Below are 56805 nucleotides of genomic sequence, written 5' to 3'. Positions count from 1 at the left end.
ACGGGCCGTCACCGCCCATCCACGAGAAGGAGGAGTGCAGCAATGTCTGCTATATCCAAGCCGCGATTGATGTTCGCGGCCATCGCTGTTGCCACTGCGCAGATGTGTTCCGCGGCAGGTGTGAGCACCATAGAAAACGCGGCACCGGGTGACTGGCCGAGCTATCACCGCACCTACGACGCACACCGTTACAGCCCGCTCACGCAGATCAACCGCGGCAACGTCAGGAACCTCAACGTCGCCTGGGTGCACCAGGCAGGCGAAATCGCTGCCGGCCTTCAGGGCACGCCCCTGGCCGTGGATGGCGTGATCTACTACACGGCGTCCTACAACAGGATCTACGCCGTGGACGGTCGGACCGGTGAGGAGCTTTGGCACTACTTTCCGAAGATTCTCGACGGCGTGGACAGACTCCCCGTCGGTCCGTACTCGCGCGGCGTCACCGTGGCCAACGGCAAGCTCTTCCTGGGGACCATCGACGGACGAGCCATTGCTCTCGACATCAAGACCGGAAAGCCGGTCTGGGAAGCGCAGCTTCTGGACACGCTGAAGTGCGGGTGCATGTTCACTTCTGCCGCCGCTCGCGGTGAAGGACAAGCTCATCTTCGGCTCCACCGGCGGCGGTATCCCGACGCGCGGGGGCGGCATCTTCGGTTGAAGCAGGACTCCGGCGAGAAGCTCTGGTATTTCGATCCCGTCCTGGAGGGAGAGGAGCACTGGGGGACGAACTCCTACGGTGAGTCCAGCGCGAAGTACGCCGGGGTCGGCGCGTGGCACGTGGGAAGCTACGACCCGGATCTCGATCTCGTCTACTGGGGTACCTCCAACCCTTCACCGTGGTTCGACTGGGCGCCCCCGGGTGAGGGACCCAAGGGCTATCTGCGCGAGAACGGCGTGGTGCGCGGCCCGGCGACAATCTCTACAGCAGTTCGGTGCTGGCGATGCGGCCGGATACAGGCGAACTCGTCTGGTACCACCAGGAGAATCCTCACGACGACTGGGACCTGGATGCGACACTCGGCGAATTCGTCCTGATCAACAAGGGCGGCAAGAAGCTGATGCTGCATCAGGGCAAGGGCGGCTACGTCTACGTCTACGACCGGACTGACGGCAAGATTCAGAACGTCTGGAAGATCAACAAGCACTCGACCTACGTCCAGTCCATAGATCCGAAGACAGGTGAACTGGATCGGCCGGACCCATCCTTCCACGCTCAAGGACAACCTTTACTGCCCGTCGATCATCGGTGGCCGCAGCTGGAATCCCGGTTCGTACAATCCCGACAGCGGCGTCTGGTTCAATTCGCGTCAGGAGATCTGCCAGGTCGCGAAGGTTCGTCCGGAACGTCCGCCCCTGGATCCGCTGGGCTGGTATGCCGGCGCCGAGCTTACCTGGGTTCATCCGCCGGGCGACAAGGCGCACGGCGCACTGGACGCGTGGGATCCGCTCACCGGCAAGAGGCTGTGGACGGTGCCCGACAAGTACCCTCGCATCTCGGGAGTTCTGTCGACCAAGGGGGACCTTGTGTTCAGTGTCGACATCAAGGGGATCGTCTCGGCTTACGACGCGAGCAGCGGCACCGAGCTGTGGCGCTTCAACACTGGTTCCGGCACGCGTGGCGGCATCATCAGCTACATGGCGGGCGGTGAGCAGTACGTACTGGTGCCCAGCGGCATCGGATCGGCCGTGGCAGCCATCACGGCGGGCATCTATCCGGAAGTCGGTCAGATTCCCGCGGCGGCAACCATGTTCGCCTTCAAGGTCAGCCGATAAGCGAGGTCATTGACGAACCCGGAAGGGCGCAACCCCTTCCGGACGTCACACGCCATCATGAAGATCTCTCCTATCCGTCAACGTAGTCAGCTGGTCACCTTGTTCGTCGCCAGCGTCGTCCTTGCAGCATCCGCACACGGAGCCGACGAACTCCCGCCTCCCGACAAGACGGGCGGCGTCGATCTGAGCAGTCCCGCAGTGATCGAGCGTGGAATGAACCTTCTCAACACCGCCTGTGGCGGGTATTGCCATGGGACCGAAGGGCGGGGATTGAAGGCGCCACCACTGCGCAACCGGACCGATCTGAGCTGGAGTGCAATTCACGCGACCGTCACCTACGGCCGCAAGCGGGCGGGCAAGATGATGCCCTCGTGGAAGGGAGTATTGCCGGACGAAGACATCTGGTCTGCCGTCGCCGCAGTCATCTCCCTGCGGCAGGCCGACGGAGACTCTCCACCGCAGACACAGCCGTCTGCGCACTGAGCGAACCGGCGCTCCCCGATGCGGAGGGCATCGCGAAGTGGCTCGTCCGGACGGCAGGTCTGCCGGCGCGGAGCCGGCCGGGGCGTGCGATGCCTCTCCTATCGTCGGGATTCGATGTGTTCGCTTGCGCAGGATGCCGTTGCGTCGGCTGTTCTCGCGCTGCGGGAGGCCGGCCGAGGCGGCGACCTCCCGGTTCTCTGGCCATGAGGCTCCCGACGCTGCCCGTGCCCGCCGCAGACGTCCGGATCACCTGCTGGCAGGATTCTGTCTCCATACGATCGGCCGCCTGTCCGATTCGACAGAGACCAGTTCTTCCACGTAGAGCGAAGGTGCCATGTCGTAGGCGTACTCGGTCAGCGTTGTCATCATCTCCCTTGCGCGGTCGGGATACTTCGCCGCGACATTCTCCGCTTCCTCAGGATCCCTGCCGATATTGAAGAGTTCGACCTTGGGCGGCAGCGCCGCATGGAGAATCAGCTTCCAGTCGCCCACACGTACGGCGCCGCGAAAGTCTTCCACGTTGATCAGCATCTGCTTGCGCGGAGAAGCTTGGCCGCCGGCGATGAGAGGCAGTATGTCGCTGCCGTCGAGTGGCTTCTGCGACGAGGTCTTCGCCTCCGCCGCCTGCAGAACCGTGGCGGTGAGGTCAGTGACGTGAAGGAACTGCGGGACGATCGTCTCGGGCCTGATACGGCCCGGCCAGCGCATCACCGAGGCGACACGTACTCCGCCCTCGTACAGGCTGCCCTTTCCTCCGCGAAAATCGCCGTTGTCCGCTGCGACGTCCGCGGTGTCGCCATCGCCTGTCGGGAGACGCGTCGGCACGCTGCCACCGTTGTCGCTGTGGAACACGATCAGGGTCTGATCGGCCATCGCCGCACGCTCGAGACTCGCGACGACCTCACCCACCGCCCGGTCCATCGCAGCCACCGCCGCGGCGTATCCGCGTCTCGCGGGGTCGGACACGTCGCGGAACTGCGCTGACAGTTGTGCAGGTGCTTCGCCCGACGCGGGGACCGGCAGAGACAGCATCATGAACAGAGGGCGGCGCTTGTCGTGGCGTTCGACGACACGCACCGCTTCTTTCGCAAGCAGGTCGGTGGCGTCGTTGCCCCGCTTGAACGGGAAAGTCGATTCGTCGCGTCTCCACTGAGGCGCGCCCGCTCGCGCGGACGCGGCCTGGCCCTGCGGGGACAGGCTGCCGAAGAAGTGATCGAATCCCCGCCGGGTAGGCCAGAATTCCTGGCGCGCATGCCCGAGCCGCCAATGGCCGATGTACGCGGTCGCGTACCCAGCCTCCTTCAGTGCTTCGGCAAGCGTGCGCTCGTCCTTCGGCAGGCCGAACGTGTTCGCAGGCACGATCGACATCGTCTGGAATCCATACCGCATCGGATAGCGGCCGGTCATCACCGCCGCGTGCGTCTGCGACGAATGGGGTTGCGCATAGAGCGCATTGAGAACGGCTCCTTCCCGGGCGAGGCGATCGAGGTGAGGCGTCGGGATCGTGCCCCGATGGAATCCGACGTCCTTCCAGCCGAGGTCGTCGGCCAGGATGTAGACGATGCTGGGCGCGGCCTCGCCATGGGGAGCAGCGAAACAGCATGCCGCTGCTGCAACGAATGATCCTGCGATTGTTCGTGCGAATGTTCTCGCGAGGGCGATCAGTTTCGACATCCGTGGTGCTCCCGTGTCCGGCATTTCGGCATTCAATCTGTGCGATGTGGGTCGAGTGCGGTGGCCGACCAGCACGTGCCGGACGCGAATCTGCGTTGTGCCAAATCGACCGTGATAGCATCGTTCGCATCGTTGTCGTCTCGCATTGAAGTTCACCCGAAATCGTCGAGAAAATTTCCTGTCGTGACGATTCGCACGAACCCTCCGGCTGCCTTGGCTTTCGATATCACTGATCGGTCACTGCTCGCGGCGCTTCAGCCTGCCGGCCATCGCGTGAGAACGCGCGAGGTCCTTCGCGCGTTCGCGTGGATGACGAGTTCTCTATGCGTGCTGGGCGGCCTGTATCTTGTGCTGATCGCGATGCACCCTTCACAGGGCGTGGCGCTCGCACTGCGTCCGGTGTTCCTGGCAATGGCGTGCGTCGCGCTGATCCGATGCATCTGGATTCTGTCGCGGCGCCCGTCTGCGCATTCCGTGGCAGCCGAATTGGACGAAAGGGCGGATCTCAAGGATGAACTGAAGAGCGCGTGCTGGTTCGCGTCCCGCGTGTCGGTGACCGAATGGGAATCGGCGCTCCTCGCTCGCGCCATACGCACACTGCAGGGTATCGATGCCGTCTCGATGATTTCCTTGCGGCCGACCGGCGGGCCGGTCCGGGCCGTGGGCATCGGATTGCTGGTGCTGGCGGTCGGACTGCTTGCGTTCCGGTCGGGTGGCGGTCACCCGACGAGCGCAGATGCGAACGCGGAATGGGGGGACGGCAGCCGGACCGCACTCTCGAATTCCGCGCCGGAATGGGCGCAGAGCGAAGAACAGGGAAGGGCGGATCCGCATGCCGAAGGAACGCGAACGCTTCGCGCACTGCCCGCGGACGCGGGTGCGGTGGTGGAACGCCCTGCTCGCGACGTGCGAAGCGGGCCCGATCCGGCAGACGACACGACGCCGGGTGGCCCTCGTCGCGAGAACGGGCCGCGCGGAGGACACGCGGGCGTTCAAGAGGCGTCCGATGCGGGCGAGGCCGCAGATTCAGGGCCGGGAGGGGCACTGGAGCGCGCGCTCGAGCTGTCTGCCGAACTGGCGCGTGGTGCGGTCGAACGAGTGCAGTCATTTCTGGGAAAGGGCAGTGCGCAGACGCCACGCGCCGAACTCGGAGCCGATCTTGCGGAAGCGCGTTCCGGCGCAGGTCAAGGCGTGGAGCGGCAGGATGCGCTGCAGGAACACACGACGATGAGCGAGATGAGCCAGGCGATGCAGCAGCTCGCGCCATCGCTCGACGGTGACAGACCCGCGCCCAGCAGAAGCGCGTCGGAGCCGCCTTCGCCAGGAGGGGGCGGCAAGGCCAACATCAGCGGCGGCACCGATGGCATGAGAGTCAATATCAACCAGACCGGGGACGATGGCGACGACGCGCCGCCCGATGCGCCGCTCTCGGAGCCGGAGACGCTGCACGGCAGAAAGACGGAGCGTCTCGCCGTCAAGCTCGATCGTCTCGTGGCCGGTTCGGGTGGCGGACAGGCGGCATCCGAGGAAAGCGAAGGCTTCTATGAGGCCAGCCGCGCGCAGGCCGCCCGGATCGAGTTGAGTGCCACCGCGGCCGTGGCAAGAGGCAGGAGTGACGCCGCGGTGTCGAACGAGAAGGTTCCGGTTGCCTACCGGGGCACGGTCAAGCGTTACTTCGTGCTCGAGCACGGGCGGGAAAAGTGATCGACGCAGCGACGTTCGCGCACTCCGGCAGCAACGAAGGGCGAGCGAAGGCCGAAGGGTCGGGCCCGGCTTTCGCATCCAGGCGCCCCCGCAGGATCCCATGCTGAGTTTCTTCTCGCTTCCATCGCCGCTGGCGTACGGCTTGCTGGCGGGCGTCGCGGCCGTCATCGGCTTGCTGTTTCTCGTGAAGCCGGTGCGCGTACGGATGCTGGTGGCGTCCACCCTCCTGTGGCAGCGCGCCGCCGGAAGCCGGCGCCCGCATCACCGGCGCCGGCGGTGGATCGTCTCGCTCGTTCTCGCCTTGCTGACGGGATTGAGTCTCGCGCTCGCGGCGGCACGGCCCCACGCAGGGGGCGCGAGGCAGCGAATCGCGGTGGTCCTCGACAACACCGTCTCCATGGCGGCACGCACGTCGGACGGAAGCACCCGCTGGAACCGCGCTCTGGAATCTGCGCGGACGCTCATCTCGCAGCTTCCCGCCACCGGAGAGGTGCTTCTGCTCGACACCACGGGCAGCGGGACGGTGCCCGCGGGTCTTGTTTCGCGCGACCGGGCCCTCGCGCATCTGACCGACGTGCGGCTTTCGACCCTCGTGACGGGGCGTGTCCCGCCGCTGCCGCTCGCCGACGAGACGGGCGGTGCGCATCTGTTCACCGATGGCGTGGGACTCGATGGCGTCCCGCCGGGAATCGCGGTGCGGTCGGTCTTCGAGGCGGCCGACAACGTGGCCATCACCGGGTTCGAGGCGCGTCCGGTGCCCGGGGCACCGACACGTTACGAAGCGTTCCTGCAGATCGCCAACACCGGTACCGGGGCGAAGTCTGTCGCACTCGAAGTGCGTGGCACCGAAGGCTTTCGCGTGACGCGGCAGTTGACGGTGGCGGGCGAGACCGCGACCAACCTGAGCCTGGACGTGACGAGCGTTGCGAAGGGACCCCTGCGTGCGCACATCTCGGCGCCGGGCGATGCCTTCGAACTCGACGACTCGGCGTACTGCCTCGTTCTGCCGCACCGGGAGAAGCGGGTCCTGCTCGTCACGGCGGGCAATGCGCAGCTGGAAGACTCGCTGCGTGTGCTGCCCGGCGTCGCGCTGGCCGTGCAGAGTCCCGCGAGACAGCTCCCGTCGTCCTCCTTCGATACGTTTGTCTTCGATCGATTTGCGCCCCCCGATCCTCCCGTGGCCGGCGCGTTGCTGTTCCGGCCTCCGCCTTCACGTTGGCTCGATGCAAGGTGGCGAACCGCGGGCAAGCTGTCGAGGCTTGCCTGGGACGACGTACATCCGCTTGCCTCGGGGGTCGCGTGGCGCTCGGTGAGGGTGGACGCGGCGCGTGTCACCCCCGCACCCGAAGGACGCTCGGTAGTGACGGCGGATGATCGCGGAGGAACGCGTGGAGCCGTCATTCTGGCGGGCCAGGCCAGCGCCCGATGGGCGGCTGTCGGCTTTGCACTGGAAGACTCGAATCTGCCTTTGCAGGCGGGCTTTCCGGTGTTCCTGGGCAACGCCGTGAACTGGCTCGCGCCGGGCCCGTCAGTGACGAGCGCCAGCGTGGGCTGGGTTGACCTCCCGGTCAGGGACGCGCAGGTCTTCGAGTTGGCGGGCAGCCGGGTGGCTACGACATGGACCCCGGACCGCACCTTGTTCGAGGCACCCCGACCGGGGGTGTACTGGGCGCGGAGCGGACAGGATGAACGGATGGTCGTGGTGAACGCCAACGACCTGCGCATGGCGCAGATCAACCATCGGAGGCTCCCTGGGGGCGCGCTTCGCGAGGGTGAAGGGGCGGCCGCCGCCGCTTCGTGGCCGGAGCCGGGCGTCCTGCTGCTCGGATTCGCCCTGATTCTGCTGACCGCCGAATGGGTGAGCTTCAGCCGGGGGGCGACCGAATAACCATGCAACTCGGCCTTTCGTCCTGGTGGCCGTTGTGCCTGCTTCTGCTCGTGCCGCTGGGCGGATGGGTGGCGTTCCGGTCGCGGCGCGGCATGGAACGCTGGAGATCGCGCACCGTTCACATCCTGCGCGCGTCATCCATCATGTGCGTGATTGCCGCGCTCTGTGGTCCCACCGTGCAGACGCCGAGCGACGACGTTTCGGTGGTCTATGCGCTGGACGTGTCCCACAGCGTATCCCCGCAGTCGGTGCGTTCCGCGATGGCCTGGATAAGGGACACCAACGAGCGCTTCCGTCCTGCACAGTCGCGCTTCGTCCTCTTCGCGGACCGGGCCCGGTTGCTGACCCGCATCGATGACATCGACCGGGTGCCGGTGAGCGACTCGCAGGACCGGTCCTCCATGGCCATCGACCAGAGCGCGACGGATCTCGAGGCAGGTGTGGCGGCTGCCCTGGCGGGATTCCGTCCCGAACATGCCAAGCGTCTGGTGCTCATCACGGACGGCAAGCAGACACGGGGCGATGTGTGGCGCCAATTGTCGCGGCTGCGCAACGAGCGGGTGCGCGTCCATACGATGCCGGCACCCACCGGCTATTCTGCGGAGGCCTGGCTCGACGGACTCGACGTTCCCGAGAACGTTCGCCGTGACGAGCCTGTGGTCGCCCGCATCCGGCTCATGGCGACCGCTTCGATGCGGGGGCGGCTCGAGCTGCGAGTGAAGGACGAAGTTCGCCTGGAACGCAGCGTTTCCCTCGCAGTGGGCCGGAACGATGTCGAAGTCGATCTCCGGTTCCTGCGCGAGGGCGAGAATCCGGTCAAGGTTTCGTTCACGGCGCCCGGGGGCCGCACGGACTCGTCGGTATCCAGTGTCTGGGTCGGGCCCCGCCTGAGGCTCCTCCACGTCGAAGGTGGGAGCACGGGCTCGCACTACCTCGCGGAGGCACTCGAGGCGAACGGCATCGACGTGACGGCGATCGGTTCGGCACGGTTCACGGAGGATGCGGCGACGGCACTGAACGAAATGGACGCCGTGCTGCTCAGCGACGTCAACGCCGAGACGTTGAGCGAGCAGGCCACTGACCTGCTCCAGCAGTTCGTTCGCGATCAGGGGGGCGGACTGATCTTCGTGGCCGGAGAGAACACTTACGGCAAGAGCGGCTTCTCCGGCGGCATGGTCGAACGGATGCTGCCCGTGAGGTTCGAGGCGCGGCGCAAACGCAACGAACTGGATCTGGTGCTGCTGCTCGACCGTTCGCACAGCATGCGGGGAGACAGGATCGAGCTGGCGAAGACCGCCGCACTCGCGACGCTCGACATGATGGAACCCCAGCACCGGCTGGCCGTGGTGGCCTTCGACTCGAGGCCGCACGACGTGGTGGCCCTGGCGAAGGTCGGCACCCGGCGGCGGGCCGAGGATGCGATCGGCACCATCACCACCGGTGGCCGGACAGACGTCTACAACGCGCTGTGGCGAGCGCACGAGCTCCTGGCGGGCTCGGAGAGCAAGACCAAGCACGTGATCCTGCTCACCGACGGCCAGAGCGCACCGCCTCCGAACGTGGGGGTCGCCGCAAAGCCCGACTCGGCGATCATGCGCACGCTCGAGAGCCTGCTCCAGGGCCAGGGACAGAGCGCGGAGCGCACGCGGAAACTGCTCAATGCCGACGCACCGGATCGGCCGGCGGCCGCGGAGGGCGGCTACGAGGATCTCGTGGCGAAGATGGTCGTCTCGGGCATCACTCTGTCCACGGTCGCCATCGGCGACGAGCCGAATCTCGCGCTGCTGGCTTCTCTCGCGGCGCAGGGAAACGGCAGGAACTACGTCGCCCGCCGGGACAGCGAGATCCCCGGATTGTTCGTGACCGAAGCCAGGCGCCTGCTCGGAGAAGCGCTGGTGGAGGAACCGTTCCGGCCTCGGGTCGTGGGGTCCAGCGAGGTGCTGACCGGTGTGGACTTCGGCAGCGGCCCGGAACTCAAGGGCTTCGTCACGACGAAGCCCGGGCGCTTCGCGGACGTGCTGCTGGAGGCGCGGGACGAGGCTCCGCTTCTCGTGGAGACGCGATACGGACTGGGCAAGACCGTGGCCTTCCTGTCGGATGCGAAGAACCGGTGGGCGAAGGACTGGCTCGTGGCAGGGCTACGGGCGGCTCTGGGGTCAGGTGGTGCGTGCCGCCGCACGGGAGCCCGGAGACCCCACCCTGACGTTGGAGGTCACGCGCAAGGAAGGCGACGCGCTGATCAAGCTGACCGCCTTCGACGACGACGGCTCGTATCGGAACGAGCTGTGGCCGAAGGTGAGCGTGCGGCATCCGGACGGCGGGTCGTCGGTAGCCGTTCTGCGTCAGTCCTCGCTCGGGACCTACACGGCCAGCCTGCCTCTTCACCCAAGCTCAGGGGCTCCGTACCGCTTCGAACTGCTGGCGGGTCCGGGCATATCGTCCCGGGAAGCAGCACGCCTTCGGCCGCGCACGCTGTACTACCCGAACGTCGACGAGTTCCGGCCCCGTTCCCCCGACATCGCCCTGCTCAGGGCCCTCAGCGAACGCACGGGTGGCACGTTCGCGCCTGCGCCCGGCGAGATCGGGCGCATCTTTTCTCCGGCATCGGATGGCGGCACATCGACCACGGATCTCTGGCCCATGCTGGCGGCCATGGCCTTGCTGATGCTGTTGCTCGAGATCGCTGCGCGGCGCGTGTCCTTCCCGAGCGGCTTGCGCGGTGGCGTGCGTCAGTCGTCGCGCGCGGAATAGCGGGCGGCCGTGTCGTCGAAGATGCCCTGCTGTTGCAGGTAGTGGGACTGTAGCGCGTAGGCTTCCGCCTCGCGCGAGTGCCACTCAGACGTGCCGTACGGCACGGGACCCCGGACCGCCTGGGCGGCGTGGACGAGTTCGTGCAGCAGGATGCTCCGTCCGCGTTCGGAGGCGAGATCCACATCCGCCCGGATCAGGATCCGGCCGGGCCGTCGGATCGACACGCCGTAGCCCTGCACCGACTGCGGATACTGGTAGAACGCGGCGCACCGGCAAGGCATCTCCCGCCCAGGCAATTGCCGAAGTTCCGGAAGCTCCGCCGGCAGCGGATGACCGGACACGGCGACCAGCCAGTGCAGAAGGGAGAGGACCAACCGTTCCATGAACGGCTTTCTATCACCGCGTCCCGGGGCCTCGCGCGGGATCAACTTGCAACTGCGCCCAGGACGACTTCCCTTGTCGTCCCGAATCGCGCGTAGCCGTCGAAACCGTTCCGGTCGGCGAGATGGCGGCATGCAAGGTCTTCCATCCACTCTCGTCCAGCGTCCCCCGGCCGTGTGAGCAGCGGTTATCTCCGGGGTTCGCGGGCATCCATTCCTGCACGCAGTTCAGTGCATCGATGGGAAAACATCCGCACCGTGCAGGAGAGTGAGAAGGAGCGCAGACGCGCATGCGCTTCCCATTCTTCTCAGGCAGGCCAGGGGGGTTTGTCCTGAAAACCGTCTGACGAATGGCGAACCGGATGTCATGGCGGCCGTCGCAGTACCGGTCACGTCTGCCGTCGGCTGCGGCACGCGCCCGGCGTACCGGCGGAATTTCTCGGTGAGATCCGGAACTGATCCTTGCGCAAGAGAGGAAATGGACGCGCTCGCTCCGGATTGCGCACGTTCAGACTCCTGCTCCGATGTTCAGCCGTGGTCGAGTGCCCGGCCGTGGAGCAAGGGGCGCAAGCCCGCGTTCGCGCAGCCTGTCCCCGCTGAACCGCCATTCCCGTCTTCCGAGCAGCAAGGATCCAGTTCATGGCTTCACCCGATCGCGACGAACGCGTCGATCCCCAGGACACCGTAACACCGCATGAAGTGGAACGCAGATGCGTTCTGACCGGGGCGCTGGCCCTCATGCTTGCGCCCCTCGGCTCCACTGCCGCCGTGGAACCGCGTAACGCCCGTCCGCAGCCCGGTGACACCCTTGTCTACTCCGAAGGCGCGCGCAAGGGTGAAACCTTGGCGGCCAGCGAGATACAGCAGGGAGCCGCCCCTGTGTTCGCGTACCCGAAGGATCCCTCCACCGGCACGGTGCGCGATGGCGTGCGGATCAACCTCGTGCTCGTCGTGCGACCGGATCCCAAGAGCATCTCCGAGAAGATGGCGCCACTGTCCACCGACGGTGTCGTTGCGTACTCGGCCGTCTGCACCCACTACGGTTGCCAGGTGACGCTCATGCATCCGAACCAGCGCGCGGTGGTGTGCAACTGCCACGGCTCGACGTTCGACGTGGGCAACAGTGGAGATATCATCGGCGGACCGGCGACGCGCCGTCTTGCCGTCCTGCCCATCAAGTCGGCAGAAGGCGTTCTGACCGTGGCGGCCGGTTTCATCGGTCGATTGGGGCCGCCGCAGCAGTGACCGGGGCTCGCCCCGCAAGCAGTGCCACAACCTTAGAAAACCCAGGAGGTTAGCGATGAAGACGTGGACCTACGCCGCGCTTGTCGGGGCAGCAATCGTCCCCGCGGTGTGCGCAGCCGCACCGTTGGCGAGCTACAAGGCCGTCACGCAGGAACGGCTGGAGAATCCCGAGCCGGAAAACTGGCTCATGCACAAGGGCAACTACCAGGGCTGGAGCTACAGCCCCCTCGAGCAGATCACGACGAAGAACGTGAAGCGGCTCGTGCCCGTCTGGAGCTACGCCACCGGCGTGGGTTCCGGTCACGAGGCCTCCGCGCTCATCAACAACGGCGTGATGTTCGTGATGACGCCGTTCAACCAGCTTCTGGCCCTCAATGCGAAGACGGGCGAACTGATCTGGCGCTACAAGCGCGAGTTTCCGGAAGGCTTCAGCGCGCTGCACTACACGAACCGCGGTCCTGCGCTCTACGGCGACAAGGTATTCGTGGCCAACCTGGATTGCGTGCTGTCCGCTCTCGATGCGAAGACGGGCAAGATCGTCTGGGAAGCCGAGGTCTGCGACACGAAGGAAGGCGCCTACATCACGTCGTCTCCGCACGCGGTCAACGGCAAGGTGTTCGTGGGTCCGTCCGGCGGCGAGTTCGGCATTCGCGGCTACCTGAAGGCCTTCGACACCGAGACGGGCAAGGAGGTCTGGCACACGTGGGCCGTGCCCGGTCCCGGGGAGAAGGGGCATGAGACCTGGCCGCAGGACGGCCGCTGGAAGGACGCCTACAAGATCGGCGGCGGAACGATGTGGATGCCCGGCAACTACGATCCGAAGAGCAACACGCTCTACTGGGGCGTGGGCAACGGCTCTCCGTGGTTCGGCGACCAGCGCCCCGGGGACAACCTCTACGTCGCATCGGTGCTCGCGATGAACCCGGACACCGGCGCGATCAAGAGCCATTTCCAGTACCACTGGAACGACTCGTGGGACTGGGCCGGCATGAACGCCCCGACGCTGATCGAACTGGATCGCAACGGCAAGAAGGTGCCCGCGCTGATCAGCGCCCAGCGCAACGGCTATCTGTACTGGCTGAACCGTGACGGCGACAACGGCAACATCTCCTTCAACAAGGCGGTGCCGTTCGTCAAGCAGAACGCGTTCAAGAGCATCGATCCGAAGACGGGACGTCCCTCGTACGTGGACGAAGCCGTTCCCAAGACCGGCAAGGAAGGTGTGTACTGCCCGAGCCTGTGGGGCGGCAAGGATTGGCCGTACGAGGCGTACAACCCGAAGACGGGCATGCTCTACATCCCCTTCAACGACAACCACTGCATGAGCCTCACCGGCAAGATCGAGGAACGTGTTCCCGGCAAGTGGTCCGCGGGCGTGGACATCCCGGACATCAAGCTGCTGGTGGACAAGGATCCTCCCTACATCGGTGGCATCCAGGCTTGGGACGTCAATTCCGGCAAGCAGATCTGGCGTGAGCAGTACAAGAAGTCCTGGAACTGGGGTTCGGTCATGACCACTGCGGGCGGTGTGCTGTTCGCGGGCGGCACGAGCGACCGGATGTTCCGGGCGTACGACGCCAAGAACGGCAAGCTGCTGTGGGAACACAAGGTCAACTCCGGCATCATCTCGCCGCCTTCCAGCTTCTCGATCGACGGCGTGCAGTACATCGCCGTGGTGGCAGGGTGGGGCGTGGACGCCGCGTTCGTCCAGGGTCTGATGCACGACCTCTCCGGCTGGGAGCCGAAGGAAGTACCTCCGGGCGGAACGATCTGGGTGTTCGCGTTGCGTGACTGATCGCGTGTAGGAACAACGCATCGGTCGCAGTCACCGAAAGGCCGGCGTCGGTTACGACGCCGGCCTTTTCCTTTTCAGCCGTTGTAGTCCAGCCGCATCCGACCATCACTGTGGACGCAGCCCGGCGCGTTGGCGGACCGCCGCGCCGTGTCGAATGCAGCGCCACCACATGAACGTCAGCGCGTGGATGGAATACTCGTCCCGAATTGCGTTTCCCTTCCGGTTGCGTTCTCGACAACGGTCGCGGAGGAAGGGCGCGCAGGTGGTACGGCGTCACGCCGCACCGGGACACACCAGGCAATCCGGACATGTCCCCATCCCCGTTTCCTGCCACTTCGTCCGGGGATACCTCGGCAACGGTCCTCCCGGGGCAGGGACCGAGGCCGATGGCTGCCGGGACTACCTCTCCCGATGTCCAGGAGAAAGTGCCCGATGGATGCGGTCGATCCGGGAAAGAAGCAGACGCTGCGCGAGATCGAGTTCCCGGCCGCCTCCGGAGATGTTCGCCCCCTTGTGCAAGCATGCCGGGAGTACTTCCGCGACGGGGCTGGATTGTTCAACCGCAACCAGGGAACAAGTCTTCGCCGCCGCGCGTGGGTTGTTCCGTTCGTTCTGCCCCCTGTGGACGAATACCTTCGCAATCGCCGCCGCACCAGGCCGTTCCAGTCCGTCGGATCGGTGCTGGCGGCAGCGATCACTCGAAAGATACCAGGAGGATGAATGAACACTCGACGAGTCCTGAGGCGCGTCACGGCTGCGTCCGCATTGGCTCTTCTCTGCACCCAGCCAGCCTGGGCGCAGAACTTCGCCAACGTCAACTTCGACCGCTTGATGAAGGCGGAGAAGGAGCCCGGCAACTGGATGACGCATGGCGGCACCTATCGCGAGGCGCATTACAGCCCGCTCGACCAGATCAACGTCTCCAACGTCGGCAAGCTGCAGCTCGCCTGGTATGGCGACTTCGACACCAATCGCGGGCAGCAGGCCACGCCGCTGGTGATCGACGGCGTGATGTACACGAGTTCGTCGTGGTCCAAGGTGTATGCGTACGATGCCGCGACGGGCAAGGAACTCTGGCGCTTCGACCCCAAGGTTCCCGGCACCATCGCGAAGAGTGTCTGTTGCGACGTGGTCAATCGTGGTGTCGCAGCCTGGAACGGCAAGATCTACGTCGGGACCCTTGACGGCCGGCTCATCGCCGTCGATGCCAAGACGGGCAAACCGGTGTGGTCGACCGTCACGGTGGACCAGTCGAAGCCCTACACGATCACCGGCGCGCCGCGCGTGTTCAAGGGCAAGGTCGTCATCGGCAACAGCGGCGCGGAATACGGCGTCCGTGGCTATGTCACCGCCTACGATGCCGAGACGGGCAAGCAGGCCTGGCGGTTCTACATCACGCCCAATCCGAACAACGAGCCCGATGGCGCGGCGTCCGACCGGATCCACCGCGAGAAGGGTTATGCGACCTGGGGTGACGGCGCGTGGAAGCAGACGGGGGGCGGCGGCACGGCCTGGGACGCACTCGTCTACGACCCGGACTACAACCAGCTCATCATCGGCACCGGCAACGCCAATCCGTGGAGCTGGAAGTCCCGCTCGTCCAATGAGGGCGACAACCTGTTCGTCGGTTCGATGCTGGCCATCGATGCCGACACCGGCGACTACCGTTGGCACTACCAGGAAACGCCCGGAGATGACTGGGACTACACGTCCGTGCAACCGATCGTTCTCACGGAACTCAGCATCAACGGCAGCAAACGCAAGGTCGCGCTGCATGCGCCCAAGAACGGGTTCTTCTACGTCGTGGATCGGAGCAACGGCAAGCTGATCTCGGCAGAGAAGTTCGCCACCGTGAACTGGGCGGCCGGCGTGGACATGGAGACTGGCCGGCCCGTGGTCTACGAACAGGCCCGCTACGGTATCAGCGGCGGCGATTTCCTGGCGATTCCGGGTCCGTTCGGTGCGCACAACTGGCACCCGATGGCGTTCAGTCCCAAGACCAATCTCGTGTACATCCCCGTCCAGAACATCCCGTTCGGCTACGCGGACGACGGCAGCTTCAAGTACACACCCGGTCACGGGGCCTGGAACCTGGGCATCACGTCCAAGCAGAACGCCGGCCCGCAGGACGAACCCGAGCGCAAGATCATGGCGATGCGCACGGAAGGTCACCTGCTTGCCTGGGATCCGGTGCGTCAGACCGAAGCGTGGCGCATCAACCACGGCGGCGTCGCCTCGTCGGGCGTGCTGGCGACCGGCGGCAACCTGGTCTTCCAGGGCACGCCGGACGGCAAGCTCGTCGCCTATCGATCCGACAACGGTCAGAAGGTCTGGAGCTGGCAGGGCTACGACGGCATCATCGCGGGGGCCATGAGTTACCTGGTCAACGGCGAGCAGTACATCGCCGTGCTGTCCGGATTCGGCGGTTCCAACGCCCTGCACGTGCCGTACTTCATGAACGCGAAGGTGGGCACGAACGGGCGGGTACTGGTCTTCAAGCTGAACGGCAAGGCGACCCTGCCGGACAACATGAAGCCCGTACTCGACGCGCAGGTGCCGAGCGACACCTTCACCGAGGAACAGGTGGCGAAGGGCGCCGCGCTGTTCGGCAACTGCGTGCTGTGCCACGGCTTCGGGATGAACACGAACAACATGGTCCCCGACCTTCGCCGTTCGCCGATCCCGTCCAACCGCAAGGCGTTCGAGGACATCGTCCTGCGAGGTGCACGCGAAGACAAGGGCATGCCGAACTGGGGCGCGACGCTCTCGCAGGAAGACTCCGAAGCGCTGCGCGCGTATATCGCCAGCCGGGCCAAGGTGCTCCAGCGCGACCTTGCGGCCGAGAAGACCGTGTCGAAGCGTTGATCCAGTCCGATCCCGCGCGTGTGGCGTTGTCCCCGCGCGGGACCGGTTCGCGAATCCTACGCCCGGCCTTTGCCGGGCGCTTCATTTCCCATGGCTGAATCGAGCCATTCAGAACGAGCGCTCTTCGTCGTGTCGTGCGCAGGAGCGGCCAGGCGAATACGGCGCACTCGCCTGATCGACTCCGGCATGCGGGCGCTGCGGGTCGCCGCAGTCGCCACAGTGACCGTGGGGCTGGGCTACTGGTGGGGCGCCGTACGTCTCGTGCCGCCTCCCGCAGTGCTCTTCCTGACGACGGTCCTCGTGGTCTTGCTCCTGCGCGCCCTGTGGCCGGGGCTCAAGCGGGTCGGCATCCGTGATGCGGCACTCACACTCGATGCCCGTGCCGGACTGAAGGACGAACTGCTGTCCGCGGTCGAATTCGTGTCGGCGCCGTGCGGGACACCGATGGAAGCGCTGCAGATCCGACGTGCGCGGCGCACTCTGGAATCCTTGCCTGCCGGCGTCATCGCACCTGGAGTGTCCCGGCAATCGCTGGTGGTCACGGCGGCGATGACCGGGACGGCCGTCACGCTCGCGGCCCTCATCGCCACCCACCTCATCGGGCCCGGTGTAATCACGGGCGTCGAACGGCCCGGCCGTCCGTCACCCGTGCACGCCACGGGTGGAACCGAAAACGCGGTCGGCGACCGGAGGCCGGACCGCGCCGGGCCAGATTCGACGGAAGCGGCCATCCCCAGGGCGCCTTCCCCGGGCGACCCGGCCACCGACTCCTCGGGTACGCGCCCGGCACGCTCGCCGGACTCGGACGCCACGGAGGGTGTGAACCCCTCCGCGCCCGCCGCGCGACACCTGAACGACGTAGCAGGCCTTCCTCTCAAAAGGCAGGAACGGGGCGCCGATTCCGCAGGCGAGGCCCTTGTGGCAGGACAAGCAGCAGACCGGAGCCTTCTGGAACGCATTCAGGATCTGTTCGGGGCATCGCGTTCGGACTCGCGCCCCATCGCGGGAGGCAACGGGCCGGAGAGGACGTCGCCGCCGGCTGCGGCCGTTCATCCGCACGAGTCCGTGGAGAGCGCTACGCTGCGGATGGCGGTGGATGACGTGGGCAAGTCCGATGGCGCGACCGCTGCGATTCGCCGAGGGGAAGCGACCCCGTCGCTCGTGCCGGAAGGCGCCATGGGCGAAGCGCGAGCCATACCCGACGGCAATGAGGGCTCCCGCCGTACGATCACGGAAGCAGCCAAGGGCACTGGGGCCGCCGGCGCCGGGCTCTCGGGCAACCGCTCCGCCGGCCTGCAGGAGGCACCCGACGTGCTCGGCGCGAAGACGGCTCGCCTGCCGGTGCGCATGGCTCGGGTACGGATCGATCCGGACGATCGCGACGATCCGGCAGATGGCACCGGTCCCTACGTGGCGACGCGACGCCAGTCATCCGACCTGGAGGCGACGTCCGCCGGGTGGACGAGCCCTCGCGTTCCGGAAACTCCGAATGGCCACCACCCCCCGGGCTACGCCCAGAGGGAGGCGGTACGGCGCTACTTCCTGGATCTCAACCGGCGAGATTCGCCATGAGCGCGGCCCGCGGATGGGACATGCCTGCGCTCCTGCTCGCCGCTGCAGTTGCGATTCTGGTGATCGCGGCATACGCGTACCGTCCCCCAGCCCCCCGGCGCACCGTCTCGTCGCTGCTCCTTTGGCAGCGCGTCGTGTCCGCAGGGCGCGTCCGGCCGGGACGGGCGCGCTGGTGGTTCTCCTGGTGCTCGCTCTGCTGGCCTCGGCCTGTATCGCGTTCGCCCTGGGCCGCTCGGGCCTGTTGCCGGGCGGTCGCGAGCGGCCGGTTCTGGCCCTGGTACTGGACGCTTCCTCGTCCATGCGGACGCGCCTGCCGGTCGGGCATTCCCGTTGGGTCCAGGCGAAGGCGCTGGCACGGGACCTCGTTGCGGCGGAACATCCGGACACCCGGTTCGTTGTCGCAGACACGTCCGAGGGGGGGACCGTCCGAGGCCCCTTTGGTGCCGGCGATGCCCTCGCGGCACTCGACGTCCTTCCGCCTCCGACGGGCGGGCGCACCGGCATGCCGATGCTGCCCGCCGCAAGAGGGGATCCCCGCCGGATCGAGTTCATTTCCGATGGCGTGAGCGGAATCGAACCGGGGGAGGGCGCGGGAAAACAGACCGTATTCCAGCGTGCGGACAACGCCGGTGTGATGTCGTTTCGCGTGGAAATCACGCCGAACGACGTTCGCCGGTCCATCGCAACCGCCGTGATCCGCAATGCTTCGCCCCGCACGAGGAACGTCGACCTGGAGTTGCGCGGCTCCGCCGGGTCGATACACCGTTCGTTGACACTGGAATCCGGGCAGACAGTCGCCGAGACCGCCGACGTTTCGCGGCTGGGTGCGGGCACGTTGCGGGCAGTCGTGCATCTGGCGGGCGACGCCTACGATGAAGACAACGAGAAGGTGGCTGCGGCGCCCGATCCGGGAGTGCGTCGAATTCTCCTCGTCTCGCGCTCGTCCGGAGTCCTCGAGTCGGCGCTGCGCGCCCTCCCCGGCGTATCACTCAGATTCGTCAGGCCCCAGGCGTTCTCAGGCGTTTCGGGTGTCGACGCCTGCGTGTTCGACGATTTCCAGCCGGCGGATCCGCCCGGCGTTCCCAGTCTCTGGTTTCAGCGCTCGGCGTCTGCCGGCGCCGTGGTCGCCGCATCGCCCAAGGTGACGCGGATTGCCGGTGCACATCCACTCGGGAGCGTGGTTCCCTGGCGTGATCTGCGCTTCAGACGGGCTGTGCTGGCCGATCCGGCCGACGGGGAGGCGCACGACACACCCGTCGTTCTCGCAGCGATGGGCACGTCGGATCGGGAGGGTGCGCTGGTCCGCACGTCCATCCTGCCTCACCGGCGCATCGTCGCCGGTTTCGGGATGAACGACTCGGATATCGCGTCGAAGCCGGACCTCATCGTGTTCCTGGCCGCCGCGCTCGACTGGATGACCGCGGGAAGCTCAACGCTGATGGTTTCCCCGGCGAGCAGAACTGGCGCGCAGGCCGCCCTCGAAACGGATACGGACGGCAACGGGACCCGCCGGAGGCCGGACGCCCTTTACCGCGCTGCTGCCGGAGATCGGAGCCGAGCCGAACAGGCGGAAGCGGTCGACATCAACGCCAGCGCGTGGCCCGAGGCAGCGCACACCCGCGCCGGTCCCGGCGGAAGGCAGGCTCCGCGATTCGATCCGGCGGTCGCGGCGTTGTGGGTCGCCGTTGTGCTTCTTGCGTTCGAGTGGGTCGCATTCGTTCGCGGGCGCACGGTCTGAGCTCGTGAGCGAACGAAGATGCTGACGTTCACGAATCACTGGGCGGCCATTGCGTTGTTTCTGCTGCCGCTGGTCATGTGGGCGGGACGGCACCGCATGCATGGGAACGTCCCTGTATTCGGGCCATCCCAGCGGATCCTCCGCGTGCTCGCGCTGACAGCTCTCGTGGCCGCGATCATGCAGCCGCAGTGGTGGCGCTCCGTGTCCCGCTCCACGACGGCCGTGGTGGTGGATGTTTCCCGCAGCATGGCCGGCCGCGGGGTCGCCGCGGCCGAACACTGGATGAAATCGTCGGACGTCCGCGCGGGTGCAGGCGGCGCGCGCATCGTCGTGTTCGCCAGCGGCCCGACCGTGCTCGGTGAGGACGAATCGCCGATCGCCTTCGGAGCGGCGGGTCGAGACATCGTTGCCGACCCCGGCACGACCGACATCGAACGTGCGCTCGACGCATCGCGAACGATCCTGCCTGCGGACAGCTGCCGCAACGTGGTTCTGTTCTCGGACGGCAACGAGACAGTCGGGCAAGCGTGGCGTGCGGCGGACCGGCTCCGGCGCGAAGGTGTCGTGCTCCATACGCAGGCCGTGGAACCGGGTGCCGCGAGACCGTTGCGGATCCTCGGTGTGTCGTTGCCACCCGGGCCGAGAAAGAACGAATCCATGCCGATGGTGGTCCGCGTGCATTCTGCAACGGCCGGTTCTGCAGTCCTGGAATTGTCCTTGAATGGCGGTCCGGCCAGCGGTCTGCCGGCAACGCTGCAACCTGGTCTCAACGAGTGGACTGTCCCGGTCACGATCGCCCGACAGGGTGCAAACGAACTGAGCATAGGCGTCGTTTCGTCACGGGGCACGGACGGCGGAAGCGATCGCTGGGTCGAGGCCTTCACAGCCGGGCCTGGGGTGAGAGTCCTGCTGGAAGGACGGGATCCCCGCGAGATGATGTCGATCGCGGTGGCGCTGAGGCAGCATGGCATCCAGGTCCGTACGCGGTCGCCCGCGGACGATGCGCTTCCTGACCGGCTTGGAGAAGTGGCCGACGTCGTGGTACTGGTCGATTCGGGCGATCCGGTTGTCCCGCCTGCGATGTTCGGCCGGCTGGAAACCTTCGTGCGTGACGGAGGAGGGTTGGTCTTCGTCGCGGGCGAAAACAGCAACGGCGAAGCGGCGAAGTCGGCGGTATCCCTGGAACGCATCCTCCCCGTCCGCTTCGAGGCAAGACGCCGCAAGCGCGACATGGATCTCGTGATGCTGGTCGACCGTTCGTTCAGCATGCGCGGCATGCCTCTCGAGCAGGCAAAGTCGGCCATTCTGTCTGTGGTGGACATGCTGGAGCCGCATCACCGGTTCGGCGTGACGGCCTTCGATGCGCGGCCGCACGAGATCGTCCCGTTGCGGCCGGCGGGCGCGCGTGCGGATGCCGACGACCGCGTGTCGAGAATCGTCGCAGGGGGCAGACCAACATCCACAACGCCCTGTGGCAGGTGCTGCGGCAGTTGCGCGATTCCAGGGCCCGCACCCGGCACGTGATTCTCCTGTCGGACGGGAACACCGCGCCTGTCGGGGTGCGGCCCGCGGATCCTCGGGTCGCCTCGGTGGCGGCATTGCAGGAATCGGGCGATGCCGATGCCGGACCGCCTGCGAGCTTCGAGGACATGGCATCGCTGCTGCGCCAGGCGCGCATCAGCGTTTCGACGGTGGCGATCGGTGGCGACGCCGATCTCGAACTGCTGGGCAATCTCGCCCGCTGGACTGGCGGTCAAGCATATGTCTCGCGCAGGGACGACGAAGTGCCCGAACTCTTCGTGCGGGACGTCACGCGGCTGACCGGTGGCTCGCTCCTCGAACGGCCGTTCAGACCGGTCGTCCGGGAAGCGGACGCAGCCACCGCCGGTCTGGACTTCTCCCGTGCGCCGCCGCTCCTGGGCTATGCACTCGCGCGCGCGAAGCGGCATGCGCGGGTGCTTCTGGACGCGCGGCCCGGCCATCCTCTTCTCGTGACCCATCGCTACGGGCTGGGAACGGCCACGGCATTCCTGTCGGACGCGCATGCACGCTGGTCGGCCGAGTGGCTGGATTGGCCGGGCTACGGAAGGTTCTGGGCGCAGGTCATGCGGGCGGCCGCTCCCTCCTGGGAAGACGGACGCCGGCGCTTGAGCGTATGGCGCGAGGGACGCGACGCGGTCGTCCGGCTGGACAGTCTCGACGCAAGGGGCGCCTTCAGCAACGCCGAGCACCCGTCGGTTTCGATGAGCGGCGGGGGTCGGGAGCCGCGGCAGGTGGCTCTTGTCCAGAACGGTCCCGGCCGATACGAGGCGCGCGTTGCGCTCGAACCCTCCGCGATCCCCTATCGCTTTGCGCTGTCCGGCACAGGCGAGGGCATCGCGAAGCACGACGCGGTCCGAAGCGTGTTCTACCCCCGCGCGGACGAGGATGAAGGACTCGCCGCCGACCGGCCGATGCTCGAGGGTATCGCGCGGCATGCGGGAGGCGCGCCCAGCGCGCCTTCGGCCGAGGTCCTTGCAAGTTGCCGGTCGGATCGCCGCACCGCTGTGGAGCTTTGGCCCGCGTGTTCGGCACTTGCTCTGGGGCTGTATTTGCTGGAGATCGGCTTGCGGCGGTTCGGCGGTGCTGAACGTGCGAGTCGTCGAGGGGGCGGCAGACATGGGTGACGGTCCGGTCGCGGGCCGGGAATCACGCCTCGACTCGCCCTTTCCGCACGGCGGAAGCCCCGGATGGGACACGCGACGAACCCCGGACCGTGGCGCTGCATCGAGCCACGCCCCGGGGATGGGCACTTGCCGGGAAAGAGACGGGGCCTCATAGGGAAATTCACCTCTGCCACGCTGGAAAAGACCCGCCTCAATCCCGGTCCCAGGATGTGCGACAACGAGAAATGCATCTACAGCCCGAATCGGCGCCGGCGCCTAATCTTCGTCCTGCAAGTTCGTTGGGCGTCCGCGGCACCGGACGCCGGACGGGGTTCGAGAGATCGCGAGATCTGCAGGCCCGCCTTGCGAGATTTTCAGTACTTCCCGATTCATACGCCTCCTTCGCGGAGGCGTTTTTTTTTTGGCGCTGCCGGATCCGGGTGCCGGTACTTGTCCCGGTTGCGTGCCTCGGCGACACGGCGGGCTCTCAGAGCCGGCAAACAACGCGGCGGGAACATCGCCTAACGGAGGGCGGGCATCCGTCCCGTGTCTGCTGCGGCGCGATGAAGTACTGTCCACGTCGCCTCTCGTGCCGGTGTCGACACCGCCCGTTCGCCGCCGTCAGCCTTGTCCTGCCACCTGCGATCCACTCCGTTCGGTCGAGCCTTAGGAGCTTTTCCCCATGAGACATTTCCTCTGTCTGTCGATGACGTTCGCCGCATTGATCTTGCCACGTGCACATGCACAGAATCTGGCGCTGGAACTGGTGGCGGAGGGTTTGACCGCACCAGTCCACGTCGAAGACGCGACCGACGGCAGCGGACGGCTGTTCGTGGTGCAGCAGGACGGTGTGGTCCGCACGATCGGGCGCGCTGGACGACTGGAGGCCGAACCGTTCCTGGACCTTCGTTCGCGGCTGCGGCCGCTCGAGCAAGGATTCGAGGAGCGCGGCCTGCTCGGATTCGTGCTCCATCCGGATTTCCGCCACAACGGCCGGGTCTACGCGACGTACTCGGCCCCGCTGCGTGCTGGCGCTCCGGCGCACTGGAACTACACGCGCCGCGTGTCCGAATTCACGGCCGCGCCGGGCGACCTGTCGCGCATCGATGCCGGAACGGAAAGGGTGCTTCTCGAACTGGACTGGCCCAGCAGGAAGCACAACGGCGGGGGGCTCGCCTTCGGCCCGGATGGGCATCTCTACGTGGGGATGGGCGACGGCGGTGTGTCCCACGGCGTGGGCAAGAAAGTCATCTGGGAAGCGTTCGAGGTGCCCGCCCCGGCGCTCGCCTGGGACGGGCTGGCCCAGGATCGTCAATCCCTGTTCGGCAAGATCCTGCGCATCGACGTGAACCACGGATTTCCCGGCTATGCCATTCCCGAGACCAATCCCCTGGGCGGCCGGACAGGTCGCGCCGAGATCTGGGCCTGGGGATTCCGCAATCCGTACCGTATCGCGTTCGATCGCTCCGGCGATGGATCCTTCTTCGTGACGGCCATTGCGGAGACATTGTGGGAGGCGGCCTATCAGGTGCGGGAACCGGGCAACTACGGCTGGCCGCTCATGGAAGCGACGCACTGCGTGGACCGGTTGCAGCCGCGGCGGCCTCCGGAGCAATGTCCCGACCATGATGCCAACGGCGCTCCACTGCGCATGCCGGTAGTCGAGTACCCCAACATGCAGGCGTCGCACCCGGACACGAAGCTGGGCATCAAGGGAGGCGGCACCGCGATCACGGGCGTGCGGATGTACCGCGGCGATGCCATTCCCGCCCTCAAGGGCCGCCTGGTCTTCACCGACTGGAGTGCGTCGTTCAAGGAACCGTCCGGGCAGGTCTTCGTGGCCGATCCCCCGGCCGCGGGGGCGCTGTGGAAGTACGAGAAGGTGCTGGCGGTGAACAGCCGGATCGTGGGAGTGGCCGAGGACGGAGCCGGGGAACTGTTCGTCCTCACAAATGAGACCTTCGGGCCCTACGGCACGACGGGAAAAGTGTTCCGGCTGGTGTCCAGACCCTGAGCGGTGACGCACCGTGCCTTCAGTATCGTGCCGGTCCGGCGAGCGAAACAGGCCGATCCGACAAACAGGTTCACTTGCGCAGGCTGCGGAAACATCCGCGGCTCAGGGCGCGCAGCGGTGGGGCAGACCCGGAGAAATCTGACAGCGGGAAGGGGCGGGACAGTGGGTATCCTGCGTACACACGCACCGATTGTCGGTGCATCGCCCCGTGTTGCAGTCCTTGTCCCGTTCACAGGCTCCGCCGAGGGTCTGCTTGGCGACGCCCTTCATCGCGAGAAACATCTTCAGATCGTCGCCTGACGCCGCTGCCACGGCCTCCAAGGGGAGGTCGGGGTTCTCCGCGGCGCACGCCGGCATCGCCAAACTGGTGCCGGCGATCGTCCAAATCAGCAGCATGGCGTACTGCAACGCGCGCAGGGCCCCTGGCATGGCGGTCTCCTGAAGCAGGATTGGGGACAGGCTCGAGGGAGGGATGTTGCACCGGGCGACCGGTGAATCCAATGGCCCGAATTCCCGAGATCACGCGGCGTCGCAGAGTTCGCCCGGCCGCCGTCGCGTTTTCTCCGCGCAGTCGCGCGGTCCCTGTCCGGGAGAAGATGCCCCCGCCGTTGCCGTACGCGCGGAGCGGCTACCAGTAGTACCAGTATGGCCAGCGCCCCACCATCGGCCGGTGGGGAAAGGCGCCGGGCGGCCCCCATCCCCAGCCCCAGTACATGTTCTGGTACCGCATGCGGGCGTCGAACTCGACGGCGTCGAGATAGCGCTTCTGCAGGTGATCCAGCACCTCGTCGGGAACGCCTTCCTGCTTCAGTCTCGCGTACTGCGATCCCGACAGCGGCAGCACGGTGCGGCTGTCGTTCAGTTCCTTGATGATCTCCGCGGCAGGCCGGTTTTCCCTGGACATCTCGACCACCTGTTCCATCGTGAGCGGCGGCCGGCGTGGCGTGGTGGCGCAGCCACTCACGAGGACGGCCGCCAGGAGGATGGCTCCTGCGCTGGTCAGGAAGGAGGGCCAGGCGTGACGGTGTCGATCTTCAGCTTGGAACACGTTGAGTTCTCCGTCGAATCAGAAGAGCCGCTGCGACTGCATAGGCCGTCATCAGCACGTGCAGCAGCCAGGGCGACCTCAGCGCATCCAGGCCCGCGGCTGCCCTGGCCAGCGCGGTGCCTGTCTCGACCAGGACCAGAATGCCCAGGACGGTCCAGCCCGGCCGCAGACCGGCGCCTTCCTCCATCCGGGCGAGCCTCATGCCCAGGGGCGCCGCGCACAGGGGCACGACGAGAGCCAGCAGGGCGAAAGGAGCAAAGATGGCTCCCGCCACGGGCGCGGCCGCATCGACACCCCCGGTCCATTGCGCGGAAAGGAAAGACAGCGCATTGACGGCAAGCTGGCTGCCGGCGGCGATGACAAACGAAGCGGCGAGGAACAAGACGAGGGCGGACCGTGTTGACATGACCAACTTTAGAGTGCTCAACTGGCAGCAGGTTTCAGGCGGTGTGCCGCCAGAGCGCAAGGTCGCCCCAGGAGGCTCCGGCCCGGCATCGCAAGACGCCCGGACCTCTTGCCCCGGGCGATTCCGCTCGTTCAGGAGATGATTCGAACATGCAAATGCGTTTTGAGGGAATGCTGATCGCGGGAGCAGCGGCCGTCCTGTCGATGATGCCATTCGCCGCCGGTGCCGGCGATCTCGAACGGGGCGCCGCCCTGCACGACACGTTCTGCATCATGTGCCATTCGCCCGAGCTGTATGGTCGCGACGACCGCGTGGCCAACAACTACATGGAGATCCGGCAGCAGGTGGAGCGCTGGCAGGGCAACGCCAAGCTGCGCTGGTCGGCCCACGACATCGAGAGCGTGGCCGACTACCTGGCAGAGAAGTACTACAAGGTCGCCCGCTGATCCGCGGACCGAGCGGGCGGGCCGGAAAGCCGCCCGTGCGGACCCCTCAGGCCGGCGTGTCGGGGTCGAGCTGCCGCTCCAGCCACGACATCTGGTCCTTGAGCAGCAGCTTGCGGCGCTTCAGCCGCTTCAACTGCAGTTCGTCGTGCAACGGGGTTTCCCCCAGACGCGCGATGGCCTGATCCAGATCGCGGTGTTCCATGCGCAGCGCCTCCAGGCGGTGCAGGATCGCTTCGAAGGCTTCCGGTTCGCCATCCATCAAGGTTTTCCGTTGGCGGGGGTGATCCCCAGGACGATGTCGAATCGGCCCAGGAGGGCGCTGCCGGGATTCGGAGACGGCTCCAGCCGGACGACGAGCAACTGCCTCGCCCGCCGGTCCTCGATGCCGTTCAGCAGGAAGTCCGTCGCGTTCTCCGGAGCGCCGCGCAGATACATCTGGGTATAGAACGTCTGTTGCCCCGGAACCTTTACCGCGAAATGAACGTGGGGAGCACGCCCGGGGTACGGCAGAGGCCGGACGGTGCGGAAGCGATAAGCGCCGCCAGCGTCCGAAACCGTGCTGCCGAATCCCTGGAAATTCGGGTCCACAGGCAGATCCGAATCGTCGTCGGGATGGTGATACCGGCCGTGGCCGTTGACCTGCCAGATTTCCAGCCGCACCCCGTCGATGGGCTTTCCGGCGGCATCCACGACGTGTCCGGCAATATCCAGAATGGTTCCGTGCGCGACACCCGGGCGCCCTGCCATGGTCACGAGATCATTGTCGCGGTCCAGCGGCAGGGTCGCCGGGTAGAAGGGGCCGCGCATCTGCGAGGGAGTAAGGGGGAGCGCCGCCAGAGCCGGCGCGCAAGCCAGGACGGCTGCGATGCCGCAGCCCGTTGCCACCCATCGCCGCCTCTGCGGGTCCCGAATGCCCGCGCCCTCGTTCACCCTGTCGACTGCTTCCACGCCGCCCCCGATTCGCCTCCCCTGGAGTTTATCCCGGGCGGTGGGCGGGAGCCACGCATCGGCGGACAGGATCCCTGCCGGCCGGCTCCCCCTACGATCCAGCGATGTCTCGCCTGGTCGCGGGCTCCCTGCGCGGGACTTCGTTTGAGCGAAATCAAAAGTGCGACGGACCTGCGAACAATTCCCTTGATGACACGGGAGTAACTCCCGAGAAGCGGGCAGGGGAATCTGGCAACGTCTCTGCCATGAGGATGAACTCGCCGGCCTTCTGGACACGGGCCTACTGGCTGGGTGCCGCGACGCTCGTGGCATCGGGGGCCGTCGCGTTCAAGCACGTGGTCGACTCGCCCGGGGCCGCCTGGCATCGGGACGCGATGCGGATCACCTTGCTCGCACCTCCCGCGCCTGCGCCGGCGATTCCCCCCGTGCCGGTGCCGGAGACCCATGTGGAAGTCCCGCCGCGTCCTGTTCCTCAGGAGGATTTCGCCGTTCCGGAGATTGCCGCTGTGCCTCCCGCCGCCCACCTCGGGTCGCCGGATGCCGGCTCTGCTGCAGAAGGCCTGGGAATGGAGGGCGACACGAGCCCGGGCCAGGACTCGTTCGGCCTCGTCGGCCGGCAGCCTGGTGTCACCGATCCCAATGCGCGCGGTTCTTCGACAGGCGTTCGCGGGCTCGGGGGCGGTGCAGGGACGGCGACGATCGTCGATCCGCAGGCGCTGGAGCGCTACGTGATCGCCCTGTCGAAGCGGTTGAGCCGGGACCAGGTCTATCCCCGGCGCGCGCAGCAGGACGGGCGCGAAGGAACGGCGCTCGTCGAAGTACTCGTGTCCGCGGACGCGAAGATCGTGCAGGTGGCATTGGCGCGGTCCAGCGGCGTCTCCGCGCTCGATGACGAAGCCCTCGCGAAGCTGCGCCGGCTGCGTTCGTTGCCGGAGCCGCCCGAGGAAGTGATCGGGCGCAATTTCACCGTGATCGTACCCATCGAGTTCAAACTACAGTGACTGGCAATCTCCCGGCAGCGGCCTCGCGTTCGCGCCCGAATCTCGGAGCGTTTCTCACGCTGCTTGCAACGCTCCTGGCACTGCTCGGCGCCGCGGAGCCGGCATGGGGCTGGTGGAACGGCGAGTGGGCCTATCGCAAGAAGATCGTGGTCGATGCCTCTGCCGCTGGAGTGGCGCTGCCGGGTTCTCCGGTCGCCCTCGTTGCGATACCCCTCAGGCTCACGCTTGCGAATTTCAGTTTTGCCGATGCGCGTCCGGACGGAGCCGACGTTCGATTCGTGGCGGGCGACGATGCCACGCCTCTGAAGTTCCATATCGAGAAGTTCAGCGGTCCGGAGGAAATGGCCGTCGTCTGGGTGCTGCTTCCCGCCCTCGGATCCAGGCCGGAATCGATCTGGATGTATCACGGCAATCCCAAGGCCTCGCCCGGATCCGATGCGGGCGGCACCTACGATCCGGCCACTGCGGGCGTGTTCCACTTTTCCGTGGACGAGACCCTGCCCCGGGACTCGAGCGCCTATGGCAACCACGCTTCCGCGAGCACGGCACGCTCCGGCGAGCCCGGTGTCATCGGGAGCGCCGTTTCGTTCGATTCCAAGTCCGCCGTCGTGATTCCCGCAGCCCCGTCCACTGCCTGGGCGCAGGAGCACGGATTCACCGCGAGCCTGTGGCTGCGCAGCGTCTCGGATCAGCAGGGTGCCGTGTTCACCCAGGGACCTTTCGAGATCGCGCTCGAAGGAAAGAGCATCGTCGCGCGGTGGAAGCGCCCGGACGGAACGGTCGTCGCCCTGCCCGGGAAGGCAACCGTCGAAACGGGCACCTGGCACCACGTTGCCGTCGTCGTCACCACGCAACGGACGGCAATCTATCGCGATGGAAAGCTGGAGGCCGAACTCCCCGAAGGACTTCCGGGAGTGCAGGGCGACATCGTGCTCGGCGCCCATGGCGACCGGCCGGGGTTCGCGGGAGCGCTCGACGAGTTGCGCGTAGACGGTCTGGCGCGCCCCGCCGAGTGGATTGCGCTCGCCGCGCAGCAGTTCGCCGACAGCCGCCTCGCCACCGTGATCGCGGAAGAAGCAGGGACGGCCGGCTCGTACGTGGAGGTTCTCCGGGTGCTGATCCGGTCGGTGAGCCTGGACGGATGGGTGATCATCGGCTGCATCGTCGTTCTCGGCACCGTCGCGGGAGGCGCCACCGTCTCCAAGCAAGTCGAGCTCGCGCGCGCGGCCGCGGCGGACCGTGCATTCCTCGAACGGTTCCGGTCCGCCGCGAGCCTGCGCGACCTGGCCGGCGTCCAGGGCGAGGAACCGGACGCGGGCGCCTTCGACGGTTCCCTCGTCTACGCGATGTACTCGAACGGCGTGGCAGCGCTGGACCGCCTCGAGCAGCGGTCCGGCCCCGACCATGGGCGTCTGCTCAAGCCGCACGAGCTGCAGATGCTGAAATCCGCCGTGGATCAGTCGCTGGTGGAAGCCGTCAACGGGATGAATCGCGGCATGGTCCGGCTCACGCTGGCCATCAGCGGAGCGCCGTTCCTCGGGCTCCTTGGCACGGTCGTCGGCATCATGATCACCTTCGGCACCATCGCACTCGTGGGCGACGTCAACGTGAACACCATCGCGCCCGGCGTGGCCGCCGCGCTCACGACCACCGTGGCGGGTCTCGTGGTGGCGATCCCGGTCATGTTCGCCTACAACCACCTGGGCACGAAGATCCGCGAGATGACGCTGGCCTTGCAGGTCTTCGCAGAGGGTCTGGTGGCCCGGCTTGCCGCCGACTTCGAGGACTGATCATGCTCTTCTCGACGCCTACCAAGCTGTACGACGAGCTCAACGTCACGCCCCTTATGGATCTCGCGTGGAACCTGCTCATCGTCTTCATCATCATGGCCACGGCGACGGTACAGGGCATCGCGGTCAGCCTGCCCAAGGCCAGCAGTTCCCCGAGCCTCGCCAAACCGAAGACGAAGGCCGTGACGGTCGATGCCGACGGCCGTGTGTATCTGGGCACGGAAGTCGTCACGCTGGCGCAGCTCGAGTCGAAGCTCATGCAGTACCGTGCGGCGGATCCCAAGTTGCCGGTGGTGGTGAAGGGCGATTCCCGCATCCAGTACCAGCGCATGATCGAGGTGCTGGACGTGCTCAAGCGCGCGAAGATCACCGAACTGGGGCTCGTCACGCAGAACCTGGTCCGGTAGCGCCCATGCAGGGGACTGGCTGGTATCACACGGGAATCGAGGCGCTGATCGGCGACGTCGCCGTGGTGCGGGCCCGGGGCCCTTTCCTGGGGGAGATGGCCGCCGTCGGCGGCGACGGGAGCGCGGCGCGCCTCGCGCGTGTCGTTGCGCTGGATGGCGACCGGGTGTCTCTGCAGGTGTTCGCGGGCACGCGCGGTCTGTCCACGCGGGACCGCACCCGCTTCCTCGGACGTCCCATGGAAGTGACCTTCTCCGGCAACATCCTGGGCCGGGTCTTTCATGGTGATGGCCGCCCCGCCGACGGCGGCCCGGCGCTCGCAGCCGAGCCCCGGATCGTGGCAGGGGGGCCTTCGGTCAATCCGGTGGAGCGCACCCTCGCAAGAAGAATGATCCGCACCGGCATTCCCATGGTGGATGTCTTCAACTGCTTGGTCGAAAGCCAGAAGCTCCCGATCTTCGCCGCACCGGGGGAGCCGGCGCACGAACTCCTGGCGACGATCGGTTTGCAGGCGGATGCGGACGTCGTCGTGTTCGGCGGGCTCGGGCTCACGTTCGACGATGCGCAGTATTTCCTGCGTTCGTTCGACGATGCGGGCGTGCGAAACCGCACCGTCTCGTTCGTCAATCTCGGCGGCGACCCGGTCCTGGAACGGCTGCTGGTGCCGGACCTTGCCTTGACCGTCGCGGAGCGTTTCGCGGTGGATGCGGGCAAGCGTGTGCTGGTCCTGCTGACCGACATGACCGCCTATGCGGATGCACTGCGCGAGGTGGGGCTTGCCTTGGAGCGGATCCCTGCGGGACGCGGATACACCGGCGACCTCTATTCCCAGCTCGCGCGCCGCTACGAGCGTGCCTGCGACTTTCGCGATCACGGTTCCGTGACGATTCTCGCGGTCACCACCGTGCCCGGAGGCGATCTCACCCACCCCATCCCCGACAACACCGGCTACATCACCGAAGGCCAGCTCTATCTGCGCAACGGAATGATCGATCCGTTCGGTTCGCTGTCCCGTCTCAAGCAGCACGTGATCGGACACGCGACGCGGGAGGATCACGGACCGCTCGCGACCGCGCTGGTGCAGCTGTACGCCGATGCCGCCGATGCCGAGCGGAAGCGGTCCATGGCGTTCGACCTCACGGGACGGGACCGGCGGCTGCTCCGGTTCGCCGAGCGCTTCCGCGCCGTGTTCATGCACCGGTCGATCCGCCGGACGCTGGAACAGTCGCTCGACGATGGATGGCGGCTGCTGGCGGAGTGCTTCAGCCCGGAGGAATTGCCGGTGCGCGAGGCACTCCTGCGCAAGTACTTGCCGGTTTCGGCGCCCCTCTGACGCAATGGACGGTGGCAGGCTCGATCGGGCAGCGCTGGCACGGCTGCGGCAGGGACTGGCCCGGTACGAGACGGTGCTGCCGTCGCTCGAAATGAAGCGGCGCCAGATCTCGGAAGAGGTGAGCGTGGCCCGCCGGCGGCTGGTCACCATCGAACGCGAACGTGAGCGGGCGCTGGACGACGCTGCCCGGAGTGTGCCCATGGTGGCACGGTCGCCCGCACTGCCTGCGCTCGACGTGACGGCCGTGAATCTGACGCACGAATTCCGTTACGGAATCAGGCTTCCCTGCATCAGCGGCGTCACCGTGTCCGGGTTGGCGGAACGGGGGTTCCTCTCGTCACCCGTCTGGACCGACGAACTGGTCGAGTACGCACGCGCATTGACGGTCCTCGGTGTGCGGGAACGTGTCGAACGCATCCGGATTGCCCGCCTCGAACAAGCCCTGACGGAGACCGTACGCCGCGTGAACCTGTTCGAGCGCGTGCTGATTCCCGAGGTCCGAGCGAGCATCCGGCGCATTGTCGTCGCCATATCCGATGCCGGACGCGATGCGCTCGTCCGTGCCAGGCAAGCGAAGCGGCACGGCACATGGCGGGGGGGACGCGTGAGCATTGCCGCCCTGAGTCGTGCGACCGTCTGCTGTGGCGAACGCGACCGCTGGGCGGTGCTGGACGCACTGCAGACTTTCGGTCGCATGCATCTGGATCCGCCGCCCGCCCGTGACACCGGGAGCGACTCCGCGAGTCGCCGTGGCCTCATTGCATTTCTTCGAGCCGCCCCCACCCGCTCGCCCGCGGTGACCGACGATGCCGGCGAACCGGAGACGTCGGTCCTGGAGGACCGCGTCGGGGCGGTGAAGGACGAACTGCGCCGGCTCGCAGAAGAACGCGACTCCATTTCGGTGCGTCTGCGAGAGCTTGCCGTGTGGGGCGATTTCGATGGCGATGCGATGTCGTCGAGCGGATTGAATCTCTGGTTCTATCGTATGCCGCGGGATGCCTTGTCCCGGATTCCTCCGGACGTGGCGTGGCAGCAGGCCGGCGTAGACAAGGACATCGCGTGCGTCGTCGTGGCGGGCCGCGAAGAACCCGCCGGCATGCCCGGAAGATCCGTGTCCGTCGACGGGCCGGGGCCGTCCGCCCTCCGGGCGCGGCGCGACACGGTGGAAGAAAGGATGATTGCGCTGCAGGAGGAGCGTGCCGCGCTGGCGGCCTGGAGCGGCCGGCTCGAACGGGATCTGGCGAGATTCGAGGACGAATCGGAGCGCCGGGCGGTTGCAGCGGGTCCCCACCGGTTCGACGGGATCTTCGTCGTCGAAGGCTGGATTGCCCGTGCGGATCGGGACGCATTGCTGCGGGCCGTGGGTGACCGTGGCGGCGCGGCCGTCTTCCGCGAGCCGGTGGATGGCGACAATCCGCCGACGCTGCTGCAGGGAACAGAATGGAGTTCCGGCGGCCGCGCGCTGGTGCGCTTCTATCTCACGCCCGCCTACTCGGTCTGGGATCCGTCGGGCGTCGTGGCGCTGAGCTTCGTCGTGTTCTTCGGCATGATGCTCGCCGATGCGGGCTACGCACTGGTCGTGCTCGCGGGGCTGACTGCGCTCGCGCTGTCTTCCCGTCACTCCGGACGGCCACCTCTCCGCCGCGGTCTTGCCGGCGTCGCGTGGGGCGCAGGGGGATTCGCCTTCGTCTGGGGAGCGCTCTGTGGAAGCTGGTTCGGCGTGATGCCGGCGGCCGACGGCGTCGCGGGGCGCCTGCACGTGCTGCCCCTGCAGGACGCTTCGGTCGCGATGCGGGTGGCCGTGCTGACCGGCGTGGCCCACCTCATCCTTGCCAACCTGTTCACGGCCTGGCACAGGCGCGCCAGCGCAGAGGCAATCCTGGCGGTGGGCTGGATGCTCACCCTGGCTGGCGGCGCCACGCTCTGGCTGGGCGAGGGACCGTTGCGTGACAGCGCGCGTCTCGAAGCGGCCGGATGGGTGCTGCTGGTTCTCGGTGCGACTGCCCTGCTGGGTACCGCGCTGAGCCGAGGTTCGATACTGGAAAAAGCGAGTGCGGTGCTGGCACTCGGATTCCGGGCCCTGACGGCCGTCGGCGACACGCTTTCGTACCTGCGGTTGTTTGCCCTCGCCCTGGCCGGTGCGCAGCTCGGCGATGCGTTCAACGATCTGGCGCAGTCAGTCGAAGAGCACGTGCCGGCATTCGGGGCTGTGCTGGCCGGCGGAATTCTGATCGCCGGGCACGCCTTCAATCTCGGCCTGGCGACTGCGGGCGCAGTTGTCCACGGACTGAGGCTCAACTATGTCGAATTCTTCAATTGGGCGGTCTGGAGCGAGGGCACTCCTTTCCGTCCGTTTGCGAAGAGGGAGCATTCATGTCGGATCTGACGACGCAGGCGCTGGGCTGGACCGGCATCTATGGAGCGCTGGCGCTTGCTGCACTGGGGAGCATCGTGGGCTGCGCACGGGCCGGGCAGGTCGCGTGCGGTGCGTTGCTGGACGTGGATGGCGGGTACGGCAGGTACATCGGGCTGGCCGCGATGCCTGCTTCGCAGACGGTCTACGGTGTCGTCATCATGCTTGCCTTGAACCGTCCCGTGTCGGGAGAGAACGCCGGCGCGCTCTTCGCGGTCGGCATCCTTGCCGGCATCGTTCAGATGATGAGTGCGATCTACCAGGGCGAGTGCTGCGCATCCGCGATCCAGGTGGCGAAATCGAAGCACGAGATCTTCGGGTTGTCGGCTGCGCCGGCGGCGTTGGTCGAGGGCTTCGCCGTGTTCGCGCTGGCTTTTGCACTCGTGCTCGTGCAAAGGATTCCGGCAGGATGAACGCGCGCGAAACGAGATCGGGCGGAGTCGACGGGCTCATCCAACGGCTGCAGGCCGAAGGCATCGAAGCGGGCCGGAAGGAGGCGGAGCGCATCGTCGCGACCGCCCGCGCGGAAGCCGATCTGACGCGGGCGGAGGCCCGTTCCGAGGCGGACGCCCTGCTCGGAAGCGCGAGGGCAGAGACCGAGCGCGAGGCGGCTGCCGCACGCGGCGCGCTCGATCTCGCGCTGCGCGATGCCGTACTGCTCATGCGCGAGTCCATCGAAGCGCACCTTCGAACATTCCTTTTGCGGCGCGCGCGCGTGGCTCGACAACGAGGAATGGCTCCGGTCGCTTGCGTTCGAAGCTGCGGTGGCCGCAGCTGCGGGCCGGGCTGCGGAAGTGGAATTGCCCGAATCGCCGAAGCTCGATGCAACACTGCGTGACCTGCTTGCCGACGCGCTCCGCGAACAGGGCCTCGAGTTGTCCGGCCGTCCCGGTGGAAAGGGAATCCGCCTGCGGCTCGACGCGGACGGCGTTGCATTCGATCTGGACGATGATGCCATCGCGGACCTGCTGCTCGAGCGGTTGTCGCCGGCGCTCCGGCGAGTGTTCGAGCAGGCCGGTGTCGCCGTCCTGACGGGCATGGACTGACCGGTGCGGCACTCCGTTCCCTACCTGCTGATCGGCAGCCTGCCGATCATGCCGGATCTTGACCGTGCCACCGTTCTGCCCTTGTCGGAGGACAGTTTCGGGCGGCGCCTGTCCTGGCTTCACGGATCGGACGCCGCGCTGCTCCTTGCGACCGAGGACATTCTTCGCACGGATGAACGCGCCACTGCCGGAATCGACGCGCTCGCGGTGGACCGGTTCGAACGCTATCGCGAGGAAGTGCAGCCCGGTCCCATGACGGCCGTGGTGTCGCGTGAATGGGAGCGCCGCAGTGTCCTTGCCGCCCTGCGCACGCGCGGTGCAGGGCTCGCGCCTCCGGAGGGCCGGTGGTGCCCGGGTCCCTGGGCCGGGCAGTTGCGCCGCAATTGGAGCGCCCCCTCGTTCGGATCCGGCGGGCGTCTTCCGTGGCTTGCCGATGTGCGCGCACGACTCGAAGCGGGTCACGCGGGGGCGGTCCACCGTTCGATGATGCGCTTGCTGTGGGACGATCTCGCTGCGCTGCGACTGCGCGCGGGGTTCACTCTCGACAGCGTCATCGCTTACCGGCTGCAGTGGCGGATCCTCGCGCAGCGGCTCGGGGAAGACGCGGCGGCGACCCGAATCACGCTGGACACCTGGACGCGCCGTCTTGCCGACTCGGCGGATCTTTCCCATGCGTGAAGACACCGTCACTGCGACTGGCGCCGTGCTCCGCGCTACGGAGAGCCTCGTCACCGCCCGGCTCGAAAGCGGTGTCGTGCGCAAGAACGAAGAAGCGGCCGTCCGGATAGGTGACCTGCGGTTGCGTGCAGAGGTGCTGCGGGTGCGGGCGGATACGATCACGCTGCAGGTTTTCGAGGATACGTCGGGTGTCCAGGTGGGCTCGCCCGTCGAGTTCACAGGCCGGCTGCTGTCCGCCACGCTGGGACCGGGACTGCTGGGACGCATCTATGACGGCCTCCAGAACCCGCTCCGCGACATCGCCCGTATCCACGGCCATGCCCTGCCGCGCGGCTCGGAGCTGCCCGCGCTGGACGAGGCGCGGTCCTGGCTGTTCCGTGCCGAGGTGTCGGAAGGCCAGAGCGTTCAATCCGGCGCCCGGCTCGGAACGGTCCTCGAGGGCCATGTATCGCATTGTGTCCTGGCGCCTGCCGCCGTGGGGCGGGAAGCCATGGTGCGCAGGATCGTGTCGGGTCCTGTCCGCCTCTGGGATGAAGTCGCGTTGCTGGAGACACCTGCACGTGCGCAGATCTCCGTGCCGTTGGGCCGGCGTTGGCCCATGCGTGACCCCTATGGCAACGCATTCTTCGAGAGCGGTCCGGCGAGCCGATTGCTTCCTCATGAGCCGCTCGACACGGGCATGCGCGTGATCGACACCTTCTTCCCGATCGCGCGTGGCGGCACAGCCTGCATCCCGGGACCGTTCGGCGCGGGCAAGACCGTGCTGCAGTCGCTCATCGCTCGGCACAGCGTCGTGGACGTGGTGGTGATCGTGGCGTGTGGCGAACGCGCAGGGGAGGTCGTGGAAACGCTCGCGGCCTTCGAATCCCTGCCCGACCCGCGAACCGGAGGGCGGCTGATGGACCGCACGGTGATCGTGTGCAACACCTCGTCCATGCCGGTGGCTGCGCGAGAGACGTCCATGCACCTGGGACTGACCATCGGCGAGTACTACCGTCAGATGGGCCTGCAAGTGCTGATGCTTGCCGACTCGACTTCGCGCTGGGCGCAGGCGCTCAGGGAAATCTCCGGCCTGATGGAGGAGATCCCGGGCGAGGAGGCCTATCCGCCGTATCTGGACTCGAACATCCGCAGCCTGTACGACCGTGCAGGCGTACTGAGCACCCCTGAAGGCGCACAGGGCAGTCTCACGTTGATCGGAACCGTCTCGCCGGCCGGTGGCAGTTTCGAAGAACCCGTCACGCAGGCGACACTGGGAACCGTCAGATGCTTCCTGGGGCTGTCCGCAGACCGCGCCCACCGGCGCGCCTATCCGGCACTCGATCCGCTGCTGTCGTGGAGCCGCTACTTCGACTTGCTGCAGCCCTGGTTCGCCGAGCACGCCGGGCTCGATTGGCCAGACCGGGTGGACGCGATGATGCAGCGGCTGCGGCGCGGACACGAGGCCGCCGATCTCATGCGCGTGGCGGGGGAGGACGGTGTGACGCTCGACGATTTCGCTGCGTGGCTCGGCGCAAACCTCGTTGACCGGGTGATGCTGCAGCAGGACGCCTTCGATCCGGTGGACGCCTCAGTGCCGCGCCAGCGGCAGGTCGTGCTGCTGGGGCTCGTGGAGGACGCGCTCGCGCGGTGTCCCGCGTTCCCGGACCGTGAGACGGCCCACCGTCATTTCGATCGGCTGGAATCGCTTCTGCGCAACTGGAATCTGAGTCCTGACGGTTCGCCGGATCAGGCGCGCTGGCGTCGGGAGCTGGAGGAGACGGCAGGTCGCGCCACGGAACCGGTCCCCGGCGGAGAGGGCGAGGCCGCCCCCGGTCCTCAGTAACGGTTGTAGATCTCCAGGGCCTTCAGCATCGATTTGTGCTCCTTGATGATGGGCACCATCTTCGTTTCCTTGTCGGCGTACTGCTTGAGCAGTTCCACCACCCGCTCCGCCGCGCCCTGGGGCACCACCACGACGCCGTCGGCGTCGGCCACAAGGTAGTCGCCCGGGTTGACGGTGATCCCGCCGCACTGGACGGGGATCTGCTTGTCGACACTGATCATGCGTCCCACGGACGTGGCGGGGCTCACGCGCCGGGACCACACGGGGAAGCCGATCTCGCGGATCTCGGTGACGTCCCGCACCGCCCCGTCGATCACGGCACCCGCCAGGCCGCGGACCCTCGCCGTGGTGGCCATGAGATTGCCCATGGCGGCGATGTCCAGGCCGTCCTGCATCACATAGACGAGCACGCTGCCCGGCTCGGCCTGATCGAGGATCTCCAGCAGGTGGCTGCGGTACTTGCGTCCGCCGTTCTTGAGCACCGGCCGCATCAGCGCGGTGGCGGCACGCCCCACGATCTTGCCTTGCTGGATCGGCTTCATGTCCGGGTTCATCCAGCCGCGCGCGCCGGTGGCTTCGTCGACCGCATCCGCCACGTTGCCGGTGCTGTTGACGGGGTCCGCCAGCGCCGCGATCACTTCGTCGGGCGTCAGCGCATGGACGGCGGTGGGCAGGACCAGCGACAGGATCAGGAGCACGTTGCGCAGCATGGGCGTCTCGCGGTTTGAAGGGAATCGGAACCGGGCCGATGTTACCCGACCGGCGATGGGCGTTGCCCGCACCGCGAGGGAACGGGGACGCGAACGACCCGGTTCCGGCCGCGGTTGGACGTGAGATATATCAGGACACCGCTGCGGCCCGGCAGTATCCTCGCCACCGTTTCCCGTTCAGCGACCGACCGGCCCATGACCCCGTCCCTTCCGTTTCACGGCATCTACCCGATGATGTACGCGTTCTTCGACCGTGCCGGAAGACTGGACCGGAACGCCATGCGAAGGCAGATCCATGCGGCCCTGGTCGGCCGTGCCCACGGCGTGGCGATCCTGGGCCTGGCGACGGAGGTCGGCAAGCTCTCTCCGGAAGAGCGCAGGCTGCTCGTCGAATGGGCAGCCGCGGATCTGGAGGGGCGCGTTCCTCTGGCGGTGACCGTGGCGCCCGGTTCGGTGCAGGAGCAGACCGCGTTCGGCCGGTGGGCTGCCGATCGCGGCGCCGCCTGGATCATTCTTCAGCCGCCGCCCGAGCGTGGCCTTCCCGAGGAACACTATGCGGAACACTTCGCGCACGTGATGGCCGCGCTGGACATTCCGGTGGCGATCCAGAATGCGCCGGAATACATCGGCGTGGGCCTGTCCTCCGCCTCCATCGCCGCGCTGGCGAGTGCGCACCGGAACTTCACCGTGCTGAAGGGCGAAGGTCCGGTCGTTCACGTCCAGCAGGTGGTCGCCGCCACGGGCGGCAGGGTCGCCGTGTTCAACGGCCGCAATGGCCAGGAGCTTCCGGACAACCTGCGGGCGGGCTGCGCCGGCATGATCCCCGCGACCGACACGTTCGACTGGCAGGTGGAGATCTACGAAGCCATGCGATCGGGCGACGAGGATGTCGCGGAGGCTCTCTACCAGCAGGTGCTTCCGGCGGTCGTGTTCGGCATGCAGTCGCTCGACAGCCTCGTCTGCTACGGCAAGCGCATGGCGGCGCTGCGGATGGGACTGGGGGAGGACGTGTTCGACCGCTCGCCGTCGATGGAGCCCACGGCCTTCGGCCTCGAATGCGCGCGCCGTTTTGCGGACGCGCTCGGGCCGCTCAAGATGTAGCGGGTCGGCCGGACAGGACAGCCGCGATGCGTCAGCCCGGCCGCGTCGTCCGCTGGATGCGCGCGTTGGTGGCCGCCGCGGCGTCCCGATAGCGCTTGTAGTAGGCGAGTACCTTGGGTACGTAGAGGCGGGTCTCGGCGTAAGGGGGGATGGTGCCGTACTTCATCACCGCGCCTTCGCCCGCGTTGTAGGCGGCGATCGCCAGGCGAAGGTCGTTGCCGAACATCACGATCAGGTCTTTCAGATAGCGGGTGCCGGCGTCGATGTTCTGCTTGGGGTCCAGGAGGTTGGTCGCGCCGTAGCGAGCGCCCGTTTCCGGAATGAGCTGCATCAGGCCCTTGGCCCCCTTCACCGACCGCGCGAGCGGGTTGTAACCGGATTCCGCGGAGATCACGGCGTGGATGAGTGCCGCTTCCACGTCGTGTTCCCGGGAGGCCGCCAGCACCTGGTCTTCGTAGCGCGAGCGGGCCGCCCGCGGGATGCGCCGGGCGCTGCGGTCCTGGACCAGATTCGCGACAGGGCTCGTGCCGGCTTCCTTGGGACCCTTGATGACCACCTGGCAGCGCCGGTCGTTGGGGATGTTCGTGAACAGCGGAACGCCGTCCTCGCCGGTGCACCGGTAGATGTCGGCCTGCGCCCAGGCCGCGCCGCTGCCGGGCAGCAGCGCGCACGCTGCGGCGATGGCAAGGACGAGGGCGGCAGGACGAGAGGGCATCGGGCTCAGTCAAATCAATCGGTTGGAGGCGCAGGCAGCCGGAACACGATGACCGGACGCCTTTACCGGGCGTGGGAACGCAACTTCCCTGCCAGCGGTACTGCCTATTTATCGGCAGGCCCGGCCGCCGTTTGAGAGGCGGGTGGCTGGGACCGGGAGGGCACCAGCACCGTGGCCAGTGCCGCGAGGATCAGTCCGAGGGCGCAGATCTCCGTCCAGTCGGGCTTCTCGCCGAGGATTGCCATGCCGCTGAAGACGGCTACCACGGGAATGGACAGCGTGCCCAGCGCGGACACCCCCGCCGGCGCGAGGCTCACGATCCGGAACCAGATCCAGTGGCAGAGGATGAAGGCGACGAACACGTTGTAGACGAGACCGGTGACGGCCCAGGGCCCGATCGGGCGCCAGTGCGGCGGGTCCAGGATCAATGCTCCAGCGACGATCGGCACCCCACCCAGCAGGAAGTTCCAGGCGGTGAAACTGGTGGTGGACATGCCCAGCGGAATCTTCTTCATCAGCACGGTGCCCATCGACCAGCAGATGGCCGCCGACACGATGAGCAACGCGCCGAGCGGGCGCCCGCCGATGGCGACGATGGAATCCGTCAGCAGAAGGCCCAGCCCCGACATCCCCAGCACGATGCCGGCGACGCGACGCACCGTGAGCTTCTCGTGCAGGATGAGCGTCGAGAACAGGACCGTCCACAGCGGCATGGTGTAGGCGAGGATCGCCGAGCGTCCGGCCGGCAGCATGCGGATCCCGTACGTGACCAGCACGTTCCACAGCGTCACGTTGCACAGCGACATGAGCAGCAGCGGGCCCCAGTGTTTCCTGGGCACGTGCAGCGAGGTGGCGGAGAACCGCGCGATCGCGAACAGCCCGATCGCGCCGCCCCACACGCAGATGCCGCGGAACGTCCACACGGGCACTTCCGCCACCGCCATCTTGATCATCGGCCAGTTCATGCCCCAGCCGAGCGTGAGCATCGCGAGCAGCAGCCAGGTGGAACGGGGCAGGGTGGCGGGATGGCTGGACATGGGAGGCGGAGGAAAAAAGCGGTCGATGTTACAGGCTCGCCTCCACACCGCGAATTGGTCCCATAATCCCGCCCATGTCCGAAACGTCCTCCGCAGTCCCCAGCATCCAGAGGTTCCTCGTCTTCTGGGGGCTCAACGTGCTCGTGCTGTGGGTCGCGAGCCGGCTGCTCGACGGCATCGCCATCGACGGTCCGCAAGCGCTGCTGCTAGCCGGGCTCGCCTTCGGACTGGTGAACACCTTCGTCAAGCCCTTTCTCTTCATCCTCACGCTGCCCATCACCGTCCTCACGCTCGGGCTCTTCGTGCTCGTGCTGAACGCGCTGATTCTCTTCCTCGTCGCGTGGCTCGTGCCCGGCTTCACGGTAGGCACCTTCTGGCAGGCGGTCGGCGCCGCATTGCTCATCTCGGTGCTGAGCTTCCTGCTCAACCTGCTCACGGGACGCTGAGCTCTCCGGCGCAATCCGTGGCAGCGACCCGGACCGGGCGCTTGGTCGCCGGCCCCGTTGGGGCTATCCTCGCCGCACAAACAAGACGACTGGAGGAAACATGAAGTCCTTGCTGTTCGCCACGGCCCTCGTGGCCTCCGCACTTTCCCTGAACGTGGCTGCCCAAGGCTGGTCGCCTCCCGGTCCCGAGCAGCGCTGTCCCTCCAAGTGGGGCGCCGGCGACGAACGCGGCGCCGCCAACCACATGAACCCCGCGCAGGTGCTGAAGGCCACCCGGCTCGTCAGGACCGGCGAGGTGATCGAACTGGGCCGCACCCTCGAAGGCAACATGCCGCTCTTCGGCACGCGCCGCTTCGAGATCCACACCAAGCGCACCGGCCCCTCCCTGGGCAACAACAAGCGGCGCAGCAACGAGGAACTGGTGGTCACCGAGCTGGGCCAGGTCGGTACGCAGTTCGACATGTTCTCGCACCAGACCATCGGCAACGCGCTCTACAACTGCATCGACAGCGACGAGATCGGCACGCGCAACGGGTTCACCAGGCTCGGCGTGGAGAAGATCGGCATGCTGTTCACGCGCGGCATTCTCCTGGATGTCGCCGCCGCCAAGGGCGTGGACATGCTGGAGGGTGGCTACGAGATCACGCCGGCCGATCTGGAGGCCGCGGCGTCGCGCGAAGGCATCAGCATCCAGGCAGGCGATGCGGTGCTCATCCACACGGGATACGGCAAGCTGTGGGGCGTGGACAACGCGAAATACAACGCGTCCGCGCCGGGCATCGGCATCAAGGCGGCGGAGTGGCTGGCGGCCAAGGACGTGATGCTGTTCGGCGCGGACACCTTTCCGGTGGAAGTGGCCCCGAATCCGGACAAGTCCATCAGCCTGCCGGTGCACCAGATCGCGCTGGTCATCAACGGCATCTTCCTGCTCGAGAACATGAAGCTCGACGAACTCGCGGCGAAAAAGGCCTACGAGTTCGCGTTCGCCGTCCAGCCCCTCAAGATCAAGGGCGGCACGGGCTCCACCGTGGCGCCGGTCGCCATCCGCTGATCGCCGTTCGCGGGCTTCGCCAGCCGGCGGGGCCCGCACCCATCCTTCCGCAATCGTCATGAACGAAGTGTTCGTCCACGAGCAGCTGGTGCGGTTCGCGCATTGCGACCCCGCGGGCATCGTCTACTTTCCGCGCTTCTTCGACCTCGCGCACAGCGTGATGGAGGACTGGTTCGCCAACGGCGTGGGCTATTCGATGCCCACGATGATCGTGCAGCACCGCATCGGCACGCCGACGGTCACCATCCATTGCGATTTTGCCAAGGCGATGCGCATCGGGGACACGCTGCGGTTCGATCTGCGCGTCACCAAGATGGGCCGAAGTTCCGTGCAGCTCGACTACCGCGGCAGCAAGGATGGCGAGCCGCACCTGCACATCGTGCAGACCATCGCGTTCGCGGACCTCGCCCGGATGCAGTCCGTGCCGATCCCCGATTTCGTCCGGCCGCACATCGAGAGATATCTCGCCGGCTGAGATCCGCTCGACTGCTTGGACAGGCAAGGCCAAACGGGCCGTGCCGGTCCGGCGGACGAACGTCAGGCCAGGATCGCGACGATCCGTCCGATGGACCAGTACGCAGCGACCGTTCCGATCGCATACAGCGCGGTGACCCGCGCCGGAATCAAGTTCGGCTGGTTGCACACCAGCAGGTAAAGGCCCCAGGCGGCCGCCACCACCAAGAGCTGGCCTGCCTCGACGCCCGGGTTGAACGTGAGCAGCGCGACGAGCAGAGGGTTCTGCGGCAGGCCGATTACTTCCAGCGCGCCTGCGAAACCCGGGCCATGGGTACCCGTCCGGGGCATTGTTCGAAATCGTGGAGCGAAGGAGGTGCAGACTGTGAGATCCATCCTGGTGTGCCTGGCTGTGCTGCTGGGCGGTGCCGTCATGTCCTCGGCAGGGTTCGCGCAGACCCTGACCGAGCGCAACGCGGTCATCTACAGCGAAGGCGTCCGGATGTCCGGCACCGTCTTCTATGCCGCGGAGCAGGAAGGCAGGAAGCTGCCCGCGGTCATCCTGTCCCATGGCTGGGGCGGTACCGCCGCGCTGCTTCGTCCGGAGGCCGAGCGCTTTGCCCGCGCGGGCTTCTTCGTGCTCGCGTTCGACTATCGCGGCTGGGGCGGCAGCGAGGGCCGGTGGGTGCATGACGAGGCCCCTGGCGCCAAGGCGGGCGACCGGCGCGAGCTGCGCGAAGTGGTGGACCCGCTGGACCAGGCTACCGATGTTGCGAATGCCGTCCACTGGATCATGGGCGAACCGATGGTCGATGCAGCCCGTGTCGGCCTGTGGGGCACGAGCTTTTCCGGCGGGCTCATGGTGTATGTCGCGGCGCGGGACCCGCGCATTCGTGCCGTGGTGGCCCAGGTCGCGGCCTTCGGCTGGGCGCGATCGGCGATTCCCGCGCCGATGCTCGAACGCGCCCTGTCCGACGCGACGCGCCGGGCGCGGGGGGAGATCGGGTATCCGCCGCCCGGGCGGCGCGAAGTCGGCAACCTCTACGGCGCGCCGATCCGCGAGAGCTTCCTGCGTTACGCGCCCGTGGAAGATGCCGCGGGGCTGAACGGCTGCGCACTGCTGATCATCGATGCCGAGAAGGAGGAACTGTTCGATCTGCGGGAGCACGGCGAACGTGTCTTTCAGCGTGCGCCTGAACCCAAGCGGCGCGTCGTGATCCCCGGCATCACGCACTACGGCATCTATTCGTCCGCCCGTGAACAGGCGATCGGGCTCGCCGTGGACTGGATGACCCGCCACCTGGCGGCGCCGGCCGGCAGATAGACCGGCTCACCAGGCGAAACTCGGGGGCGGCCGGGAACCCGCTCGACGGCGAAGCGTGAGCGCAGGCCGTCCCTGCGACCGATCGCTTGCGTTCTGCGATCGCAGGCCATGCGTCCTTTCCATCGAGCAGACGGACATCCAGGTGTTCCGGGCAGGAACGATCGACGGACGCCCGATCGGTCTGCCGCGATGGCGCTCCTGGACCGGCCCTTCGTCGCCTCAGGCCGGGAAGGGGATCCTTAGCCTTGGGTGCGGCGCCACGCGTCGTACTCGGCCTTCGTCGCCTCGTTGGGTGGATAGACGCCCACGATGCTGGAGCCTTCCTCGATGCGGCGGCGGATCCACTGCTCGATGCGGTCCTGTTCGAGCGCGTCGCGTGCGACTTCCTCGGCAATCGCCGCCGGCAATACGACCACGCCGTCTTCATCGCCGATGACGATGTCTCCCGGAAAGACGGCCACGCCACCGCAGCCGATGGGCACCTGGGCGTCCACGGCGATCATGCTGCCGTAGCTGGGCGGGGCGGCATTGCCGGTGGTGAAGACGGGAAAGTCCATCTTGCGCAATTCGGCGATGTCCCGCATCGGGCCGTCGGAGACGATGCCCGCGACTCCCCGCACGCGCAGACGGGCGACCAGAATGTCGCCGAACGTGCCGCTGGTGTCCATGCCATGGGTGTCCGCCACGATCACGTGTCCCGCCGGCGCGACCTCGATGGCCTTGCGCTGCGGGTTCTCCGGACTGGCCATGGAGGCTCCCGTGCCCAGGTCCTCCCGCATCGGGATGTAGCGCAGTGTGTAGGCAGGTCCCCACAGGCGTGGCGTGGCGGGATTGATGGGCGCAATGTTGGAGATGGCGCGTGTCCGCATGCCGCGCTTGATGAGCTGGGCGGTGAGGCTGGCCGTGGTCACCTGTGCGTACACGCTTGCGATGCTTTCGGATGTCATGGGTGTTGCGTCCTCCCTTGTCGTTGAATCGTCTGCCGCCTCAGGCGGCCTCTTCCAGGGGCGGCTGCCGCAGGGGCAGTTCGACCCTCGCCTCCAGTCCACCGCCTTCGCGCGTCGAAAGCCGCACCCGGCCGCCGTGCATGCGCGCGACGCGGTCCACGATGGCCAGGCCCAGACCGGCGCCGCCCGTGTCGCTGCGCGCATCGTTGAGCCGGGTGAAAGGCTGCAGCACCTTTTCGGCGTCGGCGGGGGCGATGCCCGGTCCACGGTCCAGTACCGACAGCACCGCGCAGTCGCCTTCCCGATGCGTCTCGATCTCCACCGGGCCCTTGCCGTAGCGCAGGGCGTTCTCGACCAGGTTGGTCACCATGCGTTGCGTGGCAAGCGGCTTGAGCGGCAGGAGCGGCAGCGGATTGAGCGCCGCACTGATGCGCTCGCCGCGCTTCTCGTAGCGTTCCGCGAGCGACTTCACCAGGGCGTTCAGATCGGCCTGCGCATCCATCTTCTCCGCCGCGCCTTCGCGGGCGAATTCGAGGAACTGGTCGATGATCGCATCCATCTCCTCGATGTCGAGCGACATGCTCTCGCGCATGGCGGGCGACACACGCGATGCACTCATCTCGATGGCGAGGCGAAGCCGGGCGAGCGGCGTGCGCAGATCGTGAGAAACGCCGGCCAGCAGCACGGCGCGATTGGATTCCTGCTGCGCCAGCGCCTCGGTCATCCGGTTGAACGCGCGCGAGAGGGAACGGATTTCGGAAGGGCCCTTCTCCGGCAATGTCGCCGGTGTCTTGCCGGCCGCAATCTCGTCCGCGGCATCGGCGAGCGCCTGCAGTGGCCGGTTCACCCGCAGCATGAGTGCGAGGCCGCCGAAGAGCGCGAGGCCCAGGCTCACGACGCTCCATCCTGCCCACGCTGCCGCGGGAGGAAGCTGGAACGATTCGGGCGAGAACACCACCCAGTAGCCCTGCTGCTTCACCTGGATCTTCACCCACAGCGAGTGGTCGAGATCCTCGATCATCGCCAGGACGCGCGGCGTGAGCGTACGGTCGCGCTTCAACTGCGCCTCCACGGCCACGAGCAGCGGCGAGTTGGGAACCGCGAGTTCGTCGACGTCCAGCGATGAGGCCGGATACAGGCGGATGTTCTGCTGCTCCGGCAGCCGCTCGCTGAATTTCCGGCGCGACGCCGCGGGCATGGTGTCCAGTGCCGTGCTGACGGTATCGAGCACCCGCACGATGCTCGATGCGACCAGTTCGGAGCGGGACTGTGCGCTCGACATGCGGTAGAACTGGATCCAGGCGAGCTGGCTCGCGATGAGGATGAGCGAGATCAGCAGGATCGAGCGCGCGAGCAGCGAGCGGGGCAGAACGCTCATGCAGGGTCAGCCAAGCACGAAGACGTAGCCGTATCCCCACACCGTCTGCAGGTGCCGGGGATGCGAGGGATCTTCCTCGATGAGCTTGCGCAGACGGGATACCTGCACGTCGATGGTCCTGTCCAGCATGCCCAATTCGCGCCCCTTGGCGAGTTCCATCAGCCGTTCGCGGGTAAGGGGTGTGCCGGCATGGGTGACGAGCGCCTTGAGCAGGGCGAATTCGCCGGTGGTGAGGTTGATCACTTCGTCGCCGCGGCTCAGGCGGCGGCCGCCCAGATTGAGCGTGAAGGCACCGAAGCCGATGGGCCGCTCGGTCTCCACCGGCGCCCCCGGCAGCGAGGCATTGCCGCCACGGCGCAGTACGGCATGGATGCGTGCGACGAGTTCGCGAGGATTGAAGGGTTTCGGCAGGTAGTCGTCGGCGCCCGTCTCGAGGCCGACGATCCGGTCGGTGTCGTCGCCCCTGGCCGTCAGCATGATGATCGGAGTGCGGTTGCCGGCGGCGCGCAAGCGGCGGCAGATGCTGAGTCCATCCTCTCCCGGAAGCATCAGATCGAGCACCACGAGATCGATGCCGGCGCCGGCCAGCGCCAGGTCCATGGCCGCCGCATCGCCCGCGGCCTGGACGCTGAACCCCTCGTCGGTGAGGAACTGATACAGCAGGTCCCGCAGCCGACGGTCATCGTCGACGACGAGGATGCGAACGCCTGAATCGGTCATGGAATCCTCCGCGGCGAATTATGCGTCACACCCGGCCACACCGGCATTCCGTGCGCACCGGCGTCCTGCGGTCATGTCGGCACGGCCGTTTGCATGACGGCCGACTTGACGCACACTCGCGTCCCCATGCGAACGTTCCGATGGATCCGTCCCGGCCCTGTGCTCCTCTTCCTCTGCCTCGCGGCCGCGAGGATGGTGGCGGCGGCGGCCGATGTGGTGCCCGTGGTCGTGGAGCGTCTCCACCCGCCTCGAGACGATGCGGCGGACGCCATCTGGGGGGCCACCGGGATCGACCGCGACGGGAACGTGTGGTTCGGCATATCCGCCAAGCGTCCGGGCGACAGCGCGCGCCTGGTGCGCTTCGCGCCTTCGAGCGGCCAGTGGACGGAGGCCGGTGCGGTGAATGCCGAGCTGGTCCGGAGCGGTGCCGGGCGCCCGGGCGAAAGCCAGGTCAAGATCCACAGCCGCATCGTCGAGGCTGCCGATGGCTGGCTCTACTTCGCGTCCATGGACGAGGAGGGAGAGCGCGAGGATGGGTCCGCACTGCCCCGATGGGGAAGCCACCTGTGGCGAGTCGACCCCCGCACGCTTCGATGGGAGCACGTTCTGGCGGTACCCGAGGGACTGGTGGCGCTCGGCGGAGCCGGATTCGACGTGGTGGCGCTGGGCTACTGGAACCACGTGATCTACCGCTACGACGTCCGCACCGGAGAGGTCGTGCGGCGTGAGGCGGGCGCGGTGGGCGGACATGCGTCGCGCAACGTTCTGGTGGACACCTCGGGCAATGTCTTCGTCCCCCGTGCGGAGCGCGACGGCACGGGACGGCTTCGCGCTTCCCTGGTTCACTTCGACCGGAACCTGCACGAGACCGGTGCGTCGCCTCTGCCGGACTATTTCGGTCCGGACGATTCGCCGGAGTCGAATCACGGCGTCGTCGGATTGTCGCCGGACGCCGGGGGCGGTCTTCTGTTCACCACCCATCACGGGCAGTGGTACCGGATATCGGCACAGGAGGGAGGCACTGCCAGGCTCGAACCTCTGGGACTCTTTCCGTCCTGGGGCGAGGCCTACACCCCCTCGCTCTTTGCACTGGAGGGAGGCAGGCGTTTCGGAGCTGTCGTCCGCAGGGCGGCCGAACACGTGTTCTTGGTGCGCGACCCGCAGTCGGGAACGGCCAGCGTCTTTCCGCTCGGAGAAGCCGCCGGTCCCGGCTCCCTTCTGTATGGGTCCATGACGATGGACGCACAGGGCCGCTGTTATCTGGTGGGGCGCATCGATCGCGCGGAGCCGGGACGTCACGAACCGCTGGTCCTGAGAGTGCGGCCCTGATCGACGGTCTGCCCGGCGATCCGGGGGGACGCTTCTTCGGCTCGGCCCCGGGGTGACGATGGCGGATCTCCCGCAATGGCGGTTCCGCCCTTTCACCCGCTCCAGGCGGGGACAGCCAGTTCCGTGACGGCTCGCCGGGCAATGCTTCCGGCGAGGATCAGGATGCGATCACGGGCTGATCGGCGTGCAGGAACCACTTGTCGATCACCACGTTGCGCGTGAACCACGGATTGCCGAGCAGGCGGGACGCGAGGAACCGCTTGAGTCCCTCCGGCAGACGGTCCGTCAGTGAATGAGTCTGCCGCGCGCCGAAACGCTCCAGCATCTTCTCGCCGTAGGAAGCGAGATTCGCTTCGCGGTAGTCCCCCTGGGCGGCCAGCAGCGTTTCCGCGGCGAAGATCGCCGATTCCACCGCGGGCCGGATGCCTTCACCGCTCTGGGGATAGGCAAGGCCGGCGGCATCGCCGATCAGCAGGGCACGGTCCGCGACGAACGGTCTGGGCGCGTGGTTGTACAGGAGATAGGCGTGGCCGCCGAACTTTTCCGGCATGTCCTGCGGCACCCGGCCGCGAGACTTCAACCAGCCGGCGAACGCCTGCACGTGTTCCGCGAGCCGGTGGTTGTCTTCCCGGCCAAGGCCCACGTTGAGGTAGTCGCCCTTGCGGAATACCCAGCCGTAGCCTTTCATGTCGTCGCAGAAGTAGAGCTCCGGCACGTGTCCCTCGGCTGCCGTCGCCTGCCGTTGCGATTCGGTCAGCGGAAACTCGATCTCCTGGGCCGCCACGATCTGCTCCGACTGGCCCAGCTGCGCGCCCAGCGACCGCGCGACCGGACAGAAGTGTCCGCCCGCGCCGATCACGACACGGGCCTCGATCTGGCCGTTCGCCACCCAGCCGCCCCCCTGGCGCTCCAGCGACTTGAGCGGCGCGGGCTCAGCGAGCGGAGCACCGGACCGGGCGAGCAAATAGGCATCGAACTCGAAGCGCCGAATGCCGTAGCTCACGGGATCCGCGTAACGGGTGTCGACCTCGGTGCCGCCGATCACGCCGGTGCGGAATCCGGTGATGGGCTGAAAGGTGCGCCCGGCCCGGGTGTAGTCGCCGATATCCAGCCCCAGCGTCTGGACCACTGCAGGGGTCACCCATCCCGCGCAGATCTTGTCGCGGGGAAAACTCTTCTTGTCCAGGACCAGCACGTCGATGCCTGCACGCCTCAGTTTCCAGGCACAGGTGGATCCGGCGGGGCCGCCGCCGACGATCAGGACTTCGCAGCGTTGCATGGGGTGCGCCTCGAGGTATGCCATGCAGGGCGTTCTCGGAACTGCGAGAGCGTTCCTACGCGGCACTGCCGGGATAGAGATGTCCGCGGGTCATGGGAATCGTGTTGTCGTGGCCGCGCGCGAAGACGATCTGGAAGAGCTGCAGCGCACCGGTCAGGAAACTGGCCTTGGACCCGGCCAGATACAGACGCCACATGCGCACGAACTGCTCGTCGTACATCCGGCGCACTTCCAGGACCTTCGTCTCGTACCGGTCCAGCCAGTGCTGCAGCGTGTGCGCGTAGTGGAGCCGCAGATTCTCCACGTCCAGCACCGAGAAATCGTTGCCTTCGAGGATCCGCATCATCTCGCCGAGCGTGGCGGGGTAGGCCCCGGGGAAGATGCGCTTCTCGATCCACGCATTCATGGGCGCAGGGCGGTTGCGGCCGATGGAGTGGATGAGGCCGCGGCCGTGGGGCTTGAGGACGCGGTCGATCACGTTGCCCAGCCCCGGATAGTTGTCCACGCCGACGTGCTCCAGCATGCCGACGGACACGAAGACGTCGCACTTGCCGTCCATGTTCCGGTAGTCGTCCAGGACGTATTCCACCTGTCCGTCCAGGCCCTGCCGCCTGGCTTCCTCCCGGGCATAGCGGACCTGTTCCTCGGAGATGTTGAAGGCCCGGACATTCGCGACCCCGTAATGCCGGGCGAAGTGGCGGGCGAGTCCGCCCCAGCCGCAACCGGCCTCGTACACGACGTCGCCGGGCTTCACCTGCAGCTTCCGCGCGACGTGATCGAGCTTCGCGAGCTGGGCCTGCTCGATGCTCATGGAGGGATCCGCGAAGTAGGCACAGGTGTACTGCATGGCCTCCCGGTCCAGCCACAGCTTGTAGAACTCGTTGCCGAGGTCGTAGTGGTGGTGGATGTTTTCCTTGGACCCGTTGAGCGAGTTGGCGCGGGGCCGGTTGATCCACTGAAGGAACTTGGCCTTGAGCGACCGGGCCGCGAGACTTTCCAGGCCGCGGAAGATGATCTCGAGGCAGGCGACGAGATCGCCCTCGATGTCGACGCGCCCCGAGCTGTAATCGTCACCGGTATAGAGTTCGGGATTCACCAGCATGCGGAAGAGGGCGCCCCGGGACCGGACATGCATGCGGGCGATGGGTGTCAGGTCCGGGTTGCCGATGAGGCGGTCGCCGTTCCAGAGAACGATCTCGAGGGGCGGGTCGCCGCAGACCTTCAGCAGGTTCTCCACCAACCGCCGTTCCAGCGCCGAAAGGGCTGAACCCTCCGGATCGCGGGCCGTCTTGGTGAGCTCGAGATGTCCTTCCTTCTGGTCCATGGGCCTGCTCCCGCAGAATCACGCCAACGCCGATTCTCCAACAACTCGCCCGGCTCGCCAACGCCGCGATCGGCACGGGCGGCCGGGCCGCAGGCCGATCAGAAACCGACGTTGTTGCCGCCCTTCAGTTTCAGGATGCGGCGGGCGTCGTCGGGCGTGGCAATTTCCAGGCCCAGTTCCTCCAGGATCCGCCGGATCTTGGCGACCTGCTCGGCGTTGGTGCAGGCAAGCTGCCCCTTGCTGAGCCACAGGCTGTCTTCCAGGCCGACGCGGACGTTGCCGCCCATCACGGCCGACTGGGTCGCGATGTACATCTGGTTGCGTCCCGCGCCGAGCACGGACCACTGATACTGATCGCCGAACAGACGGTCGGCCGTGCGTTTCATGTGCATGACGTCCTCGGGGTGCGGGCCGATGCCGCCGCGCAATCCGAAGACCGACTGGATGAAAAGCGGCGGCTTGATCAGCCCGCGCTCCAGGAAGTGCGCCGCCACGTAGAGGTGCCCGATGTCGTAGCACTCGATCTCGAAGCGCGTCTCGTTGTTGCTGCAGGACTCGAGGATGTACGCGATGTCCTTGAACGTGTTCTTGAAGATGCGGTCCTGCGAACCATCGAGGTAGGGCAGCTCCCAGGGATGCTTCCACTCCTTGTAGCGCGGAATCATCTCGTACAGGCCGAAGTTCATGGAGCCCATGTTGAGCGACGCCACCTCGGGCTTCAGCTGCAGGGCAGGCTGCAGCCGCTCCTCGACGCTCATGGTCGGGGCACCGCCGGTCGTCAGGTTGAGCACCACGTTCGACGCTGCCTTGATCTTCGGCGCGAACTGGCGGAAGAGGGCCGGATCCTGGGTGGGGCGTCCATCTTCGGGCATCCGGGCGTGCAGATGCACCACCGCGGCGCCCGCCTGGGCGGCACCGATGGCGGCCTCGGCGATCTCGTCCGGCGTGATCGGCAGGTGCGGCGACATGGTGGGCGTGTGAATGGAGCCCGTCACGGCACATGTGATGATGACCTTGCGTGTTTCAGCCATTGTCTTTCTCCGTCATTGCGCGTTTGTGTGCGACCAGCGCCATCAGCCGGCGGTCGCGCCACGCCTCGCGTTCGGCGTGCTGCGCCTGCGGCATGAGAGCCCGGCGTTCCTCCTCGACCTTCTCGACCAGGTCCCCTTCCCACGGCCGGTACTGGCTGCCGGCCATCATTGCGTGCATCTTGGGCCCGTAGCGCTTGGCATAGTCGGCCACGCCGTCCGGCGCATTGAGATCGATGGTCTCGAACGGCCCCATGAACGCCCAGCGCAGCCCCAGGCCGTCGCGGATCGTCTTGTCGAGATCCTCGACGCTCACGTACCCGGCATCCACCAGATGCCAGGCCTCCAGCAGCAGCGCCGCCTGCAGACGGTTCAGGATGAAGCCCTCGATCTCCTTCTTCACCAGGATCGGAACCTGGCCCACGCGCTCGTGCAGCTGGCGGGTGCGCTCCACCACCTCGGGCGAGGTGAAAGGCGCCGGCGACAGCTCGACGATGGGGACCACGTGCGGCGGATTGACGGGGTGAGCCACGAGACAACGGTGGCGCCCCGGCACGTGGCCGGCGAAGCGGGACGTCTGGATCGTCGAGGTGGAACTGGCCAGGATGCAGGACGGTTTCGCCGCGGCGTCCATGGCGGAGAAGACCTCGCGCTTCACTTCTTCACGTTCGGAGGTGTTCTCCTGCACGTAGTCCGCATCCGCCACGGCGGACTGGAGCGTCGCGCCCGCACGGACGCGCCGGGCGATGACGGCCGGGTCCTCGTCGATGAGACCGAATTTCTTCGTCTCCGCGAGTCCTTCGCCGATGAGCTGCAGCGCCTGTTCTACGGCGCCGGGAGCACTGTCGAACAGGCAGACCTCGTGGCCTGCGCGGGCGAAGACCATCGCCCAGGCGCGACCGATGAGACCGGCACCGATTACCGCGATCTTTTCCATGGTGGACTGTTGCTCGAAAGGAGGGGGAAAGGGGGCGCGTGGGCGGCTCAGGCGAGCGTTTCCACGTTGCCGCAGACAGAAAGCGCCTGACCGCTGATGTGGCGGCCGGCATCCGAAGCGAGGAACAGCGCCATGTTGGCGATGTCCTGGGCCGACACCATGGTTCTCATGGAGACGTTCTCGACCATGCGCTTCTTCATTTCTTCAGTCGTGACGCCGAAGGCCTCGGCCTTCGCGGCGGCAACGCGGTCGATCCGCTCGCCTTCCACGACGCCCGGCTGGATGCAGTTCACCCGCACCCCGTCCTGGCCTGCCTCGATGGCAAGACTCGCCGTGAGCCCCACCACGGCCCACTTGGCCGCCGCATAGGGAGAGCGAAGTGGGAATCCGAGACGGCCGGCTGCCGACGAGAGATTGATGATGCTGCCGCCGCCTGCCGCCTTGATCATGGGCATGGCGAGGCGCGTGCAGTAGTAGAGGCCGTTCAGGTCCACGGCGATGCAGCGTTCCCAGTCCGCGATGGCGATGTCCTCGATGCGGCCGGTGGGGCCCGCGATGCCGGCGTTGTTGACCAGGACGTCCAATCCCCCCAACTGGCGCTTCACCGTCTCGAACAGGGCGTCGACCTGCGCGACGTCGGACACATCGGCGATGCTGGCGGAAATGTCGGGCCGTTCCTTGGAGAACGATGCCAGCGCCGCCTGGTCGACGTCGCAGACGTGGACCCGGGCACCGGCATCGGCGAACGTGGTGGCGATCGCCTTGCCGATGCCGCCCGCGCCCGCGGTCACGAGCACGCGTTGGCCGGGAACACCGAAATCGGGCTTCATGAAGAGTCTTCCTCCCTTGTCTGATCGTTGTCTGTTTCGGGATCGGGCCGGCGATGCCTGGGCCCGTGGCAGGCCTATCTGGCGGCCGCCTCCGGGACGTGGATCTCGCACGGCTCGGCATCGCACAAGTGCACTTCGACGGTGATGTGGTGCAATTCGGGAAGCGTCGCGATCAGGGCCTTGTAGTCGTTCGCCGACCGGGGCCGGTGGGTGACGATCGACACGATGGCCGCCTTGGCGCGACCGCCCAGGCCCCACACCCGCACGTCGGCCACGCGGTTGTCGGAGTCGGCTTCGATGAGGGACCGGATTTCCTCGCGCAGTTCCGCATGGTCCTCGGCGTCCAGCAGGACGCGGCTGCTCATTCGCAGCAGACCCAGCGCCCACCACCCGATCAGCGATGCGGCGGCGGTGCCCACCAGCGGATCGAGAACCGTGATTCCGAGCCAGCCGCCGGCCACGAGCGCGCCGATGGCGAGGATCGAAGTCAGGGCGTCGGCCACCACGTGAAGGTAGGCGGCACGGAGATTGTGATCGTGGCCATGCTGGACGTGGTGGTGGTCGTGAGCGGCGCGCCGGCTCGGATCGGAATGTTCGGGCAGCGCTTGAAACGTCATCGGGCCCTGGCCCGCCGCCGGCGCGGGTTTCGACGCCGAGCCGGCACCCAGGCCACGCCCGACCGGATGTGCCGGCCCGTGCGCCGCCTCGCAGGATTCGCCGTCACCGTGCGAGTGGCCGTGATGATGGTGGTGTCCGCCGCCCGAGAGCAGGATCGCGCTGGTGACATTGACGACCAGACCGATCACGGCCACGGTGAGGGCATCCCGGAAATCCACCGGATGCGGGTCGATGATCCGCTCCACGGACTCGGTGGCCACCAGCACCGCGACGACTCCGAGGAGCAGTGCGCTGGAATACCCCGCCAGCGCGCTGACCTTGCCGGTGCCGAAGGAGAACCGTTCGTTCTCGGCATGCCGGCGAGCGTAGCTGTATGCGAAGGTCGTGATCCCCAGCGCGGCGGCGTGGGAACCCATGTGCCATCCGTCGGCGGTGAGGGCCATGGAGCCGGTGAAGTAGCCGGTGACGAGTTCGGCGATCATCGTGACCAGTGTGAGCAGCAACACCAGTCGGGCCCGCTTTTCCGACGCGGCGAACGAAGCGGGAAGCGGCGCCTTGCTCTGGCGCCAGCGGTCAAGCGTCTGGGACGGCACGAAACGGCATCTCGGTGAACGGCAAGCCCGGAATTATAGACCCGTACTCCGGCCCGGCACCGCCCGGGAGAGGCCCCGTGGCGCGCCCGAATGCGAATCGTCCGGTGCCCGTGACGCCTGTTCGCGACGGTTCGGCAAGGCGCGCCGGCAGGGCGGCACTCAAACCCTGACAGCGGCGCGCCGCGCCTTGGGTTTGACCGCCTTGTGCTTGCGCGGATCGTGGAGCTTGTTCTCCGGCGAACAGTCCGCGCACAGGCCCTTGATGGTGAGATCGATCTCCTGCGGGGTGAAGCCTGCGGGAAGCGCCGGCGTCCAGCCGCGTCCCAGGTCGTCCAGGCAGATGACGCGCTGGCAGCAATTGCACTTGAAGTGAGCGTGATTGTTCTCGTGGCCGGGATTGGCGACGTTGAAGCGCCACACCCGGTCGTCTCCCGCGATCTTGTGCGCGAGGTTCTGTTCCGTGAGCCAGTCGAGCACCCGGTACACCGTGACCCGGTCGATGCCCGATGCCTGGGCGAGGCGGTTCTCAATTTCGCCGTGCGTCAATGCGCCTTCGGCCTTGAGCAGTGTCGCGAGTATCTCGATCCGGGCGTTCGTCACCCGTTCGCCGGTCGCCCGGATCAACTCTTCCGCACTGACACGAAAATTTGTTGCCATGACTGGAACCTCCCCTGCTGATGCAGTTTCCGGGACCGGACGAGCCGGCCGGAGACGCCGCTACGATTTCACCCTCGACCGACGTCACGGGCAGCCCGGTCTCCCTGCGGTACGGGAGACCGGGCCATGCCGGCGAATCGCGGGTCGCTGTTCCTTCCTGCCGCTACTTCTTGAACCCGCCGCGGATCCAGTCGATGCTCTTCACGCCGTCCGGCGGGCTGATCTGGTCGGGGGTGTAGTACTTGACGTTGGTCAGGGTGGGCTTGCCGTCGACCATCCTGACCGTGCCGTACGGCACGTGCTGCACGGCCTGGTGCCCCTTGCCCAGCGACATGTCGACGATGCCGGCGACCGATTCGAACTTCATGTACTCGAACGCCGCGATGACGTCTTCCTGGGCCGGCGCCGCCTTCTTCGCCTTCAGCGCCTTCTCGTACGCCGCCTTGGCGCCGAAGATCGCGG

At 67.0% G+C, this 56805-nt stretch carries 54 protein-coding genes (1 of these 54 only partly in view); 32 read left to right on the top strand and 22 right to left on the bottom strand.

Annotated elements, in window-relative coordinates; translation table 11 throughout:
• Positions 1 to 42 precede the first annotated feature (42 nt).
• From IPK20_15325 to IPK20_15315, 3 genes are all read left to right on the top strand, one after another.
• Positions 43 to 1035, top strand: a complete 993-nt coding sequence (locus IPK20_15325) for a PQQ-binding-like beta-propeller repeat protein (GenBank protein MBK8017957.1) — start codon at positions 43 to 45, stop codon at positions 1033 to 1035.
• A gap of 144 nt (positions 1036 to 1179) precedes the next feature.
• Positions 1180 to 1773 (top strand): PQQ-binding-like beta-propeller repeat protein, encoded by a 594-nt coding sequence (locus IPK20_15320; GenBank protein ID MBK8017956.1) that lies wholly within the window; start codon positions 1180 to 1182, stop codon positions 1771 to 1773.
• A 57-nt stretch (positions 1774 to 1830) separates the two neighbouring features.
• Positions 1831 to 2256 (top strand): cytochrome c, encoded by a 426-nt coding sequence (locus IPK20_15315; protein ID MBK8017955.1) that lies wholly within the window; start codon positions 1831 to 1833, stop codon positions 2254 to 2256.
• 246 nt (positions 2257 to 2502) lie between these two features.
• Here IPK20_15315 and IPK20_15310 read toward each other — a convergent pair whose 3' ends face one another.
• Positions 2503 to 3930, bottom strand: coding sequence for an arylsulfatase (locus tag IPK20_15310; GenBank protein MBK8017954.1), 1428 nt, complete (start codon positions 3928 to 3930; stop codon positions 2503 to 2505).
• A 183-nt stretch (positions 3931 to 4113) separates the two neighbouring features.
• Between IPK20_15310 and IPK20_15305 the strand changes: the two genes are divergently transcribed.
• The 3 genes from IPK20_15305 to IPK20_15295 all read left to right on the top strand — a co-directional run bounded on the left by IPK20_15305 (position 4114) and on the right by IPK20_15295 (position 10326).
• The gene (locus IPK20_15305; protein MBK8017953.1) at positions 4114 to 5634 is read left to right on the top strand and encodes a hypothetical protein; all 1521 of its coding nucleotides are present in this window, start codon (positions 4114 to 4116) and stop codon (positions 5632 to 5634) included.
• A 100-nt stretch (positions 5635 to 5734) separates the two neighbouring features.
• On the top strand, positions 5735 to 7522 hold the full coding sequence (locus IPK20_15300; GenBank protein MBK8017952.1) for a VWA domain-containing protein: 1788 nt from the start codon (positions 5735 to 5737) through the stop codon (positions 7520 to 7522).
• 2 nt (positions 7523 to 7524) lie between these two features.
• Positions 7525 to 10326, top strand: coding sequence for a VWA domain-containing protein (locus IPK20_15295; protein MBK8017951.1), 2802 nt, complete (start codon positions 7525 to 7527; stop codon positions 10324 to 10326).
• Here IPK20_15295 and IPK20_15290 read toward each other — a convergent pair.
• Positions 10252 to 10656 carry a hypothetical protein gene (locus IPK20_15290; GenBank protein ID MBK8017950.1) on the bottom strand — a complete coding sequence of 135 codons (405 nt, stop codon included), beginning with the start codon at positions 10654 to 10656 and terminating at the stop codon, positions 10252 to 10254. The genes IPK20_15295 and IPK20_15290 overlap by 75 nt on opposite strands.
• Positions 10657 to 11292: 636 nt before the next feature.
• Between IPK20_15290 and IPK20_15285 the strand changes: the two genes are divergently transcribed.
• The 9 genes from IPK20_15285 (at position 11293) to IPK20_15245 (ending at position 24527) form a co-directional block, all read left to right on the top strand.
• Positions 11293 to 11898 (top strand): Rieske 2Fe-2S domain-containing protein, encoded by a 606-nt coding sequence (locus IPK20_15285; protein ID MBK8017949.1) that lies wholly within the window; start codon positions 11293 to 11295, stop codon positions 11896 to 11898.
• 55 nt (positions 11899 to 11953) lie between these two features.
• Positions 11954 to 13693 (top strand): PQQ-dependent dehydrogenase, methanol/ethanol family, encoded by a 1740-nt coding sequence (locus IPK20_15280; protein MBK8017948.1) that lies wholly within the window; start codon positions 11954 to 11956, stop codon positions 13691 to 13693.
• A gap of 432 nt (positions 13694 to 14125) precedes the next feature.
• The gene (locus tag IPK20_15275; GenBank protein MBK8017947.1) at positions 14126 to 14413 is read left to right on the top strand and encodes a hypothetical protein; all 288 of its coding nucleotides are present in this window, start codon (positions 14126 to 14128) and stop codon (positions 14411 to 14413) included.
• Positions 14414 to 16558, top strand: a complete 2145-nt coding sequence (locus tag IPK20_15270) for a PQQ-dependent dehydrogenase, methanol/ethanol family (protein MBK8017946.1) — start codon at positions 14414 to 14416, stop codon at positions 16556 to 16558.
• Between the two features lie 90 nt (positions 16559 to 16648).
• The gene (locus IPK20_15265; protein MBK8017945.1) at positions 16649 to 18130 is read left to right on the top strand and encodes a hypothetical protein; all 1482 of its coding nucleotides are present in this window, start codon (positions 16649 to 16651) and stop codon (positions 18128 to 18130) included.
• Positions 18131 to 18251: 121 nt separating this feature from the next.
• Positions 18252 to 19868 (top strand): VWA domain-containing protein, encoded by a 1617-nt coding sequence (locus tag IPK20_15260; GenBank protein ID MBK8017944.1) that lies wholly within the window; start codon positions 18252 to 18254, stop codon positions 19866 to 19868.
• A gap of 18 nt (positions 19869 to 19886) precedes the next feature.
• The gene (locus IPK20_15255; protein MBK8017943.1) at positions 19887 to 21392 is read left to right on the top strand and encodes a VWA domain-containing protein; all 1506 of its coding nucleotides are present in this window, start codon (positions 19887 to 19889) and stop codon (positions 21390 to 21392) included.
• On the top strand, positions 21347 to 22534 hold the full coding sequence (locus tag IPK20_15250) for a hypothetical protein (protein MBK8017942.1): 1188 nt from the start codon (positions 21347 to 21349) through the stop codon (positions 22532 to 22534). Before IPK20_15255 ends, IPK20_15250 begins: the two co-directional genes overlap by 46 nt.
• A 661-nt stretch (positions 22535 to 23195) precedes the next feature.
• Positions 23196 to 24527, top strand: coding sequence for a PQQ-dependent sugar dehydrogenase (locus IPK20_15245; GenBank protein ID MBK8017941.1), 1332 nt, complete (start codon positions 23196 to 23198; stop codon positions 24525 to 24527).
• A 102-nt stretch (positions 24528 to 24629) separates the two neighbouring features.
• On the opposite strand, the gene IPK20_15240 is transcribed toward IPK20_15245, so the two are convergent.
• From IPK20_15240 to IPK20_15230, 3 genes are all read right to left on the bottom strand, one after another.
• Complete coding sequence (locus IPK20_15240; protein ID MBK8017940.1) at positions 24630 to 24956, bottom strand: hypothetical protein; 327 nt, start codon at positions 24954 to 24956, stop codon at positions 24630 to 24632.
• A gap of 199 nt (positions 24957 to 25155) precedes the next feature.
• Positions 25156 to 25575, bottom strand: a complete 420-nt coding sequence (locus tag IPK20_15235) for a hypothetical protein (GenBank protein ID MBK8017939.1) — start codon at positions 25573 to 25575, stop codon at positions 25156 to 25158.
• A complete protein-coding gene (locus tag IPK20_15230) occupies positions 25562 to 25981 on the bottom strand; it encodes a hypothetical protein (protein MBK8017938.1) in 420 nt (139 codons plus the stop codon). Before IPK20_15230 ends, IPK20_15235 begins: the two co-directional genes overlap by 14 nt.
• 149 nt (positions 25982 to 26130) lie before the next feature.
• Between IPK20_15230 and IPK20_15225 the strand changes: the two genes are divergently transcribed.
• A complete protein-coding gene (locus tag IPK20_15225) occupies positions 26131 to 26427 on the top strand; it encodes a hypothetical protein (GenBank protein MBK8017937.1) in 297 nt (98 codons plus the stop codon).
• 46 nt (positions 26428 to 26473) lie between these two features.
• Here the strand turns inward: IPK20_15225 and IPK20_15220 are convergent, their stop codons facing one another.
• Both IPK20_15220 and IPK20_15215 read right to left on the bottom strand, forming a co-directional pair.
• Complete coding sequence (locus tag IPK20_15220) at positions 26474 to 26686, bottom strand: DUF465 domain-containing protein (GenBank protein ID MBK8017936.1); 213 nt, start codon at positions 26684 to 26686, stop codon at positions 26474 to 26476.
• Positions 26686 to 27375, bottom strand: a complete 690-nt coding sequence (locus tag IPK20_15215) for an intradiol ring-cleavage dioxygenase (protein MBK8017935.1) — start codon at positions 27373 to 27375, stop codon at positions 26686 to 26688. Before IPK20_15215 ends, IPK20_15220 begins: the two co-directional genes overlap by 1 nt.
• A gap of 245 nt (positions 27376 to 27620) precedes the next feature.
• On the opposite strand from IPK20_15215, the gene IPK20_15210 reads away from it, so the two are divergent.
• Genes IPK20_15210 through IPK20_15165 form a run of 10 tightly spaced genes read left to right on the top strand, consistent with a single transcriptional unit; the run spans position 27621 to position 37866 of the window.
• Positions 27621 to 28376 carry an energy transducer TonB gene (locus IPK20_15210; protein MBK8017934.1) on the top strand — a complete coding sequence of 252 codons (756 nt, stop codon included), beginning with the start codon at positions 27621 to 27623 and terminating at the stop codon, positions 28374 to 28376.
• Positions 28373 to 30166: a DUF2341 domain-containing protein gene (locus tag IPK20_15205; protein ID MBK8017933.1), complete on the top strand. Its 1794-nt coding sequence runs from the start codon at positions 28373 to 28375 to the stop codon at positions 30164 to 30166. Before IPK20_15210 ends, IPK20_15205 begins: the two co-directional genes overlap by 4 nt.
• A gap of 2 nt (positions 30167 to 30168) precedes the next feature.
• Positions 30169 to 30573: a biopolymer transporter ExbD gene (locus IPK20_15200; protein ID MBK8017932.1), complete on the top strand. Its 405-nt coding sequence runs from the start codon at positions 30169 to 30171 to the stop codon at positions 30571 to 30573.
• A gap of 5 nt (positions 30574 to 30578) precedes the next feature.
• The gene (locus IPK20_15195; GenBank protein MBK8017931.1) at positions 30579 to 31904 is read left to right on the top strand and encodes a V-type ATP synthase subunit B; all 1326 of its coding nucleotides are present in this window, start codon (positions 30579 to 30581) and stop codon (positions 31902 to 31904) included.
• A gap of 4 nt (positions 31905 to 31908) precedes the next feature.
• A complete protein-coding gene (locus IPK20_15190) occupies positions 31909 to 34290 on the top strand; it encodes a hypothetical protein (protein ID MBK8017930.1) in 2382 nt (793 codons plus the stop codon).
• Positions 34278 to 34730, top strand: a complete 453-nt coding sequence (locus IPK20_15185) for an ATP synthase subunit C (protein MBK8017929.1) — start codon at positions 34278 to 34280, stop codon at positions 34728 to 34730. Before IPK20_15190 ends, IPK20_15185 begins: the two co-directional genes overlap by 13 nt.
• Positions 34727 to 35155, top strand: coding sequence for a hypothetical protein (locus IPK20_15180; GenBank protein ID MBK8017928.1), 429 nt, complete (start codon positions 34727 to 34729; stop codon positions 35153 to 35155). Before IPK20_15185 ends, IPK20_15180 begins: the two co-directional genes overlap by 4 nt.
• Positions 35118 to 35363 (top strand): hypothetical protein, encoded by a 246-nt coding sequence (locus IPK20_15175; GenBank protein ID MBK8017927.1) that lies wholly within the window; start codon positions 35118 to 35120, stop codon positions 35361 to 35363. The genes IPK20_15180 and IPK20_15175 overlap by 38 nt, the downstream gene beginning before the upstream one ends.
• A gap of 3 nt (positions 35364 to 35366) precedes the next feature.
• Positions 35367 to 36041, top strand: coding sequence for a hypothetical protein (locus IPK20_15170; protein ID MBK8017926.1), 675 nt, complete (start codon positions 35367 to 35369; stop codon positions 36039 to 36041).
• Positions 36034 to 37866, top strand: a complete 1833-nt coding sequence (locus tag IPK20_15165) for a V-type ATP synthase subunit A (GenBank protein MBK8017925.1) — start codon at positions 36034 to 36036, stop codon at positions 37864 to 37866. The genes IPK20_15170 and IPK20_15165 overlap by 8 nt, the downstream gene beginning before the upstream one ends.
• On the opposite strand, the gene IPK20_15160 is transcribed toward IPK20_15165, so the two are convergent.
• The gene (locus IPK20_15160) at positions 37860 to 38576 is read right to left on the bottom strand and encodes an RraA family protein (protein ID MBK8017924.1); all 717 of its coding nucleotides are present in this window, start codon (positions 38574 to 38576) and stop codon (positions 37860 to 37862) included. The two genes, IPK20_15165 and IPK20_15160, sit on opposite strands and share 7 nt — an antisense overlap.
• Before the next feature lie 195 nt (positions 38577 to 38771).
• Between IPK20_15160 and IPK20_15155 the strand changes: the two genes are divergently transcribed.
• A complete protein-coding gene (locus tag IPK20_15155) occupies positions 38772 to 39677 on the top strand; it encodes a dihydrodipicolinate synthase family protein (GenBank protein MBK8017923.1) in 906 nt (301 codons plus the stop codon).
• Positions 39678 to 39708: 31 nt separating this feature from the next.
• Here the strand turns inward: IPK20_15155 and IPK20_15150 are convergent, their stop codons facing one another.
• Together IPK20_15150 and IPK20_15145 are read right to left on the bottom strand one after the other, a co-directional pair.
• A complete protein-coding gene (locus IPK20_15150) occupies positions 39709 to 40392 on the bottom strand; it encodes a transglycosylase SLT domain-containing protein (GenBank protein ID MBK8017922.1) in 684 nt (227 codons plus the stop codon).
• Positions 40393 to 40496: 104 nt separating this feature from the next.
• The gene (locus IPK20_15145) at positions 40497 to 41429 is read right to left on the bottom strand and encodes a DMT family transporter (protein ID MBK8017921.1); all 933 of its coding nucleotides are present in this window, start codon (positions 41427 to 41429) and stop codon (positions 40497 to 40499) included.
• A 74-nt stretch (positions 41430 to 41503) separates the two neighbouring features.
• Between IPK20_15145 and IPK20_15140 the strand changes: the two genes are divergently transcribed.
• The 3 genes from IPK20_15140 (at position 41504) to IPK20_15130 (ending at position 43401) form a co-directional block, all read left to right on the top strand.
• Positions 41504 to 41875, top strand: coding sequence for a phage holin family protein (locus IPK20_15140; GenBank protein ID MBK8017920.1), 372 nt, complete (start codon positions 41504 to 41506; stop codon positions 41873 to 41875).
• 100 nt (positions 41876 to 41975) lie between these two features.
• The gene (locus IPK20_15135) at positions 41976 to 42926 is read left to right on the top strand and encodes a cyclase family protein (protein MBK8017919.1); all 951 of its coding nucleotides are present in this window, start codon (positions 41976 to 41978) and stop codon (positions 42924 to 42926) included.
• 58 nt (positions 42927 to 42984) lie between these two features.
• On the top strand, positions 42985 to 43401 hold the full coding sequence (locus IPK20_15130) for an acyl-CoA thioesterase (GenBank protein MBK8017918.1): 417 nt from the start codon (positions 42985 to 42987) through the stop codon (positions 43399 to 43401).
• Positions 43402 to 43463: 62 nt separating this feature from the next.
• Here the strand turns inward: IPK20_15130 and IPK20_15125 are convergent, their stop codons facing one another.
• Positions 43464 to 43862: a HupE/UreJ family protein gene (locus IPK20_15125; GenBank protein MBK8017917.1), complete on the bottom strand. Its 399-nt coding sequence runs from the start codon at positions 43860 to 43862 to the stop codon at positions 43464 to 43466.
• A gap of 19 nt (positions 43863 to 43881) precedes the next feature.
• Between IPK20_15125 and IPK20_15120 the strand changes: the two genes are divergently transcribed.
• Positions 43882 to 44703: an alpha/beta fold hydrolase gene (locus IPK20_15120; GenBank protein ID MBK8017916.1), complete on the top strand. Its 822-nt coding sequence runs from the start codon at positions 43882 to 43884 to the stop codon at positions 44701 to 44703.
• A 239-nt stretch (positions 44704 to 44942) separates the two neighbouring features.
• On the opposite strand, the gene IPK20_15115 is transcribed toward IPK20_15120, so the two are convergent.
• Genes IPK20_15115 through ompR form a run of 3 tightly spaced genes read right to left on the bottom strand, consistent with a single transcriptional unit; the run spans position 44943 to position 47748 of the window.
• A complete protein-coding gene (locus tag IPK20_15115; GenBank protein MBK8017915.1) occupies positions 44943 to 45650 on the bottom strand; it encodes a ribonuclease activity regulator RraA in 708 nt (235 codons plus the stop codon).
• A gap of 40 nt (positions 45651 to 45690) precedes the next feature.
• Entirely contained in the window at positions 45691 to 47028 is a 1338-nt protein-coding gene (locus IPK20_15110; protein ID MBK8017914.1) for a HAMP domain-containing protein, read from the bottom strand.
• 6 nt (positions 47029 to 47034) lie between these two features.
• Entirely contained in the window at positions 47035 to 47748 is a 714-nt protein-coding gene (gene ompR, locus IPK20_15105) for a two-component system response regulator OmpR (protein ID MBK8017913.1), read from the bottom strand.
• A 126-nt stretch (positions 47749 to 47874) separates the two neighbouring features.
• Between ompR and IPK20_15100 the strand changes: the two genes are divergently transcribed.
• A complete protein-coding gene (locus tag IPK20_15100) occupies positions 47875 to 49077 on the top strand; it encodes a hypothetical protein (GenBank protein MBK8017912.1) in 1203 nt (400 codons plus the stop codon).
• Positions 49078 to 49234: 157 nt separating this feature from the next.
• Here the strand turns inward: IPK20_15100 and IPK20_15095 are convergent, their stop codons facing one another.
• The 8 genes from IPK20_15095 to IPK20_15060 all read right to left on the bottom strand — a co-directional run.
• Positions 49235 to 50356 carry an NAD(P)/FAD-dependent oxidoreductase gene (locus IPK20_15095; protein MBK8017911.1) on the bottom strand — a complete coding sequence of 374 codons (1122 nt, stop codon included), beginning with the start codon at positions 50354 to 50356 and terminating at the stop codon, positions 49235 to 49237.
• A 55-nt stretch (positions 50357 to 50411) separates the two neighbouring features.
• On the bottom strand, positions 50412 to 51680 hold the full coding sequence (locus IPK20_15090) for a class I SAM-dependent methyltransferase (GenBank protein MBK8017910.1): 1269 nt from the start codon (positions 51678 to 51680) through the stop codon (positions 50412 to 50414).
• Between the two features lie 98 nt (positions 51681 to 51778).
• Positions 51779 to 52711 carry a 3-keto-5-aminohexanoate cleavage protein gene (locus tag IPK20_15085; GenBank protein ID MBK8017909.1) on the bottom strand — a complete coding sequence of 311 codons (933 nt, stop codon included), beginning with the start codon at positions 52709 to 52711 and terminating at the stop codon, positions 51779 to 51781.
• The gene (locus IPK20_15080; protein MBK8017908.1) at positions 52704 to 53645 is read right to left on the bottom strand and encodes a 3-hydroxyacyl-CoA dehydrogenase; all 942 of its coding nucleotides are present in this window, start codon (positions 53643 to 53645) and stop codon (positions 52704 to 52706) included. The genes IPK20_15085 and IPK20_15080 overlap by 8 nt, the downstream gene beginning before the upstream one ends.
• Positions 53646 to 53692: 47 nt before the next feature.
• Positions 53693 to 54475, bottom strand: coding sequence for an SDR family oxidoreductase (locus IPK20_15075; protein MBK8017907.1), 783 nt, complete (start codon positions 54473 to 54475; stop codon positions 53693 to 53695).
• Positions 54476 to 54549: 74 nt separating this feature from the next.
• Positions 54550 to 55686, bottom strand: a complete 1137-nt coding sequence (dmeF, locus tag IPK20_15070) for a CDF family Co(II)/Ni(II) efflux transporter DmeF (GenBank protein MBK8017906.1) — start codon at positions 55684 to 55686, stop codon at positions 54550 to 54552.
• 159 nt (positions 55687 to 55845) lie between these two features.
• Positions 55846 to 56343: a transcriptional repressor gene (locus tag IPK20_15065; protein ID MBK8017905.1), complete on the bottom strand. Its 498-nt coding sequence runs from the start codon at positions 56341 to 56343 to the stop codon at positions 55846 to 55848.
• A gap of 163 nt (positions 56344 to 56506) precedes the next feature.
• Positions 56507 to 56805, bottom strand: partial view of an ABC transporter substrate-binding protein gene (locus IPK20_15060; GenBank protein ID MBK8017904.1) — the 3' portion only. Its footprint extends 982 nt past the window's final position; only the last 299 of its 1281 coding nucleotides appear in the window; the start codon falls outside the window, past its right edge; the stop codon is at positions 56507 to 56509.

Source organism: Betaproteobacteria bacterium, from assembly GCA_016713305.1.
In the GTDB taxonomy this organism is placed as follows: Bacteria; Pseudomonadota; Gammaproteobacteria; order Burkholderiales.
Note: the sequence above shows the minus strand (reverse complement) of the source record. Positions and strands in the feature narration are given on the sequence as shown.

Excerpts from the sequence above, each read along its gene's own strand:
- IPK20_15325 (MBK8017957.1), top strand. The coding sequence starts at position 43 with ATGTCTGCTATATCCAAGCCGCGATTGATGTTCGCGGCCATCGCTGTT.
- IPK20_15315 (MBK8017955.1), top strand. The coding sequence starts at position 1,831 with ATGAAGATCTCTCCTATCCGTCAACGTAGTCAGCTGGTCACCTTGTTC.
- IPK20_15310 (MBK8017954.1), bottom strand. The coding sequence starts at position 3,930 with ATGTCGAAACTGATCGCCCTCGCGAGAACATTCGCACGAACAATCGCA.
- IPK20_15300 (MBK8017952.1), top strand. The coding sequence starts at position 5,735 with ATGCTGAGTTTCTTCTCGCTTCCATCGCCGCTGGCGTACGGCTTGCTG.
- IPK20_15295 (MBK8017951.1), top strand. The coding sequence starts at position 7,525 with ATGCAACTCGGCCTTTCGTCCTGGTGGCCGTTGTGCCTGCTTCTGCTC.
- IPK20_15290 (MBK8017950.1), bottom strand. The coding sequence starts at position 10,656 with ATGGAACGGTTGGTCCTCTCCCTTCTGCACTGGCTGGTCGCCGTGTCC.
- IPK20_15285 (MBK8017949.1), top strand. The coding sequence starts at position 11,293 with ATGGCTTCACCCGATCGCGACGAACGCGTCGATCCCCAGGACACCGTA.
- IPK20_15280 (MBK8017948.1), top strand. The coding sequence starts at position 11,954 with ATGAAGACGTGGACCTACGCCGCGCTTGTCGGGGCAGCAATCGTCCCC.
- IPK20_15275 (MBK8017947.1), top strand. The coding sequence starts at position 14,126 with ATGGATGCGGTCGATCCGGGAAAGAAGCAGACGCTGCGCGAGATCGAG.
- IPK20_15270 (MBK8017946.1), top strand. The coding sequence starts at position 14,414 with ATGAACACTCGACGAGTCCTGAGGCGCGTCACGGCTGCGTCCGCATTG.
- IPK20_15265 (MBK8017945.1), top strand. The coding sequence starts at position 16,649 with ATGGCTGAATCGAGCCATTCAGAACGAGCGCTCTTCGTCGTGTCGTGC.
- IPK20_15255 (MBK8017943.1), top strand. The coding sequence starts at position 19,887 with ATGCTGACGTTCACGAATCACTGGGCGGCCATTGCGTTGTTTCTGCTG.
- IPK20_15245 (MBK8017941.1), top strand. The coding sequence starts at position 23,196 with ATGAGACATTTCCTCTGTCTGTCGATGACGTTCGCCGCATTGATCTTG.
- IPK20_15240 (MBK8017940.1), bottom strand. The coding sequence starts at position 24,956 with ATGCCAGGGGCCCTGCGCGCGTTGCAGTACGCCATGCTGCTGATTTGG.
- IPK20_15230 (MBK8017938.1), bottom strand. The coding sequence starts at position 25,981 with ATGTCAACACGGTCCGCCCTCGTCTTGTTCCTCGCCGCTTCGTTTGTC.
- IPK20_15225 (MBK8017937.1), top strand. The coding sequence starts at position 26,131 with ATGCAAATGCGTTTTGAGGGAATGCTGATCGCGGGAGCAGCGGCCGTC.
- IPK20_15220 (MBK8017936.1), bottom strand. The coding sequence starts at position 26,686 with ATGGATGGCGAACCGGAAGCCTTCGAAGCGATCCTGCACCGCCTGGAG.
- IPK20_15210 (MBK8017934.1), top strand. The coding sequence starts at position 27,621 with ATGAGGATGAACTCGCCGGCCTTCTGGACACGGGCCTACTGGCTGGGT.
- IPK20_15200 (MBK8017932.1), top strand. The coding sequence starts at position 30,169 with ATGCTCTTCTCGACGCCTACCAAGCTGTACGACGAGCTCAACGTCACG.
- IPK20_15195 (MBK8017931.1), top strand. The coding sequence starts at position 30,579 with ATGCAGGGGACTGGCTGGTATCACACGGGAATCGAGGCGCTGATCGGC.
- IPK20_15190 (MBK8017930.1), top strand. The coding sequence starts at position 31,909 with ATGGACGGTGGCAGGCTCGATCGGGCAGCGCTGGCACGGCTGCGGCAG.
- IPK20_15185 (MBK8017929.1), top strand. The coding sequence starts at position 34,278 with ATGTCGGATCTGACGACGCAGGCGCTGGGCTGGACCGGCATCTATGGA.
- IPK20_15180 (MBK8017928.1), top strand. The coding sequence starts at position 34,727 with ATGAACGCGCGCGAAACGAGATCGGGCGGAGTCGACGGGCTCATCCAA.
- IPK20_15165 (MBK8017925.1), top strand. The coding sequence starts at position 36,034 with ATGCGTGAAGACACCGTCACTGCGACTGGCGCCGTGCTCCGCGCTACG.
- IPK20_15160 (MBK8017924.1), bottom strand. The coding sequence starts at position 38,576 with ATGCTGCGCAACGTGCTCCTGATCCTGTCGCTGGTCCTGCCCACCGCC.
- IPK20_15155 (MBK8017923.1), top strand. The coding sequence starts at position 38,772 with ATGACCCCGTCCCTTCCGTTTCACGGCATCTACCCGATGATGTACGCG.
- IPK20_15150 (MBK8017922.1), bottom strand. The coding sequence starts at position 40,392 with ATGCCCTCTCGTCCTGCCGCCCTCGTCCTTGCCATCGCCGCAGCGTGC.
- IPK20_15145 (MBK8017921.1), bottom strand. The coding sequence starts at position 41,429 with ATGTCCAGCCATCCCGCCACCCTGCCCCGTTCCACCTGGCTGCTGCTC.
- IPK20_15140 (MBK8017920.1), top strand. The coding sequence starts at position 41,504 with ATGTCCGAAACGTCCTCCGCAGTCCCCAGCATCCAGAGGTTCCTCGTC.
- IPK20_15135 (MBK8017919.1), top strand. The coding sequence starts at position 41,976 with ATGAAGTCCTTGCTGTTCGCCACGGCCCTCGTGGCCTCCGCACTTTCC.
- IPK20_15130 (MBK8017918.1), top strand. The coding sequence starts at position 42,985 with ATGAACGAAGTGTTCGTCCACGAGCAGCTGGTGCGGTTCGCGCATTGC.
- IPK20_15125 (MBK8017917.1), bottom strand. The coding sequence starts at position 43,862 with ATGACCGCGTTGCGCTCGGTCAGGGTCTGCGCGAACCCTGCCGAGGAC.
- IPK20_15120 (MBK8017916.1), top strand. The coding sequence starts at position 43,882 with ATGTCCGGCACCGTCTTCTATGCCGCGGAGCAGGAAGGCAGGAAGCTG.
- IPK20_15115 (MBK8017915.1), bottom strand. The coding sequence starts at position 45,650 with ATGACATCCGAAAGCATCGCAAGCGTGTACGCACAGGTGACCACGGCC.
- IPK20_15110 (MBK8017914.1), bottom strand. The coding sequence starts at position 47,028 with ATGAGCGTTCTGCCCCGCTCGCTGCTCGCGCGCTCGATCCTGCTGATC.
- ompR (MBK8017913.1), bottom strand. The coding sequence starts at position 47,748 with ATGACCGATTCAGGCGTTCGCATCCTCGTCGTCGACGATGACCGTCGG.
- IPK20_15100 (MBK8017912.1), top strand. The coding sequence starts at position 47,875 with ATGCGAACGTTCCGATGGATCCGTCCCGGCCCTGTGCTCCTCTTCCTC.
- IPK20_15095 (MBK8017911.1), bottom strand. The coding sequence starts at position 50,356 with ATGCAACGCTGCGAAGTCCTGATCGTCGGCGGCGGCCCCGCCGGATCC.
- IPK20_15090 (MBK8017910.1), bottom strand. The coding sequence starts at position 51,680 with ATGGACCAGAAGGAAGGACATCTCGAGCTCACCAAGACGGCCCGCGAT.
- IPK20_15085 (MBK8017909.1), bottom strand. The coding sequence starts at position 52,711 with ATGGCTGAAACACGCAAGGTCATCATCACATGTGCCGTGACGGGCTCC.
- IPK20_15080 (MBK8017908.1), bottom strand. The coding sequence starts at position 53,645 with ATGGAAAAGATCGCGGTAATCGGTGCCGGTCTCATCGGTCGCGCCTGG.
- IPK20_15075 (MBK8017907.1), bottom strand. The coding sequence starts at position 54,475 with ATGAAGCCCGATTTCGGTGTTCCCGGCCAACGCGTGCTCGTGACCGCG.
- IPK20_15065 (MBK8017905.1), bottom strand. The coding sequence starts at position 56,343 with ATGGCAACAAATTTTCGTGTCAGTGCGGAAGAGTTGATCCGGGCGACC.